Below are 55,282 nucleotides of genomic sequence, written 5' to 3'. Positions count from 1 at the left end.
CGTCACGTACGGCAGCCGGTCGGCGAGCACCCGCACCGCGCCACGCAGCACGTAGGCGAGCCGGTCGGCCGCCGGCCCCGTCGTCGCCTCGGGTGCCCGCAGCACGCCCTCCAGCCCGTCGAGGGCTTCGTCGAGCGCGAGGGCGAGTAGCTCGTCCTTGGATGAGACGTGATGGTAGATCGCCGACTTCGACAGTCCGAGGCGGTCGGCCAGCATCCCGATGGAGGTCGCGTCGTAGCCGTGCTCGTTGAACGCGGCGACCGCGACCTCGAGGATGCCCCGCTGGTCGTAGCCGGGCCGCCCTCGGCGCAGGGCGTCGGAGCGGAGCGTCTCGGTCACGCGCCCAGTCTGGCACGCGCGCCCGTCCCGTGGATATACTGAACGAACGATCAGTAAGTATTGATCTGCGAGGAGAGGGTCGACGATGACCACCACCACAGAGGCGCCAACCGACACCGACGGCCGGGCACGCTTCGACGAGCTGATCGCCTCCGACTCCCGCGTGGAGCCGCGCGACTGGATGCCCGACGACTACCGCCGCACGCTCATCCGGCAGATGTCGCAGCACGCCCACTCCGAGATCATCGGGATGCAGCCGGAGGCCAACTGGATCACGCGCGCTCCGAGCCTGAAGCGCAAGGCGATCCTCATGGCCAAGGTGCAGGACGAAGCCGGCCACGGGCTCTACCTCTACTCCGCGACCGAGACCCTCGGCATCACGCGCGACGAACTCACCGAGCAGCTGCTCTCCGGCCGCGCCAAGTACTCCTCGATCTTCAACTACCCGACGCTCAGCTGGGCCGACATCGGTGCGATCGGCTGGCTGGTCGACGGCGCCGCGATCTGCAACCAGGTGCCGCTCTGCCGCTGCTCCTACGCGCCGTACGGCCGAGCGATGGTCCGCATCTGCAAAGAGGAGTCCTTCCACCAGCGGCAGGGCTTCGAGATCCTGCTGACGCTCATGCGCGGCACCCCCGAGCAGCAGCGGATGGCTCAGGATGCGGTGAACCGGTGGTACTGGCCGTCGCTGATGATGTTCGGGCCACCCGACGGCGATTCCCCCAACTCGGCCCGCTCGATGGCGTGGAAGATCAAGCGCTTTTCGAATGACGACCTGCGTCAGCGCTTCGTCGCGATGCTCGTCCCGCAGGCGGAGGCGCTCGGCGTCACGCTGCCCGACCCGGAGCTCCGCTGGAACGAGGAGCGCCAGGCGTATGACCTCGGCCCCATCGACTGGAGCGAGCTCCAGGAGGTCATCGCCGGCCGCGGCGTCTGCAATGCGCAGCGTCTGCAGCGTCGGCGCGAGGCGCACGAGGACGGCCGCTGGGTGCGGGAGGCGGCGGCCGCGTACGCCGAGAAGCAGCGTTCGGCCCGCGAGACCGCGGAGGCCGTCGCATGACCGCCGAGGCGTGGCCGCTGTGGGAGGTCTTCGTCCGGGCCTCGCGCGGCCTCAGCCACGTGCATGTCGGCTCACTGCACGCCCCCGACGAGGAGCTCGCGGTGCGGAACGCCCGCGACCTGTACACCCGGCGGGGTGAGGGCGTCTCGATCTGGGTGGTGCGCTCCGACCTGATCACGGCGAGCGACCCGGATGCGAAGGACGCCTTCTTCACCGCGCCGGAGGGCAAGAACTTCCGCCACGCCACCTACTACACCGCCGCCGAGGGGGTGAAGCATCTGTGACCGACACCGACCACGGCCTCGCAGACGCCGACGCCGACACCGACCACGGGCACGTCGAACTCAGCGCCGTCGTCCTCTCCGAGGAGTTCGTCTCCACCGACGCCCCTGCCTCGCCCGAGGTCGCCGAGTACGCGATGTGGCTGGGCGACGACGCGCTCATCCTGGCGCAGCGCCTGGGCGGCTGGATCACCCGCGCGCCGGAACTGGAGGAGGATGTCGCCGTCGCGAACATCGCCCTCGACCTGCTCGGCCACGCCCGCTCGCTGCTGCGCTACGCCGGCTCGGCGACGGGACGAACCGAGGACGACCTGGCCTACTGGCGCGACGAGACCGGGTTCCGCTCTGCGCACCTGTTCGAGCAGCCGAACGGCGACTTCGCGCACACGATCGTCCGCCAGTTCGCCGCCGCGCACTATCTGCACCCGCTGTACGAGCGGCTGCGCGCATCCACCGATCCGGTGCTCGCCGGCGTCGCCGCCAAGGCGGTGAAGGAGGTCGACTACCACCGCGACCACGCGGACCAGTGGATGCTGCGCCTCGCGCTGGGGACGGACGAGTCGCGCCGCCGCACCCTGCGCGCGATGGAGGACGTCTGGCCGTACGTCGACGAGCTGTTCTCGGACGACGCGGCCGGAGACGACGACCTGTTCGCCGCGCTCGACGGCGTCGCCGTGCGGCCGTCGTCGCTGCGGGAGCCGTTCGAGGCGGAGGTCGCCCCCGTGCTCGCGGAGGCGCAGCTGGAGCCGCCGACCGCCTTCCACGCGGCCGGCGGTGGCCGCCTGGGCCGCCACTCCGAGTATCTCGCGCCGCTGCTCGCCGAACTGCAAGTGCTCGCCCGCCAGCATCCGGGGGGGTCGTGGTGACGCATCACGCGGACGCCGCGCGGGCGTGGTCGGCGGTCGCAGCCGTGGTGGACCCTGAGGTGCCGGTGCTCAGCATCGACGACCTGGGTGTGCTGCGCGAGGTGACCGTCTCGGACACCGGCGTGGAGGTCGTCATCACGCCGACGTACTCGGGATGTCCGGCGATGGATGCGATCCGCGAGGATGTCGTGCGCGCCCTGGCCGCGGAGGGGTTCGGCGACGTGCGGGTCCGGCTCGTGCTGTCGCCCGCGTGGACCACCGACTGGATCAGCGCGAAAGGCCGCAGCGCGCTGAAGGAGTACGGCATCGCTCCCCCGTCGGCGGCGGGCCCGGTCCGTTTGAGCATGTCGGTCAAGTGCCCGCACTGCGACTCGCTCGATACGCGCGAGGTGGCGCACTTCGGGTCGACGTCCTGCAAGGCGCTGTTCGTCTGCCGGTCGTGCGGCGAGCCGTTCGACCACTTCAAGGCGCTGTGAGGGCGGCCTGATGGCGCGGGCACGGTTCCACACGCTCGCGGTCGCCGAGGTGCGGCCGCTGACGGCGGCGAGCGTCGAGGTCACCTTCGCGGTGCCCGAGGAGCTCCGGGGCGAGTACGACTACCTGCCCGGGCAGCACGTCGCGCTCCGCGCGCACGTCGACGGCCGGGAGCTGCGGCGCAGCTACTCGCTCTGCCGGCCGCCGCTGCCGCCGACCGCCGAACACGCCGGCCGCATCAGCGTCGCGATCAAGCGCGACCTGGGCGGCGCGTTCTCGACCTGGGCCACGAGCGAACTGCGACCGGGCGACCGGATCGACGTGATGAGCCCGCAGGGCACGTTCACCGTCGACCCGTCCCGCGTCGACGGCCGGCATGTCGTCGGCATCGCGGCGGGATCCGGCATCACCCCGTTGATGGCGCTCGCGAGCAGCATCCTCGCGGGCTCCCCCACCGCGCAGTTCACGCTCGTGTACACGAACCGCACGGCCATCGACGTCATGTTCCTGGAGGAGCTCGCCGATCTGAAGGACCGCTACCCGTCGCGACTCGCGCTGCACCACGTCCTCTCCCGCGAGCAGCGGTCGGCTCCCCTTCTCTCGGGCCGCATCGACGAGGACCGGCTGCGCAGGATGCTCGACACGCTCATCCCGCCGGCGACCGTCGACGAGTGGTTCCTCTGCGGACCGTTCGAGCTCGTCCAGTTGTGCCGGGATGTGCTCGAGACGTACGGGGTGGAGCGGGAGCGCATCCACTTCGAGCTGTTCACGACCGGCGACCCGGTCGAGCCGCGCGGCGACGCCGGCCGTCCGGTGGTCGTGCACGACGGCGAGCGCACGGCCGAGATCGAGTTCACGCTCGACGGGCTCAGCTCGACGGTCACGACACCGGTGGATGCGAACGAGTCGGTGCTGAACGCCGCCCTGCGGGTGCGCCCCGACGTGCCCTTCGCGTGCACCGGCGGTGTCTGCGGGACCTGCCGTGCGCGCCTGGTCAGCGGCGACGTCCGGATGACGGAGAACTACGCGCTGGAGCCCGAAGAGCTCGAGCGCGGTTACGTGCTGACCTGCCAGTCCCATCCCCTCACCGACCGCGTCGTGGTCGACTACGACGTCTGAACAGCGGAGGCCCCGTGATCGACCTGGACATCACCGACGGGATCGCCCGCATCACGCTGGGCGCGCCCGAGCGGCTCAACGCGCTCGGCCCGGACGACCTCCGGGCGCTGGATGCGGCCTACGCAGACGCGGAGGCCGCCGGGGTGCGGGCGCTGGTGCTGCGCGGGGAGGGCCGCGCGTTCTGCGCCGGACGCGACATCGCGGGCGTCGACCCCGCGACCGACGACGTGAGCGGCTATCTGGACGGACTGGTGACGCCGCTGCTTCGGCGCATCGCGGCCTTCCCCGCGCCGACCTTCGCCGCCGCCCAGGGCGCCTGCCTGGGTGTCGGCCTCGGACTCCTGATCGCCACGGATGTCGTCTACGTCGCAGACGACGCGAAGGTCGGCTCCCCGTTCGCCGCCCTGGGGGCCGCCCTCGACTCCGGCGGCCACTGGCTGCTGGTCTCGCGACTCGGTCCGCACCGCGCGCTCGACCTCATCTACTCCGGACGGCTGATCTCGGGCGCGGAAGCCGTCGCGGGCGGCCTGTTCTCACGGGCGCTTCCCGCAGACGCCCTGCGCCACGAGGTGGATGCGGCGGCCGCGGCAGCCGCATCCGGCGCCACCCAGGCCTTCCTCGCGAGCAAGCGGATCGTCTCGGGTCTGCGCGACGGCTCCCTGGACTTCTGGGGTTCTGTCGCCGCCGAGAACGCCGCTCAGGCGGCCTTGCGCGACACCGACGACTACCGCGAGGGCTTCCGCGCCTTCCAGGAGAAGCGGAAGCCGGGCTTCACCGGCCACTGAGGCGCTCCCGTTTCCGCTGTCGCGGTCACTGTCGCAGGGCCGTCAGACGCGGTCGTGCAGCGTGATGTGGTAGCCGTCGGGGTCGGCGAACGTGAACGTGCGGCCGAACGGGCCGTCGATGGGCGCGGCGACGATCGTGCGGCCGTCGTCGACGAGCGCGTCGTGGATGTCCTGGACGTCGGTCGCGTGGAGCCAGATCGCTGCGCCGATCCCGGGCTGCGCTGCCGCGTCGAGGTCGGTGCCGGGCACCAGGTCGCGGAGCGCGAACGCGATCGGCGTCGTGTCGAACACCACGGCGTGCGGGGGCCCTGCATGCGAGCGGACGAGTCCGAGGTAGCGCTCGTAGAAGGCCTGGGATGCGTCGAGGTCACGCACCTGCAAGGAGAGGAAGTCGGGTCCGGTGGCGGGCATAGGGTGCTCCTTCGTTTCGTGTCAGTTATCTGACACGGCTCAATCTATGTCAGAATACTGACATGAGTCAAGACGGAGCCGGCGTGGACCTCGAGACGTCGCTGGGCTACCTGCTCAAAGAGGCGTCGAGCACGCTGCGCGCGGCCATGGAGGATGTCCTCCGCCCCCTCGGCATGACCATCACGCACTACTCGTGTCTGGAGCTGCTGTCGCAGCGGCCCGGCCTCTCGAACTCCGAACTCGCGCGCGGAACCTTCGTCACCCGCCAGTCGATGAACGTGCTCCTTCAGGCCCTGGAGCGGGAGGGGGACGTGACGCGCCCGTCGGAGGCACCCGTCGGGAAGGTCCTGCCCACCCGGCTCACCGCGCGCGGCCGTCGGCGCCTCGAGCAGGCGAGCGCGGCCGTGCGATCCGTGGAGGTCCGGATGCTCTCGGGACTCACGGAGACGGAGCAGGCGGCCGCCCGCCGCATCCTGCGGAGCATGATCGCGTCGCTCCGCGGCGAGCGCAGCGGCGACGACAGCGGCAAGCCCCGCAGCGTCAGCTGACGCGGGTCGCCAGCAGCCGCTGCACCGCCGACAGCGGGATCGGGATCCACGCCGGCCGGTGCCGCGCCTCGTACGCGATCTCGTACACCGCTTTGTCGAGCTCGAACGCGTCGAGGAGCAGGCGGAAGTCCTCGACCTCGGAGCCGGCGACCGACGCGTACCCGTCGAGGTACGACTGGCGCCCGTTGGCAGCCCAGGCCGTCGCATCCACCGGCGTCTCCCTCCGCGCGAGGGAGCCGGCGACGTAGTCGAACGACCGCAGCATCCCCGCGACATCGCGCATGGTCGCGTCGGGCAGGGCGCGCTCGGCGAGCGGGCGCAGCGGCTCCCCCTCGAAGTCGATGAACTGCCAGCCGCGGTCGGGCGCGTACAACACCTGGCCCAGGTGGAGGTCGCCGTGGATGCGCTGCAGCAGCGGGAGCGGCGCAGCGGCCGCGTCCTCGTAGACGGCGGCGATCCCGGCCCGGAGGTCCTCGACCTCCGGCACCTCGGTCGTCGTGACCGTGAGCCGTCGGAACATGCCGTCGAGGGCGAGCGCGACATCCTCCTTCGTCGCCGGCTTCGTCGGCAGCGACCGCGCCATGAGGCGGTGCAGCTCCGCGGTGCCCGCCCCCAGCTGATACGCGCGGTCGGTGAAGTCCTCGCCGCGCTCGGCAGCGCTGACCGCCAGCTCCCAGCCGTCCTCCGCGCCCGGCACGAAATCCTGCATGAGGGCGAGCTCGCCGGATGCGGTCCCGCCCGACGGCGTGGGCCAGCTGCCGGTGAGCCAGCCGAGCAGGGAGGGTGTCCGCCTGGATCCGCCGGCGGTGAGCGCGGCGAGCGTCGAGACGTCGGGGTTCTCGCCGTCCTGCACCACGCGGAACACCTTGATGAGGGCGAGACGGCCGTCCTCGAGCTCGCCGACGATGGACGTGTTCGACTGCTCCCCGGTCAGCCGCCGCGACGACCGCACCGCGATCCGCTCGCCGAGCGTGTGCCCCTGCGCGTGCGCATCCCGGCCCTCGGCGTGCTCCTGGCCGGTCATCAGCTGGACGAGGGACGCGACGTACGCCTCCTCCGTCGGACCGTCGTACAGGTACCGTCCTCCGGCCTCGCCGATCAGCGCGGCCTCATCGCCGTCGCGGCTCGCGCGCGCCACGACGGGCACCTGATAGACGCGCGGTGTACGGGGTGCCTCATCGCAGAAGAAGTAGGTGACGACGCGGACATCGGCGTCCACGGGTTCGGCGTCGAACGACGCGAGAAGCCGCAGGCGCGGCTCGACGTTCTTCGTCGAGTACCAGCGCTGACGTCGCATCCACGTCCCGACCAGCTCGGTGAGTTCGGTCATGCCTGAACCGTACGCCCGCTCCGCCGTTTGCGCGCCGCGTCCAGCGAATCCTGAGGATCAGTGCCGGCCGAGCACGACACCGCGGGCGGCCAGGAAGGGCTGCGGGTCGATCTGCAGGCCGTTGACGCGCACTTCGAAGTGCAGGTGGCAGCCGGTCGACAGCCCCGTCGACCCGACCTGGGCGATCGGCTGGCCCGCCGCGACCTGCTGTCCGGCGGTCACCCCGATTCCTCCGTCGCGGATGTGACCGTATGCGGTCTGCACGCCCCCGCCGTGGTCGATGAGGATGAAGTTGCCGTACCCGCTGTACGGCCCTGCGCGCACGACCGTACCGGCCGCCGCGGCGTAGATGGTGGTTCCGCAGGCGGCGCCGAGGTCGTCACCGGGATGGAACGGGTCGGTGCCGAGGGGACGCGACGGCCGCGGGCCGAACACGTCGGTGAGCGACCCCTGCACGGGGAGCGCCCACCCGCTCGCGACGAGTGTCGGGTCGGAGGTGAGCACCTGCCAGCCGGAGCCGGCCTCGATCACCGTCGGCGCGGCGGCGAGAGCGGCGGAGGCCGCATTGACCTGGGCCTGCGCGTCGGCCACGGCCTGCTGGCTGCTGTCCACATCCACCGCTGCGACCGCGTCCGCCGCGCTCTGCGCCTTCTCGGCCCAGCTCTTCGCGAGCTTCTTCTCGGCGGAGGCCTCGCGGATGGCGGCGTCGCGATCCTTCGAGAGCGCGGCGAGCCGGTCGGCGGCGCCCAGCTTGGTCAGCAGGTCGCCGGAGCCCTGCAGTGCGGCGCTGAGCGGATCCTGGGTCAGGAAGTGGGTGCCGGACGAACGGATCAGCGCGGTCGCGAACGCGGCGCTCTTGCGCGCCTGCTCGGCTGCGGCGTCGGCCTGCTTCTGCACGGCGTCCGCCGCGGCCTGAGCCTGGTCGTGCTCGCGCTGGGCGGCCTCCGACTCGTTCATGGCGTCGGCCAGCTGCGCCTGCGCCGAGGCGAGGTCGCTGGCCAGCTGCACGGCCCGCTCGAGGTCGGCCGGGTTGACCGTGGGGAACTGCGGGAGGTCGGGAACGCTGAGAGTGATCTCATCCGACGGCGCCGGATCCGGGGCTGCGGGCGGGTTCGAGGCCGGCGGAGCGGGGGACGTCGGAGGAGTCGACGGGCTGGGCGTGGGAGTGGGAGTGGGGGTCGGTGTCGGTGTCGGCGTGGGGTCCGGGGTCGGGGTCGGATCGGGCGTGGGTGTCGGATCCGGTGTCAGCGTCGGGTCGCCCGACGGCGTCGGATCCGGTGTCGCGGGCGTGTCGTCCGTCGAATCCGCCCCCGAGGCGCCCGATCCGTCCGTCGTCGCGGGGGCGCACTCGGTGGTGCACTCGTCGGCCACGGCGGGCGAGGAGACGCCCAGCAGGCTGCCCGCGACCAGAACCAGCGCCGCCCACGCGGGAGTCAGGCGCGGCCCCCCGGGTCGCGTCGCTCTCCTGTGTCGTCCGAGCGATGCGTGCATGATCAGAACGGGCCGGCGGCATACGCCGTTCGGCCTGTAGTGAGATGCTCTCACCGCTCGGGGTGGGGAACAAGACACCCGTTCGAGGTCGGATGCGGCTCACAGCATCCGCACGTTACGGTGAGAGATTGTGACCGACAGTACTGCCACCGCGCGCCCGCGACGATCCGCCCGGCGCACGTCCAGCTGGAAGACGTTGCTGCGCGATGTGGTGATCATCTTCGTGGTGGCGGTGCTGGTGTCGTTCCTGATCAAGACGTTCGTCGCCCGCTCCTTCTACATCCCGTCCGGGTCGATGGAGAACACCCTCCAGATCAACGACCGCATCATCGTCAACGAGCTGCAGCCGAAGGTCTTCGGTCTGCAGCGCGGCGATGTCGTCGTGTTCAAGGATCCGGGTGGATGGCTCCCGCCGGCCCCGCCGGAGACCGGCAACGCGTTCCAGCAGGGCGTCGGCGCGGTGCTCGACTTCGTGGGCCTGGGCGCTTCGGACTCCGACCAGCACCTGGTCAAGCGCCTCATCGGCCTTCCGGGCGACCACATCAGCTGCTGCAACGCGCTCGGTCAGATGAGCGTGAACGGCGTCCCGCTCAAGGAGCCCTACGTGCTGCTGCCCGCCGGAGTTCAGGCGGTGTCCGAGAAGTCGTTCGACGTGACGGTGCCGGAAGGCTCGGTCTGGGTGATGGGCGACAACCGCTACAACTCGGCCGACTCGCGCTACCACATGGACGACCCGGGCAAGGGCTTCGTGCCGCTCTCCGACGTTGTCGGCAAGGCGTTCGTGATCAGCTGGCCGGCCAGCCACTGGTCGTGGCTCGACGACTACCCCGACGTCTTCCGCGGCGTCGAGCGCGAGGACAAGTAGCCCTCGCCGCTTCCGCCCTCTCCGATTCCCCCCACCGTCGAGTCCGCAAACTTTGCACGCCGCGACCGCGCGTCGCGTGCAGTTTGTGCGGACTCGACGGTGGGCGGAAAGGGCGCGAGGGTCAGTTCTCGGAGCGGCCGAGGCGCCAGTAGCCCATGAAGGCGACGCGGGAGCGGTCGATGCCGTTGTCCCGGACGAGCAGGCGGCGCAGCGTCTTGACGGCCGCCGACTCCCCCGCGATCCAGGCGTAGAAGCCGGGATGCGTGTCCTCCGGGGTCTCCCAGAGGATGTCGCGGTCCACATCCACCTCGTCGAGGTTCTGCGAGGCGGTCGCCGACGCCGCCGCGACGACGTGCGGGTTCTCGGCGAGCCAGCCCTGGACGGCCGGCACGAGTTCGGTTCCCGTCACCGCGTCGCCGCGCGACAGCCAGGTGACGGAGGCGTGAGCCGGCAGCCGGAGCTCGAGAGCGTCGTCCGCCGACGGCACCTCGATGAACGCCCGCGCACGGCACCCGCCGGGCAGCGCTTCGAGGATGGATGCGATGGCCGGCGCCGCGGTCTCGTCGCCGACGAGCAGCAGCTCGCGCGCCTCGCCCGGGCGCCAGTCGATGCCGACGCCGCGGTGCTCGCTGCGCGCATCCGGTCCGATCACGACGATCTCGTCGCCGGGGGTCGCGCCGAGCAGCCAGCGGGAGGCGGGGCCGCCGTCCGCGTGGACGACGAAGTCGACGTCGAGCCGGCAGCCGTCGGTATCGATCGCCCGCACGGTGTAAGTGCGGAACGGGTTGCGGAGGTGGTCGGGGAGAGCACGCCAGCGCTCGTACCAGTCGCCCGCGAAGTGGGCCTCCTCGTCGTCGATGCCGAGGTCGGAGTACGAGCCGTCCGCGAGCGGGAAGAGGAGTTTGATCCGCTGGTCGAGGCACTCGGTCCCGAAGTGCGTGAAGTCGTCGCACCGGAAGGTGACGCGCGTGAAGTGCGGGCTCAGCCGCTCGATTCGCTCGACGGCCGCTCGGTAGGGCCGGTACGCGGGGCGGGGGCGCTCGGTGCGGGTGGGGGCGAGGATGGTCACGGCGGCCTTCCGAAGCAGGGGGCGGGACTAAGGTAAGGCTACACTAACTTCCTCTCGCGCCTCCTGGCGATCCGCTGAGACCGCCGTGCCCGATCCCCGCCCCGATTCCTTCGCGATCGGGAAGTCCCGGGCCAGAATGTCGAGCAGGGGCCGTCTCGTTCGACGTCCGGTATGAAAGCGTTCGCGATCGAGAGGAAGAACGATGAAGTACATGATGTTCGTGGTCACCGACTCCCAGCGGGACACCGTGTCGGACGAGTCCGATGTCGACATCTGGGTGAACGAACTGGATGCCAGCGGCAAGCGCGTCATCGGCGAGGTGCTGCAGGCTCCGACCGAATCGCGGGTCGTCCGCGTGCGCGACGGCAAGCGCTACGTCACCGACGGTCCCTTCGCCGAGACCAAGGAGTGGATCTGCGGATTCGACATCCTCGAGGTCGAGAACCTGGACGAGGCCATCGAGATCGCCTCGCGGCACCCGATGGCACGCAACGGCCAGCTCGAGCTGCGCCCGTTCATGCAGTGGGACGAGACCGCCCCGGCGTGAACGGTCGGCCGGTCGTCGTCACGTCCGCGGGCGCGGTCCGCGGACGCGACGACGGCCGCGTGTCCACGTGGCGCGGCATCCGGTACGGCGAGCCGCCGACCGGCCGGCTCCGCTGGCGCGCGCCTGTGCCCGCTGCCCCGTGGAGTGGCGTCGTGGATGCTGTCGCCTTCGGGCCGGCGGCGCCGCAGCGCCCCAACCCGGCGGTGCCCCTCGGGCCGCCCGGCGAAACGCGGATGGATGAGGACTGCCTGTTCCTCAACGTCATCCGGCCGTCCCACGAGCCCACGTCCGGCGGTCTCCGCCCGGTGATGGTCTGGCTGCAGGGCGGGGCGTACGCGCTGGGCGCATCCAGTCAGCGCGTCTACCGCGGCGACCGGTTCGTGCCGGACGGCGATGTCGTGCTCGTCACCCTGAACCACCGCCTGGGCGCGCTCGGCTTCCTCGACGTCCGCAGCGTCGGGGTGGACGACGCGGAGACGAATGTCGCGTTGCGGGATGTGCTGCTCGCGCTCCGCTGGGTGCGCGACAACATCCACGCGTTCGGCGGCGACCCGGACTCGGTGACCGTCTTCGGCCAGAGCGCGGGCGCCGGCCTCGTAACCGCCCTGCTCGCCTCCCCCGCGGCGGCCGGTCTGTTCCACCGTGCCATCGCGCAGAGCCCGCCCGCCGGGTCGATGTACGGGCCGGAGCGCGCTGCGACTGTGGCCCGGGCGTTCGTCGAACGGCTCGGCCCCGGCGCGCGGACGCCCGGCGCCCTCCGCGGCGTCCAGGTCGAGGCGATCGTGGATGCGGGCGCAGCGGTGTACACGGAGATCCCGCGCGAACATCCCGGGATGCTCGCCTTTGCCCCGGTCGTCGGCGACGACCTGCTGCCCGAGGCGCCGATCCGTGTGCTCAGCGATGGACGCGGGATGCCCGTCCCGCTCCTCATCGGAAGTACCCACGACGAGGCGACACTGTTCCGCCTGATGCGGTCCCCGCTGCTCCCGATCCGTCGGACCGCGCTGCGCCGGATGTTCGACGCCATGCGCTCCGAGCAGGAGCGCGGCGGCGCATCCCTCCCCGAGCGCGAGCGGGTGCTCTCGGTCTACGGCCGCCGGCGTCCCGCACGCGGCGTCCGCGTCGCCACCGACATCGCGTTCCGGATGCCCGCCCTCTGGGTCGCCGCAGGGCACAGCACCGTCGCCCCCACCCACCTGTACCGCTTCGACTTCGCGCCTCCCCTGCTCCGGATCACCGGCGTCGGGGCGTCCCATGCGACGGACCTGCCGTACGTCTGGGGCGAGTTCGACGCGCTTCCCCGCGACCCGTCGTTCCTGCTCGGTGGCCGACGGACTGCCGAAGCGGTCTCCGAGCGGATGCGACGGCGCTGGGCGGACTTCGCGCGCACGGGCGCGCCTGGCGCGGGCTGGCCGACGTACGAGCCGCACCGCCGTGCGACGCTCGTCATCGGCGCGACCGACCGGGTCGTGCCCGATCTCGACGCCCGCCTGCGTGCCGGCTGGGGCGAGCAGGTCCTGACTTTCGGCTGAGCGTTCCCTCTAGACTCGGCGGCATGCTCGTCATCCCGCTGCTCGTCATGACGCTGTTCGTGTTCGCCCTGGTGGATATCATCCTGCGACCGAGCGATCAGGTGCGGCACCTGCCGAAGCTGGCGTGGGTGTTCGTCGTGATCCTGCTGCCCCTGATCGGCAGCATCCTGTGGTTCGCGGTCGGCCGAGAGTACGCGCCGTCCTCCCGTCCCCGGCGGACGCTCCGGATGCCGGCGGTCCACGTCGAGGCGACCGAATCGGCCCCGGGGCGTGACCTCGCACCGAGCAGCACGGAAGCGCAGCTCGCGGCGCTCGAGCGGGAGATCGCGGAGGCCGAACGCGACCAGCGCATCCGGCGGCTCGAGGAGGAGCTGCGGCGGCGGACCGACGCGGGCGAGACGGCCTGACGCGACGGCGCGACAGCGCGACAGCGCGACGGCGCGACAGCCGGCTATAGCTCGGCCGACTGCTCGGCGACGAAGCGCAGGGCGTCGTCCGCCATCTCTGTGGAGATGTCGTGCCCGACGCCCGGGTACACCCGCTCCTCGAGCGTCGAATGGCCGGGGAGGAACTCGCGCATCCGCTCGATGTCGTTCGGCGTGATGACGTCATCGTCGGCGCCATGCCCCCAGAACACCGGTGGCCGACGCTCGGCGAGCACCGCATCCCCGCGCTCCGCATCGATCGTGGTGAAGCCGCCGAGCGTGACGACGAACCGGAGCCGGTCGGGCGCGCGCCGCAGAGTCTGCAGCGCGGTCGCGCCGCCCTGCGACCATCCCACCGCGGCGACCGGCACGTCGCCGCAGTTCTCGTCGATCCAGCCGAGAAGGCGGTCGGCCGCGGGCGCGGCATCGCTCGACAGCGCGCCCAGTGTCTCCCAGTCGGACACGGAGAACCACTCGAACCGGTCGCCCAGAGGGACCGGCCCCTGCAGCAGGACGGGACGCCACGGTGCAGGCGCGCGCTCGGCGATCCAGGCGAGGTCGTCGCGCACGCCGTAGCGCCCGTGGAGGAACAACAGGAGGGGCACGCTCGTCGGAGGCATGCCCCCATTCATGCCCCGACTCGGCGGCGCGTCCAAGTGTCCCACGGGGACCGGACCTGAACGGGTCCTGTGCGCCGCGTCATGCGGACGCGGCACACCTCGTCCCTTATGGGTAGGACGGCATCGTCGATACGCCCAAGGATCGGGGGAAACAGAATGGCCGACATCACAACGACGGAGCGCATCTCCGGCAGCGTCGAGCGGCGGAAGGCCGCGTGGATGCAGCTCCGCGGAGCCATCGCGCAGGAGTACGCGGCGAAGCTCCCCGACCTGCTCACGGTCGACGAGTTCGCCCGGTTCGCGGGCATGACCATCGCGCAGGTACGGCACGCGACGACCATCGGCGACCTCGTCATGTCGATCCGCGACGGCCAGCGCGGCATCGCGCCCGCCGACAACATCGCGTTCCTGCTCCGGGAGCGGCTGCTGCGCCTCCCGGTTCGTGAGCCGTCGTGGGAGCGCAGCGATCCGCGGTCGCTCGCCGTCAGCGAGGCCGCCTACGAGCGGGTGTGGGATGTGGCGATCCGCTACGCCACGACGCCGACCGATGCGCTCGATCGACTTCTGCTCGCTGCGACGGGCACCGCGCGCGCTGACTGAACCCGCCGGCCGAGGGCCCGGCGGCTCGTCTTGCGACCTAGCGAACGACTCACACGCCGTGGCCGCGCCGATCGGTGAACCAGGCCCAGACGCCGCCCGCGAGGAGGGTCGTCGCGACCGCGCCGGCCACCACCGACGACAGAACGACAGCGCCCGCCCCGAGCGGGGCGACGAACAGTGCGATCACACCGACGGCGGACGCCAGCACGCACACGACGCCGACCACGGCTGCCGCGATTGCGGCCACGGTGTCGGCCTCCAGGCGCTGCGCGCGCTCGGGCACGCCCAGAACGTAGTGCTCACGGGAGGAGAGGGCGGTCGGGAGCTCGGTGCGGATGTCATCGGTCACACCTGCAAGAGACGTCCGATGGCCCCGGAATATGACGCGACGGAGCCGGCTGCGGGACTCGAACCCGCGACCGCTCGCTTACAAGGCGAGTGCTCTACCAACTGAGCTAAGCCGGCGGTGGCGGTCTCCCGCCGACCCCATCCTAGGGCAGCGGGCAGACGCGCCGGATCAGGGAGACGGGGTCGGCGTCGGCGTCGCCGTCGACGAGTACTCGTCGCCCTGCGCCTGCAGCACGAAGGCCTTGAAGTCGTCCGCGCTCGTCAGCGACCCGGTGTACGGCTTGCCGTTCACCAGCACCAGCAGGGCGTTCGTCATCTTCTTGACGTCCGAGTTCGGGATGGGGCCGCTGAGCGCCCGGTCGCTCGCCGTGGTCACCCACGTCTTGAAGCGTCCTTCGTCGATGCAGGAGTCGATCTCGCTCGTGCGGGTCGCGCCCGCCGCATCCACGCGCTTCTTCAGGGTGTCGTCACTGAGGCCGGGGCCGCCCTCCGCCGGCTGCTTCTCGAACAGCGATGCGTTGAACTTCCAGAAGGCGTTGGGATCGTAGTTGGCCACGCAGGCGGCGGCGTTGGCCGCGCGCAGCGAGTACTTCGTGCCCGCGGAGTGGCTGGTGTAGATCGCGACCGGGTGCATCTCGACGGTCACCGCGCCGTTCTTCACCAGCGGCTCGAGCTGCTCGAGGTTCGTGCGCTGGAAGTCGCCGCACAGCTTGCAGAGGTAGTCGGCGTAGATGCGGATGTCGACCGTGCTGCCCGCCGGGTCCGGCGTGCTCGCGACCGGCTTCGCGTCGGCGGCGAGAGCGGTCGTCGTCTTGACCTTGAGTCCGGAGCCGACGACGACGCCGTCGCTGGCCATGTTCTTGGGACCGGGCACGGTCGGACGGATCGCGCTGACGATCACGACGGCGACGATGGCCACGACCGCGAGGACTCCGAGGACGATGCCGCCGGACAGCAGCAGCCGGTTCCGGCGGTCCCTGCGCTGCTGCGTGGTGCGGAGCTGTCGTGCTTTCTCCCGCGCAGCCGCGCGGACGTCGCTGTTGCGACTGTCGTCGGGATCGGTCATAGGGCTCATATCTTCCGAATACTGCTCTCGGGTCGAACGGGCCGCGCGGGGGACGCGGCGGGTGGCGCACCTCGGGCGCACACAACCGGGAAAGCGTAAACCGGCTGTCTGGGAATCGACCAGACGGTGGCTGGACGCGCGGGTACAGCGGAAACGCGCGGGTTATTGCGCTTGCGGCGAGCATCCGCACGTCCGGGTGGGGCTCCGGTCATGAGCATGTCCGCCGATGCCATATTATGGCCACGTGGCATCGGCGCCCATCGGACGTAGACGCCACGTTCATCCATTCACAACGGATCGTCCGGCACGTACCTGCCGGTGAAGGAGAAAAGAAGAAAATGGCGACAGTCACCTACGACAAGGCGACCCGGCTCTACCCGGGATCGACCCGCCCCGCCGTGGACGCACTGGACCTGGAGATCGCAGACGGGGAGTTCCTCGTGCTCGTCGGTCCCTCCGGTTGCGGCAAGTCCACGTCCCTCCGCATGCTCGCGGGCCTCGAAGAGGTCAACGACGGCAACATCTTCATCGGCGAGCGCAACGTCACCGACGTCCCGCCGAAGGACCGCGACATCGCGATGGTGTTCCAGAACTACGCGCTGTACCCGCACATGACCGTCGCCGAGAACATGGGCTTCGCGCTCAAGATCGCCGGTGTCGGCAAGGAGGAGCGCGCCCAGCGCGTCCTCGAGGCCGCCAAGCTGCTCGACCTGGAGCCGTACCTCGGCCGCAAGCCGAAGGCGCTCTCCGGTGGTCAGCGTCAGCGCGTCGCCATGGGCCGCGCGATCGTGCGTTCGCCCCAGGTGTTCCTCATGGACGAGCCGCTGTCGAACCTCGACGCCAAGCTCCGCGTCCAGACCCGTACGCAGATCGCGTCGCTGACCCGCCGTCTCGGCGTCACCACCGTCTACGTCACGCACGACCAGACCGAGGCTCTGACCATGGGCGACCGCATCGCGGTCCTCAAGGACGGCGTCCTGCAGCAGGTCGGCACCCCGCGCGACCTGTACGCGCAGCCGAACAACGTGTTCGTCGCCGGCTTCATCGGCAGCCCGGCCATGAACCTGTTCACGGCCGACGTCACCGACGGCGGCGTCAAGTTCGGCTCGGCCGTCGTGCCGGTCGAGCGCGACACCATCGCCAACGCCGGTTCGGCTGTCACCATCGGTGTCCGCCCGGAGGACGTCGTCGTGTCGAACACCGAGGGCACCGGCCTCAAGGTCACGGTCGACCTCGTCGAGGAGCTCGGCGCGGACGGCTACCTGTACGGTCACTCCGAGGTCGACGGCAAGCGCACCGACATCGTCGGTCGCGTCGACGGCCGTATCCACCCGAACGCGGGCGACACGGTCTACATCACCCCGAAGCCGGGCCACGTCCACGTGTTCCACGCGGAGTCGGGCGAGCGCCTCGGCGGAGCTGTCGTCGACTAAGGTCCAAGAAGCGATTCCTCACTCTGCCGCAGTCCGGATCGGGCTGCGGCAGAGTGCTTTGCGCCAGCCAGCACCGCCCCACCACCGACCGGAGGACCATCGTGGCCGGATCCGTCAACATCACCGCAGCGACCGTCGACCCGGCGCTTCTCGACCTCCCCTGGAACATTCCGCTGGAGGAGTGGTCGAACGAGCACATCGCCCTCCTGCCGAAGGGCATCAGCCGCCACCTGGTGCGGTTCGCCAACCTGTCCGGCTACGTCATCGCCATCAAGGAGACGACGGCGGAGATGGCGCAGCGCGAGTACGACATGCTGCGGACGCTGCAGCGACTCGATGTGCCGTGCGTCGATCCCGTCGCGGTGATCAAGAACCGGACCGACGACAACGGCACCCCGCTGAACGCGGCCCTCGTCACCCGGCACCTCAAGTTCTCACTCCCCTACCGCGCTCTGTTCTCGCAGACCCTCCGGCCGGACACCGCCACCCGCCTGGTCGACGCCCTCGCGGTGCTCCTGGTGCGCCTGCACATCGTCGGCTTCTTCTGGGGCGACGTGTCGCTCTCCAACACCCTGTTCCGTCGTGACGCTGGCGCGTTCGCCGCCTACCTGGTGGATGCGGAGACCGGCCAGCTGTACGAGGGCGGCCTCTCGAACGGGCAGCGCGAGAACGACCTCGAGATCGCGCGGGTCAACATCGCCGGCGAGCTGATGGACCTGGAGGCCGGCGGCCGGGTGGATGAGGAGCTCGACCCGATCAGCCTCTCCGACGGGATCGTGGCAGCGTACCGGAAGCTCTGGAAGGAGCTGACCGGCAGCGAGTCGTTCTCGTCGTCGGAGCGTTGGCGCATCAGCGAGCGCGTGGAGCGACTGAACGAGCTGGGCTTCGACATCGAGGAGCTGGCGATCAAGACGTCGGACGAGGGCACGAAGGTGCGCATCCAGCCGAAGGTCGTGGATGCCGGCCACCACCAGCGCCGCCTGCTTCGCCTGACGGGCCTCGACACGGGCGAGAACCAGGCCCGGCGCTTGCTCAACGACCTGGACTCGTACGCGGCCACCCTGGGCAAGGAGGGGCTCGACGAGGAGGCCATGGCGCACGAGTGGCTCATGCGCGTTTTCGAGCCGGTCGTGCGCTCGATCCCCGCGGACCTCAAGGGCAAGCTCGAGCCGGCGGAGGTCTTCCACCAGCTGCTGGAGCACCGCTGGTTCATGTCGCAGAAGGAGGGACGCGATGTCCCTCTGGCGGAGGCCCTGACCTCGTACATCAACGACATCCTGCGCCACCGGCGCGACGAGGCGACCGTCATCGCCCCGCCGACCGAGACCATCAGCCTCCCGGTGCTCAGCAGCGGGGCCGCGGCGGACGACGAGGACGAGGACGACGACGACTGGCGGTCGAAGGTCTGACGCCGTCGAAGGTCTGACGCCGCGCGTTACTTCGCGGCGCGGGCCTCGGCGCGAAGCTTCGCGATCTCGTAGAGCGTGACGCTCGCCGCGATGCCGGCGTTCAGCGACTCGGTCGCTGCGGAGATCGGGATCGACACGACGGCGTCGCACGTCTCGGTCACCAGGCGGGACAGGCCCTTGCCTTCGCTGCCGACGACGATCACCACGGGCCGGTCGGCGAACGAGAGCCCGGGGAGGCTGACGTCGCCGCCGCCATCGAGGCCGAGCACGAACACTCCGGCCTTCTTGAACTCCTTGAGCGTCTGCGTCAGGTTCGGAGCCATCGCCACGGGCGTACGCGCGGCCGCCCCGGCCGACGTCTTCCAGGCCGCGGCGGTCATGCCGACCGACCGGCGCTGCGGCACGATGACACCCTGGCCGCCGAAGGCCGCCGTCGAGCGGATGATCGCTCCGAGGTTGCGCGGGTCGGTGATGCCGTCGAGCGCGACGAACAGCGGGGTCTCCGACGAACGGAGGGTGCGGTCGAGCAGCTCACCGGGGTGCGCGTACTCGTACGGCGGCACCTTCAGGGCGACGCCCTGGTGCACCGCGTCGCGGCCCGCGAGGCGGTCGAGCTCGGGCCGCATGACCTCGAGGATGGGGATGGCCCGGCCCGTCGCGATGGAGAGGATCTCCTTCATGCGGTCGTCGAACTCCACGCGCGCGGCGACATAGAGGGTCGACGCCGGGATGTCGGCCCGCAGAGCCTCGAGCACTGAGTTGCGGCCGGTGACGATCTCGCTCTCGTCTCCGCTCTTCGCCCGACGCGAGGCTCCCGAGGCGCCACGGGGGGCGGTGTCGCGCCCGCTCCGTGCGGCCTTCGCCGCCGCGCGCTCGCGCAGCGCCTTGGCCTTGCCCGCGGGGTGGTAGTCGCGGTCCTCCGCCTTCGGCGTCGGGCCGCGGCCCTCCAGCGCCTTGCGGCCGTGGCCGCCGGTGCCGACCTGGGCGCCCTTCTTGCTCTTGCGCACCGCTCCGGCGCGGGGCTTTCCACCCGAGTTCTTCATGATCCGATGCTCCAATGCGACCCCGTCGGGGTGTCTTCGATGGTGATTCCTGCCGCCGCCAGCTCGTCGCGGATGCGATCGGCTGCGGCGAAGTCGCGTGCGGCCCTGGCCGCCTGCCGGTCGGCGAGAAGCCGACCGATGAGCTCGCCGAGCGCGGAGTCCGCGGCGGTCGAGCCCCCGCTCCGCCACTGGGGCGAGAGCGGGTTGATGCCGAGCACCTCCGTCATCGCGAGAACATGCCCGCGCGCGGTGGCCGCTGCCTCCAAGTCTTCCGCATCCAGCGCCGCGTTGCCTGAACGCACGGTGTCATGGAGCACGGCGAGCGCCTGCGGCACCGCGAGGTCGTCGTCCATCGCCTCGGCGAAGGCGTCGGGGACGACCTCGACGCCGTGCCCGGCGAACCTGGTTCCGGACAGCCGCCGCTCCACGCGCTCGAAGAACCCGGCGATGCGGTCGAGCGCGGCCTCGGCCTCGCTCAGCGAGCCGTCGTGGTAGTCGATGGTCGACCGGTAGTGCGCTGATCCGAGGTAGTAGCGCACGACCAGGGGACGCGCGGCACCCAGCAGATCGGCCGCGTAGACCGAGTTGCCGAGCGACTTGCTCATCTTCTGACCGTTCACGTTGACGAGGCCGTTGTGCACCCAGTAGTTCGCGAAGGCATCCCCCGCCGCCGTCGACTGCGCCAGCTCGTTCTCATGGTGCGGGAAGCGGAGATCGAGTCCGCCGCCGTGGATGTCGAACTGCGGGCCGAGGTAGCGGCGCGACATGGCCGAGCACTCGATGTGCCAGCCGGGGCGCCCGTCGCCCCAGGGCGAGGGGAACGCCGCCGAGGCGGGCTCGTCCTCCTTCCGGCCCTTCCACAGAGCGAAGTCGCGGGGGTCGCGCTTGTCGCGCGGATCTGCGTCGGCCGCGGCCTCCATGTTGTCGATGCTCTGCCGGGTGAGCTCGCCGTAGGACGGCCAGCTCTTCACATCGAAGTAGACGTCTCCTGAGCCGTCCGCTGCCGCATAGGCGTGACCGGCGTCGATGAGGCGTTGGATGATCTCCTGCATCTGCGGGATGCTGGCCGTCGCCCGGGGCTCGTAGGTGGGCGGCTGGACACCGATCGCGCGGTACGAGTCGCTGAACTCCAGCTCGAAGCGGTAGGCGAGCGCCCACCACTCCTCGCTGCCCCCTGCAGCCTGCGCGGCCGCCGCGTTGACCAGGATCTTGTCGTCGATGTCCGTGACGTTGCGCACCAGCGTGACGTCGAGGCCGCGGTAGCTGAGCCACCGCCGCAGCTGGTCGTAGACGAGGGCCGAGCGCAGGTGCCCGATGTGCGGCGACGACTGCACAGTGGGCCCGCACACGTACATTCCGACCTCGCCGTCGCGCAACGGGACGAAGTCGCGCAGAGCGCCCGCCTTGGTGTCGTAGAGCCGAAGAGTCACGGCATAAGCCTACGGGCCACGACCCGGCCGTCGCTCCGTCATGACCGAGTTGGGGAAAACCTCGTGCTGTCGTGGCTTGTGGACGGATTCAGCCCAGGAGTAGCGCGGTCGCCTGCGCGGTGATCCCCTCGCCGCGTCCGGTGAAGCCGAGCCCGTCCGTCGTGGTCGCCCCGACCGACACCGGAGCCCCGAGGATCGCCGAGAGGCGGTCCTGCGCCTCCTGCCTGCGTGGCGAGAACTTCGGCCGGTTGCCGACCACCTGGACGGCCACGTTCCCGATCCGGAATCCCGCCTCCTCCACGAGGCGCCGAGCCTCGGCCAGGAACACATCCCCGTGGGCGCCCGAGAACCGCGGATCGCCCGTCCCGAACACCCCGCCGATGTCGCCCAGCCCCGCGGCGGACAGCAGTGCGTCGACGATCGCGTGCGCCACGGCGTCGCCGTCGCTGTGCCCGGCGAGCCCCGGCTCCCCCGGCCAGTGCAGCCCGGCGAGCCACAGTTCCGCGCCTTCGTCGAAGGCGTGCGTGTCGCTCCCGCTGCCGATCCTCGGCGTCGTGGATCCCGCGAGCAGCTCCTCGGCCCGCCGGAGATCCCACGGCGTGGTCACCTTGAAGGCGTGCGCGTCGCCGGGCACCACATCCACCCGGAAGCCTGCGGCGGCCACGAGCCCAGCGTCGTCCGTCTCGTCGCTCTCGGCCAGCGCGTACGCCGTCAGCAGCTGCTCGCGCGGGAATCCCTGCGGCGTCTGCACGGCCGACAGCGCGGACCGGTCGACGGTCTCGTGCACCTGGCCGTCGTCACCGACGCGCTTCACCGTGTCGCTGACCGGCAGGCCGGGGATCACGCCGTATCCGCGCTCGACCACCGCATCCACCACCGCATCGAACAGCTCGGTCGGCGCGAGCGCCCGGGCCGCGTCGTGAACGAGGACGATGTCGGCTCGCGCATCCACCACGGCGAGCCCCTCCGCGACGGACGACTGCCGGGTCGCGCCGCCGGCCACGACCGTCACCGGGCCGCCGATCGCGCGCCGCGCCAAGGCTTCGGCCTCGTCGAGACGGTCGGACGGCGCGACGACGATCGGGTCGACAGCGTGCCGCATGCCGCGGACGGCATGGAGCGACCGCTCGAGCAGCGTCAGGCCGTGCAACGGCACGAAAGCCTTCGGGAGCTCGGCGCCCAGGCGCGTGCCCGATCCTGCTGCCACGACGACGACCGCGACGCGCGGTCCGGGGATGCTGTCCACGCGTCGAGCGTACCCGGCGGCCCGCTCCGCGCACGACGAAGGCCCCGCCGCACGGAGCGACGAGGCCTTCGAATTCGTCGGGAGCGCCTAGGAGGCCAGCACCTCGTCGAGCAGGCTGGAGGCCTTCTCGTCATCGGTCTTCTCTGCGAGCGCGAGCTCGGAGATCAGGATCTGGCGGGCCTTGGCGAGCATGCGCTTCTCACCGGCGGAGAGACCGCGGTCCTGGTCGCGACGCCACAGGTCGCGGACGACCTCGGAGACCTTGATGACATCGCCGGAAGCGAGCTTCTCCAGGTTGGCCTTGTAGCGGCGGGACCAGTTGGTCGGCTCCTCGGTGAACGGAGCGCGCAGCACCTCGAAGACGCGGTCGAGACCCTCGCGGCCGATGACGTCGCGCACACCGACCAGATCGACGTTCTCGGCGGGGACCTCGATGGTCAGGTCGCCCTGCGTCACGTTGAGCTTGAGGTACAGCTTCTCTTCACCCTTGATGATTCTCTTCTTGACTTCGGTGATCGTTGCGGCACCGTGGTGCGGATAGACGACGGTCTCGCCAACCTCGAAAAGCATAGATTTGTTGTCCCTTCAGCAATGAATAGGATACCACATGAGGCACGTGCTAAGGTTCGCCCTCACGCCTCCCGACGCCCCGGACGACCCCTCCGGATGGGATAGAGTTGCAGGGGAAAATCACCGGGAGGGTCATTCAGTGAAAGCTCGAGTCGCGGCGTCCGTCGCCCTCGCCCTGGCCGTCGCGTTCGGCACCGCGGGATGCGGTTTCATCGCCCCACAGGCCACCACGAAGCACTACGACGCGAGCGACGGCGTGAGCGGGAATGTCGGCTCGATCGACGTCCGCAACGCGATCATCGTCACCGACGCGAAAGACGGAACGGTCGGCAACCTCGTCGTGACCCTCGTGAACACCGACACCAAGAGCCACCGCGTCGCCATCAGCGCCGGCGACCAGAGCTCCAGCGCGGCGTACGTCACCGTCCAGCCCGGCCAGGTCAAGCAGCTCGGCCAGGACCCGGAGAACGGCGGCACCGGCAATGTCCTCATCCCGGAGTTCACCACCAAGCCCGGCGCCCTGTTCCCCGTCTACTTCCAGTACGGCGACGAGACCGGCGTGAACCTCAAGGTCCCCGTGCTCGACGGCCAGCTGCCCGAGTACGCGAGCCTCGTGCCGCCGACCATCCTGCCGGCCGCGGGCTGATCACCGGCCGGCACCCAGACAGCAGAAGCCGCCCCGCGCATCGCGTGGGGCGGCTTCTTCGTGTTCGGGACGAGCAGGCCGGGAGACGCCTCAGGCGTTGAAGCGGTAGCCCAGCCCGCGCACGGTCACCAGCATCCGCGGCTCCGAGGGGCTCTCCTCGATGCGCGAGCGGATGCGCTTGATGTGCACGTCGAGCGTCTTGGTGTCGCCGAAGTAGTCGCTCCCCCACACCCGGTCGATCAGCTGTCCCCGGGTCAGCACGCGTCCGGCGTTGCGCAGCAGCAGCTCGAGCAGCTCGAATTCCTTCAGCGGCATGGAGATCTCCGCGCCGTTCACGGCGACCGTGTGGCGGTCCACATCCATCCGCACCGTTCCGGCCTCGAGCACGCCGTCATCCTGCTGCTCCTCCTCGTCGACGCGGCGGCGGAGCACCGCACGGATGCGCGCCAGCAGCTCCCGCGACGAGTACGGCTTCGTGACGTAGTCGTCGGCGCCGAGCTCCAGCCCGACCACGATGTCCACCTCGGAGTCCTTGGCGGTCAGCATGATGATCGGAACGTTCGAGCGGGTGCGGATCTCGCGGCACACCTCGGTGCCGGGGATGCCCGGGAGCATGAGGTCGAGCAGGATGAGGTCGGCGCCGTCGCGGTCGAACGCGGCCAGCGCGGACGGGCCGTCCTCTGCGACCTCCACCTCGTAGCCCTCCCGCTTGAGCAGGTACGCGAGCGGCTCGCTGAGCGAGGCCTCGTCCTCGACGAGCAGGATGGATGTCACTGGTTGTCTCCTAACGGGGGTCGGACACTGGATGCCTCGGGCAACCGGATCGTGAACGTGGAACCGCGGCCGGGCTGTGACCAGACGCGCACCTCGCCGCCGTGGTTCTGCACGGCGTGCTTGACGATGGAGAGGCCGAGCCCGGTGCCGCCGGTGTTGCGCGAGCGGGCCTGGTCGACACGGAAGAAGCGCTCGAACACCCGGTCGAGGTCCTCCTCGGGGATCCCCTCGCCCTGGTCGGTCACCGCGATCTCGACCACGCCTCCGGTGTTGCGCACGCCGATCCCGATGCGGGAGTCGTCCGGCGAGTACTGGATGGCGTTCGAGATGAGGTTGTGGACGGCCGTGACCAGCAGGTTCTCGTTGCCGATGACCTGGGCGTCCTTGTCGCCGCGCATGGCGATCTCGATGTTGCGGGTCTCCGCCGCCACACGGTTCTGGTCGATGGCGGCCTTGACGACCTTGCTGGCGGACAGCTCGGTCGCGTTGCCCAGCGCATCCGTCGCCTGGAGCCGGCTCAACTCGATGATGTCCTGCGTGATGCGGGCGAGGCGCTGCGCCTCCTCCGACAGCCGCAGGGCGAAGCGGCGCACCTGCTCCGGGTCGTCGGAGGCGCCGTCGAGCGCCTCGGCGAGCAGGCTGACGGCTCCGATCGGCGTCTTGAGCTCGTGGCTGATGTTCGCGACGAAATCGCGGCGCACCGCATCCAGCCGGAACGACTCGGTGCGGTCCTCCGCGAGAAGCAGGATGTAGCGCGAGCCGAGCCGGGCGACGCGCACGCTCAGATGGATGCCGGCGTCGCCGAACGGCCCGCGCGACAGCTCGCACTCCTCGGTGAGCGACTCTCCGCTCCGTCGCACCCGGTTCACCAGGTCGACGAGGTGCGGGTGCACGAGGGCGCCGTTCCAGACCAAGCCGATGGCGTGGGCGCCCGGCGACGCCTTGATGACGTTGTTGGACGGGTCGAGCACGACGCCGGCGGACTCGAGCGCGTCCAGCACCTGGTCGACGCCGTCCGGCACCGCCGGGTTGACCACCTCGGCGGCGTGATGGCCGCGTCGCGCGGCGATGTGCAGGATCCACACGAAACCGGCGCCGACGGCGAGCCCCAGGCCCAGCGACAGCAGCACCAACCAGGTGGAGTCCATGGCCCCAAGCGTAGGTGATCACGATGCACGCGCATGGACGCATCCCGCCACCGGCCGCGTGTTTTCGCGGGTACGTTAGACAGTGTTCAGCCAGGGGGCACCGTTTGTTAACCTGCCACGGCGAACATGCAATACGGGGTCAGAAGGCCCCGACATCCCGCGTGCCCGCGCACGCCAGGAAGGACCACACCCCATGCGCGAAGTCTTCCAGCAGGAGCTGGCGGAAGTTCAGGACCGCCTCGTCGAGATCGCCGAGCTGGTCGTCCGCTCCATCCAGAACGCCACGCAGGCGTTCAACGACTCGGATGTGACGCTCGCCGAGGACGTCATCGCGAATGACCACCGCATCGACGAGCTGACGGTGCTGCTCGACGAGCTGTCCATCCAGATCCTCGCCCGGCAGCAGCCGGTCGCCCGCGACCTGCGCATCGTCGTGAGCGCGCTCCGCATCAGCGCGTCGCTCGAACGGATGGGCGACATGGCCGAGCACATCGCGCAGCTGGCCCGGTACCGGTTCCCGGACAAGGTCGTGCCGAAGAGCCTCCGGTCGACCTTCGCCGAGATGGGTCGCCTCGACGTGCAGATCGCGCAGAAACTGGCCGAGCTGCTCCGCTCGCAGGACATCCGTCTCGCGGACGAGATCCGCAACGACGACGACGACATCGACGAGCTGCACATCAGCGTCTTCGACAAGGTGCTCGGCGAGACGTGGAAGGGTCAGGCCGTCGACACGGTCGACGCGACCCTCGCCTCCCGTTACCACGAGCGCTTCGCCGACCACGCGGTCTCGATCGCGAAGAAGGTGCAGTACCTCGCCACCGGCGACTGGGCGCCCGAGCTCGCCTCCTAGTCCACTCTCCCGACTCAACCCAACAGCTCCTGAGTTTTCGCCTCGCGCTCCGGCGTTTCGCGCGAAAAACTCAGGAGCTGTTGGCTTGAGTCAGGGGCGTTAGGGGCGGAGGGGCGCGAGGGGGATGCGCGCGGCGACGGTTCGGGTGGAGTGCGGAGCGCGGGCGACGACGGAGAGCTCCGCGAGGAGGGCGTGCTCGCCGGGATGCAGACGGCCGGCTGACTGGTCCGTGACGTGCGGACGGTAGCCGTCTCGCAGGTGGCGCTGGTCGCGGATGACGGCGCCGGCGGCCTCCAGCGCATCCACCACCGCGAGGTGCAGCGCATGCAGCGGCTCGGAGGCGCGCAGCACCGTCACCGGAACCGTCCGGTGGGCTCCGAACCGCTCGCGGGCTGCAGCGACGACCGGGATGGGCGGAACACGCGGGATGAGCGCGGCGACCGCATCCGCATCGAGTTCGGTGTCGAACGGCGGCACGATGGTGACGTGCAGCGGCCAGTCGCCGGCCGGAAACGTGGCCGGAAACACGTCGTCGCCGCGTCCCCGGAGGAACGCGACGACGACGAAGGTGCTGGTCGTGGCTACTTCTTGCCCTGCGCGGCGACCGCGGCGGCACCGGCGGCCGCTGCCTCCGGGTCGAGGTAGTACGACGGCTCGAGCGGCGTGAAGTCCTCGCCGAGCTTGTAGACGAGCGGGATGCCGGTCGGGATGTTGAGGCCGGCGATGTCCTCGTCGGAGATGCCGTCGAGGTGCTTCACCAGGGCGCGCAGCGAGTTGCCGTGCGCGGTGACGAGCACCGTCTTGCCCTCGGCGAGGTCGCGCGTGATGTCCGACTCCCAGTAGGGCAGCATCCGGGCGATGACGTCCTTCAGGCACTCGGTGCGCGGCAGGTCGTCGCCCAGACCCGCGTAGCGCGGGTCGCCGACCTGCGAGAACTCGCTGTCGTCGGCGAGCGGCGGCGGCGGCACGTCGAACGAGCGACGCCACAGCTGGAACTGCTCCGGACCGTACTTCTCGAGCGTCTCGGCCTTGTCGAGGCCCTGCAGCGCGCCGTAGTGACGCTCGTTGAGCCGCCAGGAGCGCTCGACGGGGATCCACAGACGGTCGGCGACGTCGAGCGCGTAGTTCGCGGTCTGGATCGCGCGCGTCAGGACGGACGTGTGCAGCACATCGGGCTCGAGCCCGGAGTCGCGGAGCAGTTCGCCCGCCCGCTTCGCCTCGGCGACGCCGGTCTCGCTGAGTCGCACGTCGACCCAGCCGGTGAACAGGTTCTTCTCGTTCCACTCGCTGCTGCCGTGGCGCAGGAGGATCAGGGTGTAGGGAGCGGCCATGCCCCCAATCTATCGCGTCGCCGGTGCCGGCGAGCGCGGCGGAGACCCGCCCGCTGCCAGGATGGAGGCATGGCTTCCGGTGCGGTCGGCACGGTCACCCGTGGCACGACGAACACGAACCGGCTGCGCCGTGTCGACCGCTGGATCGCCGCGCAGCCGGTGCTCCGCCGCACCTCGGACCCGGTCGTCGTCGACCTCGGTTACGGTGCCAGCGGGGTCACCGCGCTGGAGCTGCACCAGCGGCTTGCCCGGGTGCGGCCTGATGTGGAGGTCGTCGGCCTCGAGATCGAGCCGGGCCGGGTGCGCACGGCGAACGAGCAGCTGGCCGCGGTGCGCGAGGGCCGGACGGGCTTCGCGGCGGACGCGCGCATCCGGTTCGCGCTGGGCGGCTTCGAGGTGCCGCTTCCCGACGGCCGGCGTGCCGCGGTGATCCGCGCGTTCAACGTGCTGCGGCAGTACCGGGAGGCGGATGTCGCCGAGGCCTGGGAGCGGATGCGCGCGCGCCTGCAGCCGGGCGGCATCCTGGTCGAGGGCACCTGCGACGAGATCGGGCGCATCTCCAGCTGGGTGGAGCTCGACACCGCGGGCCCGCGCACGCTGACCGTCTCGCTGCGGCTCCGCGGTCTGGACACCCCCTCGATCGTCGCCGAGCGGCTCCCGAAGGCACTCATCCACCGGAACGTTCCGGGCGAGCGCGTGCACGACTTCCTGGCCCAGCTCGACCGCCTGTGGCGCATCCACTCGCCCCTCGCCGCCTACGGCCCGAGCCAGCGGTGGATCGCCGTGGCACAGGGGATACGGGACGCGGGCTGGCCGGTCGTCGGCGGCCGCACGCGCTGGCGGCTGGGCGAGCTGACCGTGGCGTGGGATGCGGTGGCGCCGAACCCCTGAAACAAGCGGCTGTTCGGGCAGCGGCGCTCACGCCTCCGCCCGCGACCTCCACAGCAGCCACAGGAAGTACGGCGCCCCGATCACGGCGGTGACCAGACCGACCGGGATCTGCGCGGGCGCGATCAGCGTCCGGCCCACCGTGTCGGCGACGCTGACGAGGATCGCCCCGAGCAGCGCGGCCACCGGCAGCACGCGCGCGTGCCGCTGTCCGACCAGCGATCGGGCGGCGTGCGGAGCGACCAGCCCGACGAAGGCGATCACGCCGACCGCCGCCACGGCCGCGGCGGTGAGGGCGACCGCGATCGCCAGCAGCCCGAGCCGGGCGCGGCCGAGCCGGACGCCGAGCACCCGCGGGGTGTCCGGGTCGAGTCCGACGATGTCGAGCTCCCGCGTGGCCGCGGCCAGCAGCGGCACCGCGACCAGCAGCACCACCAGCACCGGCAGCACCTGCGGGAACGTGCGGCCGTACGTCGAGCCGGACAGCCACACCAGGGCTTTCGCGCCGTTGAACGGGTCGGTCAGCACGATCAACAGGCTGGTCAGGGCGGTCGCGCCGGAGGAGACGCCGATGCCGATCAGGATAAGACGGTTCTGCTCCAGCCCACGCCGCGCGGCGAGGCCGAACACCAGCAGGGCGGCGGCCGCCGCACCGGCGAGCGCCGCTCCGCCGACCAGCCAGAAGCTCGCCAGCGGGACGGCCGTGATGACGGCGATCGCTCCAACGCCCGCTCCCCCGACCACGCCGAGGATGGCGGGTTCGGCGAGCGGGTTGCGCGACACCGCCTGCACGATCGTGCCCGCCAGGGCGAGTGCCGCACCCGCGAGGAGTGCTGCGGCGACCCGCGGGAGGCGCGTGTCGAGTACGAAGGACACCACGCGTCCGGCGCGACCGGTGATGCCGTTCCAGACGTCGCCGAGAAGCAGGCGCGCATCCCCCAGGAGGACGGCAGCGACCAGCGCCGCGACGAGGGCGACGCAGCAGACCACCAGCGTGATCACGAAGGCGCGCCTGCTGCGCAGTTTCACCGCCGCGTTCGTCGCGGTGTTCGACGACGTGTCGCGCGACCGGTAGGCCAGGTACACGAGCACGCCGGCGCCGAAGACCGTTGTCACGATCCCGGTCGGCACCGCGACGCCCGCCTGCCCGCCGAACACCGCGCGGAGCAGCACGTCGGCGATCAGGACGACGAGCATCCCCGCCACCGCGGAGGCCGGCAGGAACGCCCGATGGCGGGCCAGCCCGGGCACCCGCGACGCCAGCAGCCGCACGATCGCGGGCGCGCACAGCCCGACGAACGCGATCGGCCCTGCGATGGTCACCGCCACCGCCGACAGCAGCACCGCGAGAACCACGACCACCGCGCGGGTGGTGCGCGGGTTCACCCCGACCGAGACGGCGCCGTCATCACCGAGGGCGAGGATGTCGAGCCGCCGGCAGAGCACCAGCAGACCCGCGAATGCGACGACGGCGAGCGGCAGGAGCTGCAGCACCCCGTCCATCCCGGTCTGCACGAGCGATCCGTTGCCCCACGCGAACAGACCGGTCGTCTCCTGCGAGTAGAAGAGCAGCAGCATCCCGCTGACCCCGCTCAGCGCGAGCGTCAGCGCGGAACCCGCCAGAACCAGCCGGACCGGGCCGGCTCCCCCACGCGACAGCCCCAGCACGACGACGGCCGCGATCAGGCCACCGCAGAAGGCGATCGCTCCGGCCGGGAGCACCGGAAGGGAGATGCCGAAGGCGGCGACGGCGACGACGGCCAGGTAGGCACCCGCGTTCACCGCGAGCGTGTCGGGAGCGGCGAGGGGATTCCGGGAGACGGACTGCAGGGCCGCCCCCGCCGCACCCAGGGTCGCGCCGACCACGAGCCCGGCCGCGAGCCGGGGCAGCCGGGAGGCGGCGAGCACGGCATCCGCCTGCGCTGCACCCGATCCCCCCGCCCTCGCTCCCCCGGTCAGAGCACGCCAGAGGGCGTCCGGCCCGAGCACGGCGGTCCCCTGCGAGAGGTGGATGAGGGAGAGCGCCACCACCGCGACCGCGGCCGCGCAGGCCAGAAGGGCGAGCCGTCCGCCGGCTCCCCGGCGGACGGCGACGGCCTGTGTCACTTCGTGAGGGCGTCGACCAGCGCCGCGACGTACTGCTTCATCGACGCGGGGCCTCCGAACATCCAGATGCCGTCGGGCAGGCGGTGCACGTCGCCGGCCGTGACGAACGGGAGGGAGGCCCACACGGCGTTGTCCTTCAGTGCCCCCTGGAACGGGTCGCTGCCGTCGACGTCGTTCGCGATGTAGGCGAACTGCACGTCTCCGAGGGAGGTCAGACCTTCCACATCGGTCGCGGCGAGGCCGTACGCCTCGTCGCCCTTCAGCTTCCACGGGTTGGCGAGCCCGAGCTTCTCGTTCACGTCCGAGATCAGCGACCCTGCTGCGTATGGACGCACGGAGACGCTGTTGCCCTGCACCCATCCGTCGGCGAACGCGACCTTCGCACCGGACAGGCCCGCATCGGCGAGCTTCTTCTTGCCGTCGGCGACCGCCGTGTCGAACGACGCCAGCTCGGTCTTCGCGCGGTCCTCCGTCCCGGTCGCCTTCGCGATCAGGTTCACGTTGTCGGTCAGCTGCTCCAGCTGCCGGGAGGCGTCGGCCGACCGGACCACCAGCACCGGCGCCACGCGCTCCAGCTGGTCGATGGCGGAGTCCGAGAGGTCGGTCGTCGCGACCACCAGGTCCGGCTTGAGCGCGGCGACGGTGTCGACGCTCGGCTCCCCGCGCGTCCCGATGTCCTTCACGCCCTTCGGCAGCTTCTCCGCGGTGTCCCAGGCGCTGTAGCCCTTCACATCCGCGGCGCCCACCGGTTCGACGCCGAGGGTCAGCAGCATCTCGACCACGTTCCACTCGGTGCCGACGACCTCCTTCGCCGGACCGTCGAGGCGGACCTTCTCGCCACGAGCGTCGGTGACCGTCAGGGCCGCCCCGCCGTTCGTCTCGCCGCTGGCGGGTTCGGTCGTGCCGCAGCCGCTCAGCGCGATCGCGGCGGCGACCGCCAGGGCTGCCACGGGCAGGTGTCGTCGGATGTTCATCGGGTCCTTTCGGTTCGGAGGTGGTGGGCGCCGACGGCCCGCGTGCGCGGGACACCGGAGATCGGATCGGTCTCGACGTCGATGCGGATGCCGTAGACGTCGGTCAGGAGCTCGGGGTCGTACACCTCGGCGGCGGAGCCGGCGGCGACGACGCGGCCGGAGCGCAGGAGCACGACGCGGTCGGAGACGGCGGCGGCCTGGTCGAGGTCGTGGAGCACGAGGCCGACGGTGACGCCGTGCAGGTCCGCCAGCTCGCGGACGAGGTCGAGGATCTCCACCTGGTAGCGCAGGTCGAGGTAGGTCGTCGGCTCGTCCAGCAGCAGCACATCCGTCTCCTGCGCGAGGCAACACGCGAGCCAGACGCGCTGCAACTGGCCGCCGGAGAGCGACTCGACACCGCGGTCGGCGAACGCCGCGACACCGGTCAGCTGGAGCGCCCGGTCGATGGCGGCGCGGCCCTCGGGGTCGGTCGAGCGGAAGCGACGGCGGTACGGGTGACGGCCGAAGCCGACGACCTCGCGGACGCTCAAGCCCGCGGGCGTCGGACGGCTCTGGGCGAGGAGGGTGACGCGGCGGGCGAACTCCGGGCGGGAGAGGGCGAGCGCATCGACCATCTCCGTCGCGTCGGCGTCTGCCGCGCCGGGGAGCAGCACCGAGCCGCCTCGCGCATCCTTCAGCCGTGCGATCGCGCGGAGGAGTGTCGACTTGCCGCTGCCGTTCGGGCCGATGAGGGCGGTCACGCGCCCGCGCGGGAGGAGGAGGTCGGCGCCGTGGACGACGTCGACGCCGTCGTAGGCGATGGTCACGTCGGAGGCGAGAAGGCCGGCGGTCGCAGTCACGAAAGTTAGGTTAGCTTAACCTAACTCGGTCGCCAAGCGGCAGCCGGATACAGCGGCCCAGCGGCGTCGCGTCAGCCGTTCAGGAACGCGGAGTGCGGGTGACGGCGCCCAGACGCGGGATCCGCGGAACCTGCGCGGCCGAGCCGGCCTCCGGCGGCACCACGATCTCCTGCCCGGCGGCGACCTGCACGCCGTCCGCCTCGACGGTCAGCGTGGCGTCGGGATCGGTCGACCGCTTCACAACGGCGAGCGCGATCGGACCCAGCTCGTAGTGCACCGCTGACGAGGTCACGGCACCCACCTCGCGGTCGGCGGCCGAGACGACGGCTCCGGATGCGGGGAGCACACCCTCCGACCCGTCCAGATGAAGCATGACCAGGCGCCGCGGCGGGTGGCCGAGGTTGTGCACCTTGGCGACGGTCTCCTGCCCGCGGTAGCAGCCCTTGCTCAGGTGCACCGCCGTGCGCAGCCAGTCGAGCTCGTGCGGGATGGTCCGCTCGTCGACCTCCGTCGAGAAGCGCGGCCGCCAGGCCGCGATGCGCAGGGCGTCGGCGGCCAGCGTTCCGGCGACCGACAGCTCGCCCGAGCGGACGCGGGCGACGATCGAGGGCAGCGCGTCGCGCGGGACGAGGCGCTCGCTCCACGACCATCCCGCTCCGGGATGCTCGCCGTGCGCGTACTGGTGACCGCCCGGCGTCACGGCGCGCCAGGGATCGTGCCAGACCAGGGGAACGGCGTTGGGCGCCGCCAGCGGCAGCGGCGGGTCGCCCAGCGTGCCGATCGTGGCGAGGTCGGCCGTGCGGTCGGCGAGCTCGACGCGCAGCATGAACCGCATGGAGTCGAGCCAGCCGAGCAGACCCTCCGCCTCCGGTCGGTCCACCAGCAGCCACAGGGTCTCGCCGTCGTCGACCAGCCGGACGGCGTGCTCGACGCGACCCGTCACATCCAGCAGCAGGGTCTCCGACGACTCCCCCGGCCGCAGCTCGGTGAGCGCCTGGCTCGTGAGCGAGTTCAGCCAGCTGAGACGATCCGGACCCTGGATGGTCAGAACGGCCCGGTCGGACAGGTCGACGATCGCGCCGCGCTCCGCGAGGGCGCGCTGCTCGGCGAGAGGGCTGCCGTAGTGCGTGGGAACGCCCGTGCCGTCGGTGTCGACGGCGCCCGGCAGATCGAGGAACGGTGAGCGCTGATCGGGCTCCAACTGGTCGGACATCGGCGGCGCCTCTCAGTCGACCTTGGCGAGCCGGGCGGAGGCGTGCGTGCGCAGCTCCTGGCCCAGGGCGGCGATGTCCCATGCCCACAGCAGGTGGCCGTCCACCAGACCGTAGAGGCGGGTCGCCGCGGTGTACTCCTTCGCCCCGGCCGTCCGCAGCACCGCGTCGGTCGCCAGGTCGATGCGCGGACCGGCCACCTGGCCGACGTAGATCTCGCTCACGCCGTCGGGATGGATGATCGAGACATCGATGTCGAAGGCGCCGTGCGAATTGCGCAGGGTCTCGACCGACTGCGCCGTGTTGAACGGGCGGGAGCCGACACCGGGGAGCATCGCGGGACCGGCGTCGCCCTCGACCAGCTTGCGGCGCAGCCGCCAGTAGCCGGTCTCAGCGGCGAGCGGCGTGTTCTGCTCATCGAGCACCCACGAGGTCGCCGAGTAGTTGAGGTAACCGAGCCCGTCGTGGCTGAAGCTGACACGCTGGCCGAACTCCAGCTGGGTGTGCTCCTCGTCGACCGTGTAGTCGAGCACACCTGTGCCCTCCCAGACGCCGATCAGCCAGGAGAGAGGGACGAGCTCGGCGGGGAGATCGGTGGGGATCTCGATCATGGCTTCGGCCTCAGGGCTCAGCGCTGACCGCGGAAGAGGTTGTACACGACCACGCCCGAGACGCCGAGGATGGCGAGAGTGGCCAGGCCCAGAAGGCCGATGAAGAAGAGTTCGAGAGCGACCAGCATGCTGCCAGTCTACCCAGCAGCCGCCGACACCAGGGCAAGAACGCCTCCGAACAGGCCCAGGATGATGAAGCTGCCGACGAAGGTCACCGCGAGCCGGTCGATGAAGCCGTCCTTCTGCTGCGTCGCCAGCTGCGCGACGAATCCCAGGAGCACCGAGACGCCCAGCGCGAGGGACAGCCAGGAGGCGTACTCGGCCGATCGCGCCACCGTGGCGATGAGGATGCCCAGCAGCAACGAGACGGCCCACACGGCGCCGATGCTGGTGAGCGTGGCCCATCGCGGCAGCGGCGGCTGCACAGGGCCGGCCGCGGCAGCCGGACCCATCACGTGCATCGGCGGGGTGTCCGGGGTGTCGTCGCTCACCCTCCCATTGTGCCCCGGCGCGAGCCCGCGGCGGCTGCCGGACAGGGCGGGCGGCTGTTTCCGGTAGCATTACGGCACGGTTTCCCGGCGGGTGAGGAGGAATGTGTGGCGCAGCTTCTGATCCTGACCTCTGCGCCGAACCCCACCGCGCCCCGCACTCCAGGGGCGACCTCCTCGGTCTCCGACGCCGCCGGTCCGGGCGCGGAGGTGCTGCCGTCCCTCGCGCTGCTGAGCCACCGGGTGCGTCAGATCCCGGCCGAACCGGCCTCCCTGGTGAACGCCCCGAGCTGCGACCTCATCTTCGTGGATGCGCGGCGCGACCTGGCGAGTGCGAAGTCGCTCTGCAAGATCCTCACGACGACCGGCGTCACGGTCCCGCTCGTCCTGGTGCTCACCGAGGGCGGCCTCACCGCGGTCAGCGCGGACTGGGGCGTCAGCGACGTCGTGCTCGACTCCGCGGGCCCCGCCGAGCTGGATGCGCGCATCCGTCTCGCGATCGGGCGCCAGACGCAGGAGCATTCTCAGTCGAAGATCCAGGCCTCCGGCATCACGATCGACGAGGCCAGCTACTCCGCCAAGGCCCACGGCCGCCAGCTCGACCTCACGTTCAAGGAGTTCGAGCTGCTCCGCTTCTTCGCGACGCATCCTTCGCGCGTCTTCACCCGCGAGCAGCTGCTCAGCGAGGTGTGGGGGTACGACTACTTCGGCGGCACCCGGACGGTCGACGTCCACGTGCGACGCCTGCGGGCCAAGCTCGGCGACCTGGAGTCGCTGATCGGCACCGTGCGCAACGTCGGATACCGGTTCAACGTGTACGAGGAGGAGAATGACCGCCTCCCTACGTCTCTCCGTCCCTGACCTCGGCGATCCCGCACAACGGCAGGCGTTCTTCGAGGTCGCCGCGGCCGCCGCGGAGGAGGACGGCGCCGACGCCTTCAACGAGCAGGCGCGCCTCGATCTCGACGCCGGCCGGCGCTCTCCCGTCGTCGCCACCGCGACCGGCGACGCGGCGGACGGACGGGTGGTCGCGGCCGGGGCGGTCGGACGCGGCGAACTCGACCTGGTCGTCGACCCGCTGTTCCGCGGCCTCGGCTTCGGAGAGGCCGTGCTCGAGGGGATGCTCGCGAGCGCGGCCGGGTCGCTGACCGCCTGGTCGCACGGGGCGCATCCCGCGGCCGCACGGCTGGCCGAGCGCTTCGGATTCGTGCCGGTGCGGCGGCTCCTCCACCTGACCGCCCCCGTGCCTCCGGCGTCGTCAGCGCCGGGTCCGTGGCCCATTTCCGCGCCGTATTTGATCGGGGCGTTCCGCCCGGGCGCCGACGACGAGGAGTGGGTGGCGCTCAACGCGCGCATCTTCTCGTCGCATCCCGAGCAGGGCTCGCTCACCGCCGACGATCTCCGCGACCGGATGGACGAGCCGTGGTTCGACGCGGACGACCTGCTCGTGCTGCGCGACGGCGACGGCCGGATGGTCGGCTACGACTGGCTGAAGGTGGAGGACGACGCCGGCGAGATCTACGTGCTGGGCGTCGACCCGGAACTCGCCGGGCAGGGGCTCGGCCGGAGCCTCCTGCGCGCTGGATTCGCGCGGCTGGCCGATCGCGGTGTCAGCACGGCCGACCTCTACGTGGAGGACGACAACGAGTCGGCGCTCGCGCTGTACCGCTCTGCGGGGTTCGTCGACCACACGGTCGACATCCAGTACCGCAGGGACCGCACGGCGTAGCTCATCAACGCGGATTCCCTCCACAGGCAGCGTTTATCCACCGTTTACGCAGCGCCGTCACCACGGCCCGCTCCCGGTGCCATGATGGGGGGATGGACGAGCGCACGACTCTGGAGAACGGCCTTCTCGACACGGGGCTGGGCGGCAGCCTGGGCAGCGACTTCGACGACGACTTCGCTCCCTTCATCTACGAGCCCGACCCGACCCTGCCGGACGACCGCTACCTCGACCGCGAGCTGAGCTGGCTCGCGTTCAACCAGCGTGTGCTGGAGCTGGCGGAGGACCCGCTGCTCCCCGTGCTCGAGCGCGCGAACTTCCTCGCCATCTTCGCAAGCAACCTGGACGAGTTCTTCATGGTCCGCGTCGCCGGCCTGAAGCGCCGCATCGCCACAGGACTCGCGGTGCCCACGAATGTCGGGCGCGCCCCGCAGGACGTGCTCGCCGACATCTCCGAGAAGGCGCACGAGCTGCAGCTGCGCCACGCACGGGCGTACCACGACCTGGTCCTCCCCGCCCTGCGCGATGCGGGCATCACGGTCGTGACGTACGACCAGCTCGACGACGCCGACAAGGTGCAGCTGCGCGAGATCTTCTCGCAGCAGATCTTCCCGGTGCTGATGCCGCTCGCCGTCGACCCGGCGCACCCCTTCCCCTACATCTCGGGGCTCTCGCTCAACCTCGCCGTGCGCGTCCGCAACTCGCGCACGGGCAAGGAGCAGTTCGCCCGCCTCAAGGTGCCGCAGATGCTGCCGCGGTTCGTCCGCATCGACCAGCGCGAGACCGTGGGCCAGGTGCGCTTCATCACCCTCGAGGAGCTCATCGCCAACCACCTCGGCGACCTCTTCCCCGGCATGGAGATCCTCGACCACCACGTCTTCCGCGTCACCCGCAACGAAGACGTCGAGATCGACGAGGACGAGACCGAGAACCTCATCCAGGCGCTCGAGCGCGAGCTGCTGCGGCGACGCTTCGGTCCGCCGATCCGCCTGGAGGTCACCGACGACGTCGACCCGGTCACCCTCGGGCTGCTCGTGCGCGAGCTCGATGTGACCGAGCAGGAGGTGTACCGCCTCCCGGCTCCGCTCGACCTCGGCGGCCTCTTCGACCTCGCCAAGATCGACCGCCCCGACCTCCACTACCCGAACCACGTGCCGACCACGCCGGCGCAGCTGATGCCGAGCGAGCCGAACGCCAAGCCCGACATCTTCGCGGCGATCGCCCGGCAGGATGTGCTCGTCCACCACCCGTACGAGTCGTTCGCGACCAGCGTCCAGGCCTTCCTGGAGCAGGCGGCGGCCGACCCGCACGTGCTCGCCATCAAGCAGACGCTGTACCGCACCTCGGGCGACAGCCCGATCGTCGAGGCGCTGATCGACGCGGCGGAGGCCGGCAAGCAGGTGCTCGCCCTGGTCGAGATCAAGGCCCGCTTCGACGAGCAGAACAACATCTCCTGGGCGCGGAAGCTCGAGAAGGCCGGCGTCCACGTCGTCTACGGCCTGGTGGGTCTCAAGACGCACTGCAAGCTCGCCCTCGTCATCCGCGAGGAGAAGGGCGTGCTCAAGAGCTACAGCCACATCGGCACGGGCAACTACAACCCCAAGACCTCCCGCATCTACGAAGACCTCGGGCTCTTCACCGACGACGACCAGGTCGGCAAAGACCTGACCCGCCTGTTCAACGAGCTCTCCGGCTACGCGATCGAGAAGAAGTTCAAGCGGCTGCTCGTCGCCCCGCTGCACCTGCGGAAGGGCCTCCTCAAGCGGATCGACACCGAGCGGGCCAACGCCGAGGCCGGCCGGCCGTCCGGCATCCGGATCAAGCTCAACTCGATCGTCGACGAGGCCATCATCGATGCGCTCTACCGGGCGAGCCAGGCCGGCGTTCCGGTCGACCTGTGGGTGCGCGGCATCTGCGGAGTCGTACCGGGCCGCGAAGGCCTGTCGGAGAACATCCGCGTCCGCTCCGTCCTCGGCCGGTACCTCGAGCACTCCCGCGTCTTCTCGTTCGTCAACGGCGGCGACCCCCAGGTGTACATCGGCAGCGCCGACATGATGCACCGCAACCTCGACCGCCGGGTCGAGGCGCTCGTCCGCCTCACCGAGCCAGAGCACCTGCGCGAGCTGAGCGACCTCTTCGACCTCGCGTTCGACGAGCGCACCGCCACGTGGAAGCTCGACCAGGACGGCGTGTGGACGCGGCACCACCTCGACGAGAACGGCAAGCCGCTGGTCGACCTGCAGAACAAGCTCATCCAGCAGTACAGTCACCGCCCACGCAGCACCCGTACGGGAACGAGGCGGTGAGCCCGGCCATCTACGCCGCGGGCGCCCTCTGCTGGCGCGTCGTGGACGATCGGATCGTCGTGCTCGTCGTGCACCGCACCAAGTACGGCGACGTGACGATCCCCAAGGGCAAAGTCGACCCCGGCGAGACGCTGCCGCAGACGGCCGTGCGCGAGATCGAGGAGGAGACCGGGCTGAAGATCGGCCTCGGAGTCCCGCTCGGCGTCTCGACCTATCCCCTCAGCAGCGGCCGCGAGAAGATCGTGCACTACTGGGCGGCGGAGGTCGGCGAGAAGGCCATCCTGCGCTCCACCTTCGTGCCGAACAGCGAGATCGCCGCGATCGAGTGGGTCACGATCAAGAAGGCGCGCGGCTACCTCACCTACGAGCGGGATGTCGAGATCCTGGACGCGTTCGACGCGCTCGTCCACCAGGGCATCACCTCAACCTTCGCGCTGATCGCGCTGCGCCACGGCAAGGCGGCGCCCCGCGACCGCTGGGACGGCTCCGACGCCTCCCGGCCCCTCACGGAGCGCGGCGTCAAGCAGGCCGCGGCCGACGTGGCGACCCTCGAGACGTGGCGTCCGAAGCGGATCGTCACGAGCGACGCGGTGCGCTGCGTCACCACGGTGGCTCCGCTCGCGGCGGCGACCGGCATCAAGCCCCACCGCGACCACGACATCAGCCAGGACGCCTACGAGGAGGGCCGCGGGGATGTGCGGGGCGTCGTCGGCAAGCGCGTCCGCTCCCGCAAGACAGCCGTGCTGTGCAGCCACGGTCCGGTGCTGCCCGAGATCATGCGCGAGATCGCCCTGGCGACCGGCACGATGCCGGGCGCCTACCTCGACGACGCGGCCGATCTCGACACCGGCGGCTTCTCGGTCGTGCATCTCTCGGCGACGAACCCGGCGTCCGGGATCGTCTCCATCGAGACCTACGCACCCGTGGAGGGTTAGCACACCGCACATCCATCTTCCATAGTTGCAGCTGAGATATCACCCTGTTAGTGTCGGGAGGTGCCATTCGGCACGTCTCCGTTCCACCAGAGGAAATGAATGACCAGCTCAACGCGCATCCGCTTCGGCGCGCTCACGGCAGCCGCTGCCGTGGTCGCCGGCGGATTCTTCGCCGCCGCTCCGGCCACTGCCGCGACCGGCACCCTGACGCTCGCCAACACCACGTTCACCGCGGGCGACTGGGGCGCCGGCCTCAACGTCGCGGGCTCCGGTTTCACCGCCGACGCGGTCGTGACCATCACCGTGGAGACCTCCGACCACACCGCCATCGACCTGCACGATGTGACGGCCGACGCCTCCGGCTCCTTCCAGGAGACCTACACCCCGTTCGTCACGCTGCCCCTCCCGGCCGCGGGCGACACCCTCTCGGTGACCGCGACGAGCAACCTCGGTGACACCTCCAACTCGGTGCCGCTCACGGTGAACCCCGCGACGCTGCCGAAGAGCATCGTCTCGAGCGTCTCCACCATCACGACGGCGCAGCTGACCGACAAGAACAGCGGCATCTCCATCCTCGCCTCGGGCTACACCCCCGGCGAGCAGGTGAAGGTGACGGTCGACTACGCGGGTGACGCCCTCGACCTCGGCCCGTACACGGTCGAGGCGGACGGCTCCGTCGTCTTCGGCTTCTACCTCGCCGGCGGCGTCGCGACCGCCGGCCCGCTCACCGTGACGGTGGCCGGTCAGCAGTCCGGCGTCAGCCAGAGCGTGACCATCCAGGTCACCGGTGAGGACGTCGCCGTCGGCGGCGGCACCGCGCCGTCGCTCGGTGGCGCTGCGACTGCGGCGGCCTCCGGCCCGTCGCGCCTCCCCGTCGTCAGCGGCTGATCGGCGCCTGACGATTCGTGGCGGCGCGGACCCGATCGGTCCGCGCCGCCACTCGCGGTTCACGGCGCCCTCCATCCACACACACACACACACACACACCCTCCGACCCCGCCCAGACCTGACCCGACGACAGAGACACCATGACGAACCGCCGCATCCTCCCCGCCCTGCTCTGCACCGCCGCCCTGCTCGCATCGCTCTCCGCCTGTGCCCCCGGCGACGCGAAGCCCACCCACAGCGCCTCACCGCGGCCCACGGCAACCGCCGAAGCCGGCGCCGCGCTGCCGCCCGGCCTCTCCCCGTCCGAGCTGAAGGCGCTCCCCACCGCCTCCTTCAACGCGGTCATCCCCGGCCTCATCGCGGCGCCCGAGAAGGCCGAGATCCGCACCGCGTTCCGTCTGGCCTTCGACACCGCCGCGTACGCCGGCGACTTCCGGACGCCGGTCGCGCTCATCCCCGCCAACAACTTCCTCGGCGAGCCGACCGTGGTGGTCCGTGTGAAGACGCGCGGCGACTGGTCACTCATCCTCACGCCGGCAAGGAAACAGCTCCCCTCGAAGGCGACCGCGGCCGACCCCGCACCCGCCCAGAGCGCAGCCTGGGTGCCGACGAGGCTGCTGCGCGTCTCGGCGACCCTCACCAAGCGGGTCGTGATCTCGACGGAGGAGCAGAAGCTCAGCATCCTGGATGGCGCGGGCCGCACCCTGCAGGAGTTCGCGGTCGGCGTCGGCACCGACTCGACGCCCACTCCGACCGGCACCGGCTACCTGCAGGCCCGCTACCTGGACCCCGCGCAGGGCCAGGAGGAGCACCGCATCCAACTCACTTCGCTGCATGCGACCGCGGCAGACGAGCCCTACGACGGTTCCGACGGCGGCCTCATCGGCATCCACTACCAGTCGACGGCGGCCGGCGCCGTCTCGCACGGCTGCGTGCGGCTGTCGGCCGAGGCGATCGCCGCCGTCGACGCCCTCCCCCTCGGGACACCGGTGCAGATCACCGGCTGACCCGCGGATTCACAGGAGCACGAGGACAAGAGGACGCCCGGCGTTAACCTCCCGTTTACCACCGCGGGGGACTCTGGACAGACACCGGGAATAGCGTCTCACGCGGGTCGCACCGACCCCGTCCTGTTGTTACTGATCCCCGAAGGGACAACTGTGAAACTCAAGCGCATCGGCGCTCCCGTGGCACTCCTCGCCGCAGCCGCCATCTCTCTCACCGCCTGCGCGGCGAACGAGGGCAGCACGCCGTCGACCACGACGGCCAAGGCCTCGAACCTGTCCGGCACGCTGAACGGCATCGGCTCGTCCGCCCAGGGCGCGGCGCAGACGGTGTGGGCCGCCGGCTTCCAGGAGGCCAACCCGAAGGCCACCATCAACTACGACCCGCAGGGCTCCGGCGCCGGCCGCAAGAGCTTCATCTCGGGTGCTGCCGACTTCGCCGGCTCCGACGCCGCGCTGAAGACCGAGGAGCTCGGCTCCACGTTCGCCGGCTGCGCCGCGGAAAGCAAGGGCATCGACCTCCCCGTCTACATCTCCCCGATCGCGATCGCGTACAACGTCGACGGCGTGAAGGACCTCAAGCTCGACGCCGCGACCATCGCCGGCATCTTCTCGGGCAAGATCACCACGTGGGACGACGCCAAGATCAAGGACCAGAACACGGGCGCCTCGCTCCCGTCGGCCCCGATCACGGTCGTTCACCGCTCCGACGACTCGGGCACCACCCAGAACTTCACCGAGTACCTCGCCGCGAACGCCCCCGATGTCTGGACGGCCCCGGCCTCCCAGACGTTCCCGTTCCAGGTCGGTGACGCAGCCAAGGGCACCTCGGGTGTCGCGGACGCCACCAAGAACGCGAAGAACTCCATCACGTACATCGACGAGTCGGGCTCGGCGGGCCTCAGCATCGCCCAGCTCAAGGTCGGCGACAACTACGAGAAGATCAGCGCCGACGGTGCTGCCGCCGTGGTCGCCGCCTCCCCCATCGCCGATGGTCGCGAGGCCAACGACCTGGCCATCCAGATCGACCGCAAGGACACCAAGAAGGGCGCCTGGCCGCTCGTCCTGGTCTCCTACATCATCGCGTGCCAGGAGTACAAGGACGCCGCCAAGGCGGACCTGGTGAAGGGCTACGTGGACTACATCATCTCGAGCGACGCCCAGAAGGCCGCTGCGGAGCAGGCCGGCTCGGCCCCGCTCGCGAGCGACCTGGCCGACAAGGTCTCCAAGGCCGTCGCCAGCATCAAGTAACACCACGCCGCTCGGCCTGGGCTGCCCCGCAGCCCGGGCCGAGCGGTGCTCCCGTCCTCAGCCGTCCCCCACGGCGCACCCGATGAGAGAAAGCAACGAATGACCGCCGGAACAGTAGGAGCCATCAGGCCGAAGGCGAAGGTCCGCCTCGGCGACCGGGTCTTCTCGACCAGCACCATCGTGGCCGGATCCCTGATCCTCGCCACCCTCGCCGCCGTTGCGATCTTCCTGGTCGTGCAGAGCATCCCGGCTCTGTTCGCCCACGCAGGCGAGCTTCCCAACAACGCGACGAACTTCTGGTCGTGGGTCTGGCCGCTCGTCTTCGGCACCATCTGGGCGGCGCTGATCGCGCTGCTGATCGCGACCCCGCTGTCCATCGGCATCGCGCTGTTCATTTCGCACTACGCACCGCGCCGCGTCGCCTCGGTGCTCGGCTACATCATCGACCTTCTCGCCGCCGTCCCCTCCGTCGTCTTCGGCCTCTGGGGCATCGCGACGCTCTCCTCGTTCGTCCAGCCCTTCTACGTCTGGCTAGGCGACAACCTCGGCTGGATCCCGTTCTTCGCGCCACCGGTCTCCGGCACCGGCCGCACCATCCTCACCGCCGGCCTGGTGCTCGCCGTCATGGTCATCCCGATCATGACCGCCATCTGCCGCGAGATCTTCCTGCAGACCCCGCGCCTCCACGAGGAGGCCGCCCTCGCCCTCGGCGCGACGCGCTGGGAGATGGTCAAGATGGCCGTCCTCCCCTTCGCCCGCAGCGGCATCATCTCCGCCATCATGCTCGGCCTCGGCCGCGCCCTCGGCGAGACCCTGGCCATCGCTATGGTGCTCTCACCCGCCCTGATCGTGAAGTTCGCGGTGCTGCAGGCGCAGAGCCCGAACACGATCGCGGCGAACATCGCCCTGCAGTTCCCGGAGGCGACCGGCCTCGGCGTGAACGCGCTCATCGCCTCCGGTCTCGTGCTGTTCGTGGTGACCCTGCTCATCAACATGCTCGCCCGCTACATCGTCAGCCGCCGCAAGGCCTTCTCTGGAGCGAACTGATGGCCACCACCACCGCTACCGCCCCGCGCCCCCTCGCCAACTCCTACACGGCAGGCAAGCTGCCCCGCTGGGCGCCGTGGACGATGCTCGTCGTCTCGTGGGTCGTCTTCGCCGCGATCTTCGCGATGCTCGCCGCGAGCGGCGCGACGAAGGACTTCAACATCGTCGGCGCGATCTTCTTCGGGACCGTGCTGTTCGACGTCGCGATCTACACCACATCCCTGCTGGTCGAGGGCTCCCGCAAGGCCGTGGACCGGCTGGTCACCTCGCTCGTCGCGACCGCGTTCATCATCGCCCTCCTCCCGCTGATCTCCCTCGGCTGGACGGTCGTCTCGCAGGGTCTCGCCCGCTTCGACATCGCCTTCTTCTCGGAGTCGATGCGCAACGTCATCGGCGACGGCGGCGGCGCGCTCCACGCGATCGTCGGAACCCTCGAGATCACCCTCATGGCGGCGGTCATCTCCGTGCCGATCGGCCTGCTGACCTCGATCTACCTGGTGGAGTACGGGCGCGGCATGCTCTCGCGCGGCATCACCTTCTTCGTCGACGTGATGACCGGCATCCCCTCGATCGTCGCCGGCCTGTTCGCGTACGCCCTGTTCGCGCTGTTCTTCGGTCCCGGCATCCGCAACGGCTTCATGGGAGCCGTCGCCCTCTCGGTGCTGATGATCCCGGTCGTCGTGCGGTCCAGTGAGGAGATCCTGCGGATCGTCCCGAACGAACTGCGTGAGGCGTCCCTCGCCCTCGGCGTCCCCAAGTGGCTGACCGTGCTCAAGGTGGTGCTGCCGACCTCGCTCGCCGGTCTCGTCACCGGCGTCATGCTCGCCATCGCCCGTGTCATCGGCGAGACGGCACCACTGCTCATCGTCGCCGGCTTTACGACGAGCATGAACTACGACCTCTTCAACGACCGGATGATGACCCTCCCGGTCTTCGTGTACACCCAGTACACGCAGGCCGCCGGGCTCCACGCGCAAGCCCAGATCGACCGCGCCTGGACGGGCGCCCTCGCGCTGATCATCATCGTGATGCTGCTCAACCTGGCCGGCCGCATCATCGCCAAGGCCTTCGCTCCCAAGTACGGCCGCTGAACCCGCACCCCTCCACCCGACAGCCAAGGAATCAATTGTCCAAGCGCATCGAAGTCAACGACCTCAACGTCTACTACGGCAAGTTCCGCGCCGTCGAGGGCGTCTCGCTCACCATCGAGCCCCGCTCCGTGACGGCCTTCATCGGCCCGTCGGGATGTGGCAAGTCGACGTTCCTCCGCACCCTCAACCGCATGCACGAGGTCATCCCCGGCGCGTATGTCGAGGGTGAGGTGCTCATCGACGGCAACAACCTGTACGGCCCGGGCGTCGACCCCGTCCTCGTGCGCCGCCAGGTGGGCATGGTGTTCCAGCGCCCGAACCCGTTCCCGACCATGAGCATCCGCGACAACGTGCTCGCCGGCGTGAAGCTCAACAACCGCCGGATGTCGAAAAGCGAGGCCGACGACCTGGTCGAGAGCTCGCTGCAGGGCGCCAACCTGTGGAACGAGGTCAAGGACCGACTCAACCTCCCCGGCTCCGGACTCTCCGGTGGTCAGCAGCAGCGTCTGTGCATCGCCCGCGCGATCGCCGTCTCCCCCGACGTCCTGCTGATGGACGAGCCGTGCTCGGCCCTCGACCCGATCTCGACGCTCGCGATCGAGGACCTCATCGAGGAGCTGAAGAACGACTACACGATCGTGATCGTGACCCACAACATGCAGCAGGCGTCGCGCGTCTCGGACCGCACCGCGTTCTTCAACATCGCGGGCACCGGCAAGCCGGGCAAGCTCATCGAGTACAACGACACCAACCAGATCTTCTCCAACCCGACCGTGCAGGCCACCGAGGACTACGTCTCGGGCCGCTTCGGTTGATCCGGACGCGACCCCGCGGTCGCAGCAGACGCGAGAACGCCGCCGATCAGTGCGATCGGCGGCGTTCTTTGCGTTCGCTCGTCGTCTCCTGCCGGGCGATCCCGATCAGGACGCGATGGCGACGATGGGCGGGCTCGTCGGCTTGTCGGACCCACCGCTCGGCTCCACCGTGACGCCGACCGTGTCCCCCGCCGCCATGTCGCCGGTGAGCACGCGCCAGGTCGATCCCGAGTTCGCCGGGTTCATCGTCCCGGCGGGGATCGCCTGCCCGTCGCGCAGGTACCAGAGCTCGTAGGTCTTGTCGCTGGGAAGCGCCGGGAGGTCGTTGGCGACGAGCGCGGAACGTCCCAGTTCGCCCGACCACACGAGGGTCGCCGTTCCGCCGCCCTCGACCTGCGCGGTCGCCCGCTGCACGTCCGGAGCCGCGTTGATCTCGGCCAGGGCGGACGCCTGCTGCGATTGGTACGAGTTGCCGCCGGAGAGTGTCGAGCCGACGAACGCTCCGCCGACGAACAGCACGATCGCGGCGGCCGCGGCGCCGAGGAGAAGTCCAGGGCGCTGGAACCAGCGGCGCTGTGCGGCGCGCTCGGCGCGGCCCGGGGTGGCTCCGGGAGCTGCTTCGGGGGCCGGAGAGGCGTCGGCTGCTTCGGCTGGGGCCGCGACGGGCTCCGCCGTCGGCTGGGCGACATCCTGAGCCGGCAGCTGCGGGGTGTTCTGCAGCCGCGCGAACAGCGCCGCCTTGAGTTCCGGGCGGGGCTGGACGGGCTCGGCGGAGAGCGCCAGTTCGGCGGCGACGTCCTCGAAGGCACGGGCCTCCTGCTCGTCGTCCGCGCCCAGGCGGTAGCCGAGGCGCCCGGCGTCTCGGTCGTCCTCGCGGGTCATGTCGTCACCCCCAGTTCCTCTCGCAGCCGTATCATCGCATCGCGCAGCCGAGTCTTCGCTGTGCCGAGCGGGATTCCGAGCTCGGCCGCGACCTCGGACTGGCTGAGTCCCCCGTAGTAGGCGAGGGTGACGGCCTGCCGTTGCGGCTCGCTCAATTTCGCCATGGCCACCTCCACCCTCTCGTGCTCGACCCGGACCTCCACCGTCTCAGCCACCTGGTCGTAGGCGGTCGGGAGGTCGCGGATGCCCACAACCGTGTCCCGGTCGCGCGACGCCTGCGATGCGCGGATCCGGTCGACAGCGCGCCGGTGGGCCATGGTCATGATCCACGTCTGCGCTCGACCTTTATTCGGATCGAACCGCGGAGCGGATTGCCACGCCTCGAGGAAGACCTCCTGGGCGACCTCCTCCGACTGCGCGCCGTCGATGAGGAGCCGGCGGATGAGTCCGAGGACGCGCGCCGCGGTCAAGTCGTAGAAGCGCGAGAACGCCTCCTGATCGCCCGCGGCGGTGCGGACGAGGAGGGCGTCGAGGTCGACCGCAGGGGCGTCGTCCACGTCGTCTCCGCTCTCATCCGGCCTGCCGGGAGTCATCCCGCCGATGCTCGAACGGGCTTCTCCTGAACAGAAGAGTGCCGGGCCGCAGAACGCCTCTCGGCGCGAGGCCGCTCGAAGCGGCTAGTTTTGGAGCCCGGGGTTACTGCGGCCCGGCGACATCCAGTGTACAGGAGCGGTTCGCGGCGCCTATCGGCGTGGCGTTCGCAGCGGGAGAACGCGGATGCCGCCGCGGGGGTTGACCTGCTCAGTCGAGCGATCCCGACCGCCACAGCCGTGCGCACGCCGTCAGTTCCTCTGCGGTGCGGGTGAAGCGCAGAGCCCGCGTGGTCAGCTCACTCGCCCGCTCCGGGTCGAGCACGTCGCGGTCGTCGGCGACGGAGGCGGCCCCGGCTGCTGCGACCCGGCAGAACGCAGCCGCCCGGTCGAGCGCGACGGCGAAGTCGCCCTCGAACAGGCCACGGAGGATGCGGTCGGCGAGTTCGGTGATCTCCGCCGGTCCCGCCGGATTCGGGGCGCCCGCCACGACCGCGTCGATGGACCCGAGCACCTCGGTGCCGCGCTGGAACAGGTACGCGGTGCCCTCCGCATCCTGGCGAATGAGAAGCCGGATGAGGTAGATGCGCCACAGCGCGCCGGGCAGGCTCTTGGCGTTGGACCGAGACCACAGTTCGGCGAGCGCATCGATGCCGTGCTGGTCGGTGAACGCGACCAGCCGGTCCACGACCTCCGCGTCCGGGTTCTCGCGCACCCGCGCGAGCAGGGCACGGGCGGTCTCATGCGCGACCCTGCTGATCTGCGCGGGATCCTCCCCGCCCATGAAGGCCTCGAACATCCCACTCGTGAACAGCGCGGGCTTGTGGAACCGGTCAGACATCCCCCTATTCTGCCCCCGCCGCGGGACGGGGTGAATCCACGCTAGATTGGAGGTGAGGGCCTGTAGCTCAGTTGGCAGAGCATCGGACTTTTAATCCGCGGGTCGTGGGTTCGAGCCCCACCGGGCCCACCCTCGTCATGACGCGACTGACTCGCGACCCGGAGCCCGAACGATCCGACATGACAGTATGAACGCATGGCGTCGCGCGCGAAGATCCGCTCAAACCTGAAGGTCGGCGTCAGTGGCGAAAAGATCATGAGGATCCGTCGGCGATCGCGTCCGGGCTACACCATCGATGGATTCGTCCTCGCTGTCGGACGACAGTGGGTGCTGCTCTCGCAGACGACCGCGGGTGGCTACCTGGACGGCTATGCGGCGATTCGAATCAGCGACGTCAAGAGCGTGCGGCCGGATCGGTCGTTTCAGTCGGAGTTCGCCAAGTCCGCGCCCGAATGGCCCCCAGCGCTGCCTCCCGTCAGCACGCAACCCGACCTCGACGGCACCAAACGGATGCTGCGATCGCTCCTCGTCACGGGTCACCTGGTTGGCATCGAGCGGGACCGTCGACTCGACGGAATGTGGATAGGCGTACCGGGCGGCCTGACGAAGAAGTTCCTTTATCTCTGGGAAGCCACTCCCCAAGCCACCTGGGACAAAGGGGCTCTGGGTTACAAACTCAAGACCATCACGACGGTGATCTTCGGCGATCACTATCAGACCGCCCTCGCGGCGATGGCGGGGGAACCACCGGCTGAAGCGGCGAGAGACTGGCTGCATGATGTCGAAAAGATCCGCTGAGGGCATCGGGTCGTAACGCCTGCTCACGGCTCAGGTACCGCTGAGTCCGTTCCTCGAACCGGTTCGACGCACGTGCCTAACGCCAGACTCGACGCGGAGATTTACGCGGCCATCCGGTCAAATGTTGCGCGAAACAACATCTATTGGCGGCGCAAAGCGCTTGCGCTAAGGTGACTATCGAACCGGTTCGACAATGCGGTGCCGAAGGCCGTCACCGTTTTGATGCGAAGGAGCATCCGACCATGTCACTCACCCACTCGACCCTCACGAGCAGGCGATCTCGCCGCCGGTCCCCCCTGTTGCGCATCTCTGTCGCGGGCGCTGCAGCCGCTTCTCTGGTCGCTGCCGGAGCAGCGCTTCCTGCCGTCGCGGCAATCGGAGGAAACACCCTCTCCATCGACGCGGCGTCGGTCGTGCGTCCCGTCACGCATGTCGCCGCCGGCGGCCTGTACGGTCTCGCGACCGCGAGCACGCCCGATCCCGCCTCGTTGCTGCCGCTGCACGTGAACCAGTTCACCCAGCCGGCACCGGGCGTCCAGCAGTTGGGGAACGGCGCGACCACTCCATCCGGCGACGCGCTCAAGGTCGCGCCGTCGCTGATCTCCGCGGGAGGCCAGGAGACCGTCCGCATGCCGGATATCTACCCGGACTGGCCGTACAAGTGGGTCAGCTGGAGCGACTACCTGTCGAAGGTCGACACGATGGTCCAGGCGCGCGTCTCGGCCTCCTCCACAACAAACATCAACGGGTGGGAGCTGTGGAACGAGCCGGACGGCACCTGGAACACCTCGGCGGCAGGTCCGTTCAACGACGGCTGGTCGCGCATCTATAACGAAGTCAAGAAGTACGACACCGTCACTCCGATCGTCGGCCCGAGCATCTCCAGCTACAACCACGACTGGATGACCAGCTTCCTCACCGCCGCGAAGAACGCCGGCACCGTGCCGGATGTCATCAGCTGGCACCTGTGGAGCTCCGACGCCCTGCCCGGCGAACTGGCCGACCTGCGCGGGATCGAGAGCTCACTCGGCATCTCGCCGCGCCCGGTGTCGATCAACGAGTGCGCCTGGCCCGACCAGGTGGATGTGCCCGCATCATCGCTGCGCTACCTCGCGACCTTCGAGCGCGCCACCGATGTCCGTGACGCCGAACGCGCCTACTGGTACGAGTCCGGCACGATGAACGGCCTGTTCGTCAACGGGCAGCCGACCGGCACCTACTGGCTCTACAAGTGGTACGGCGACATGACCGGCAACATGGTGTCCGTGGCCCAGAACGGCCTGCAGGACGGCATCGCCTCACTGGACACGACCCGCAAGATCCTCACGGCCGTCGTGGGCGGCGCAACCGGCGACAACACCGTGTCGGTGAAGAACCTCAGCGGCTTCGGCTCGTCGGTCGCGGTCACCGTGCTCTCCACGCCGGACTCCGGCCGCCTGCACGCCGTGTCCGCTCCGACGACCATCTGGTCGGGATCCCTCACGGTCGCCAACGGAGCCATCAGCGTCCCGCTCACCGGGCAGGACCCGGGCGCCGCGTACGAGATCGTCGTCACGCCGACCAGCGGACCGGTCACCTCGTACCAGCAGACGTACGAGGCAGAGAACGCCTCCGTGGTCAACGGCATCCGCTACTCCTCCTCCGCCGCATCCAACGGCGGATACGTCGGCGGCCTGGACAACAGCGGCGACATGCGGAACGACAGCTTCGTCGACTTCCTGGTCAACGTCCCGGTCGCGGCCGACTACAGTCTGTCGATCCGCTACGCCAACGGCACGGGTGCCACCTCCACCCAGGGCATCGCCTACGACGGCGGCGCCTGGAGCACGGTCAGCTATCCCGCGACCGGCGGATGGGGCGCCCAAGGGAAATTCGCGACGGTCTCCGGACCGACCCTCCACCTCACCGCCGGATACAACATGATCCGGCTCGCGAAGGGGTCGCCGTACTTCGCCGGCGGCACCGGTTACGCCGAGCTCGACTCCATCTCCCTGTCCACGACCGCGGCCGTCCCCGGCTGGTCGCAGCCGTCGAATCCGCCCGCGGCGACCTTCGTGCAGCGGCTGGAGGCGGAATCCGGTACCGTCTCCGGCGGCAACGTCATCGCCTCGTCGAACGCGTCCGGCGGAAGCTTCGTCGGCGGACTCGACTCCTCCACCAGCTCCGTGACCTTCCGCCCCAACGTCCCCACCGCCGGCACCTACCGGCTCCAGCTGGGCTACGCCAACGACGGGGGTTACACGCAGAACGGGACGCTGGATGCGGTGGTCGGGCTCTCCGTGAACGGTGGACCCGCGACGAACGTGACCCTCCCCGTCACGGGGCCGTGGGGTGCGAACGGCGGATCCTTCCCGGTGGCGACCACGACGGTGCAGCTCAACGCAGGCACGAACACGGTCACGATCGCCCACCAGGCGAACCAGAATTACGCGGAGCTCGACTACGCGCAGTTCTCCTCCCCGGCGGGTGCGGTCGTCCGGTAAGGGACACCGCTTCTCGAGCGGCGCCTGTCGCCCCCAGCACGACAGGCGCCGCCCGGAAGGGCCGGACCCGCGACATCGGGTCCGGCCCTTCGCTTGTTCGATGCTGGCGCGGGACAAGCTCTTGCCCGCCGCGGAACGTTCAGTCGACCGATCGTGTCGGGAAACGGCTCTCAAAAGTCTCGAGCGCCCGAAGAGCAGCAGGGCGGAGGCTCTCAATCTGCTGAAGCGCAAACGATCTGAACTCCTCGAGCGCCCGATCGATGTCGGGTTCGTAGCCGAGGAGGAAGGCTCGAGGGCCCGCAAGGATCGAATAGTCGTCGACGGTTGAGAGCAGCGCGATGGCATGGTCCGGCGCCAAGAGCATCATGTTGAGGCCGAAGAACTCGTCGCTGCAGGCGTGGAGCTCCGATTGCGTCACGTCAACCTCGAAGGCCATCGTCGTCGGGTCCACAAACGCATCGTCATTCGACACGGCGATGTAGCCCCCGATGCCGTGCACGGCGCTCGCTCTGATGATGCGCTCGATCTGGTCGGGGTCGATCCGCGATGCAGCCTCCTGTGCGAGAACGAAGGAACCCGTCGCGGACAGCCACTCGGCGCGGAGGTCGTAGGGGCCGTCGGCGGCAGCGTCCCTCAGGCCGACGACGGCCTGGAGGCGATCGGGGTCAGTGATGCGCTGCACGAGTGTCCAGCGTCTTCCGAAGGACGAGCACCATCGCCACGCCCACGCAGAAGCCCGCTCCCGCCGCGAACAGGCCCACACCGTTCGTCCACGCCCGGGAGAAGATCAGAGCGAAGCCTCCCGCTGCCAGCAAACCGTAGGCGATTGACAGCGCGATCCCGGAGCGCCACCATGCGGGCGCCCGCCGCTCAGACCAGTCGACCGCCCAGCGCAGCCCGAGCCCGAGTGCCAAGCCGAGCAGCATCGACGTCGGAATTGTCCAGATGAACAGGAATAACAGGTAGAAGCCCGCGACCAGGGGCGGAGTCCACCCCAACGGCGGCGCCATCGCCGTCCCGTGGATGAGCACGCCGAGGCCGGTGCACAAAGCGATCGAGTACCAGACGAAAGGTCCCCATCTCCTCCGGTGGCGGGTGGCAGGCCCCGACGGTGTCGTCGCCGCCTCCTCGGCCCGGCCGGAGGTTCGTGGGTCGCTCACACGCCAGAATCTACACCGGAGCCGCGATGACTCTTGGAGCAGTGGCCGTCGCTTGCTCGACGGCGTCTCGTGCGAGATAGGTTTCTCTCGTGGCTGTGTGGGAAGCGGACGATCAGGATCCCGGATTCCAACTGGCCAGGAACGGATTCGTGACGAAGTTCCACTCGGCGGCCGTCGTCGATGAGTCGCTCGCCTCCTTCCGGTCGGCCGGCTACCGCGTCGTCCGGCTGGATACCGCATCCTGGACCGACGAAGCCGACCTTCACGAGGCGCTGAGTACCGCCCTCGACTTCCCCGCCTACTACGGCCGCAACTTCTCCGCGCTGTCCGACTGCCTCCAGGACGTCGCCGAGCAGGCCTACGGATGGACGAAGGCCGACACGGGACTCATCATCGAACTCGACCACCTCGACCGGTTCCGCGCGACGATGCCGGCCGCCTGTCGGATCCTGCTCGACATCCTCGTCGACACGGCTCGTCTCGGAGCACTCCTCGGCAACCGGATCCTGTGCGTGATCCGGTCGGACGACCCGCTGCTGGATGTCGGACCGGTCGGTGGCGCGGAGCCCCCGTGGAGCCCATGCGAGTGGCTCCTCTCCGACCGCGTGGACGGGGCCGCGCCGTGAGCGCGACCCCCGCGCACAGCGCAGCGATCGACGAGCTGCGGGCTCTCCCCGAGCTGTCGTGGGGTCAGACCGCTCTGCTGAGCTGTCTCGAGCGTCTCCGTTCGGGCGGCCCGACTTCAGCGGAGGAGGTCACCGTCGTCGACGCGTGGGCGTTCGACGATGGCTTCTGTGTCGTCTACGGATCGCCCTGGGGTCCCACCGCGGGGCTACCTGTCACGGCAACCGGCGAGCAATACTCCGGTGCGTACACCGATCAACCGACGGCGGAGGAGTTCGGGACGGACATCGCTGACTTCAGCATCGCCGAGCCGCTAGGGCGCGTCGCCGATGGACTCGTGTTCGATGCCGGCGGTGTGGGCTGGTGGGGTGATCCCCCGTTTTCCAGACGGGTCAGTTGACCGCCATGCCACTCAGTACCAGGTGCCGCCCCCGTCTTCGGCGGGTTCAGCTCGGTAGTCGAAGAGTGTCCACATCTCGTCGTTGAACCTGCGCCCAGCGCGTAGCGGCAGGTGCGTGGTCCACCAGCCCTTGCCGGGCGCAACCGGTGTCGGAGTGAGCAGCCGCCGGAATTGCTCATCCAAGTCATCGACCTGGCGAGCGAACTCTTCGAACTCCGGGAACCGTTGAGCGGTCGGATCGCGGAGAACCTGTTCGATGAAGTCTCGGGGCGCGAGATCGTTGAAGTACTCGGCAACGTAGTCATTATAGACGTCTGCAACGTTGGTAATGATCGCGTAATAGTCGTGGAGCAGGCTAGCGGGGTCGCGCTTCTTGCCCGTCCCCGGGTACGGCCGCACGACGTTCTCCACGTAGGTCGCGAATTCAGACACGCGTGGAGGATACCCGCACAGGTGCCCTGCCGCCGCGATGACTCTCAGGCGGAATGGACGACCGCTCGCGAGGACGTCAAAAACAGCGCCATCGCCACGCCCGCGCCGAACGCAACGCCCAGGGCGACGAAGCCGACGCCATTAGTCCAGAGGTGGGAGAAGATCAAATAGAACCCTCCTGAAAGCAGAAGCCCGTAGGAGAGAGACACTAAGAGCCGCGTGCGCCACGACGAGAGTACTCGTCCACCATACCGTCGGACGGTCAGCCTCAGCGCAAACCCCACGGCCAGCCCTACTAGTAGAGAGGTAGGGAGCGTCCAGATAACAAGAAACAGCCCGTAAAATCCCACCACCAAGTTCGGCGTCACCCCGAGCGGCGGTGCCATGGCTATCCCATGTATGAAAACGCCGAGTCCGACACTAAGGACAATAGACCACCAGATGGGGGCCCGAAGGTCCGTCTCGTATCGGTTATCGTCCATTGATCAGGTCTCTCAAATTCGCGGCTTGCTGGTCCCAGGTCGGCTGATTCAGCTTAAGTAGCTGTATGCCAATTTGCACACCCCCATCACCGCCGCCGAGTGCTCGCGCAGTACGACGGAGATAGACATCGCTTCCGTACTGCACTGCGGAGAATTCGATGGTAGATCCCGGAGGATCAAAATAGCCCTCAGATGCGACAGTAAAGGTTACGCTCGTTGCGGTGGTCGAGACGACTACGTCGCCCTCAGATGTGAACCAATTGCCTAAAGCCTTCAGATGACATGTCGCCCCGTCAGTGAAGGATTCGCACCCGCTAACAGGGAATGGGAATATACGCTGAGGGTTTTTCTTGAAGATGTCCATGACATCTTGGGCACCGAGCGCGTCCGTGATGTAGCTGTCATAAACGTAGCCATACCCATCTGGCGAACAGTGCCTGAACTTCGCTGCACCTACGCACACATCGGGAATGTCTTGACCAGGAACGGGCGGCGCCTGTGGCAGAGTTCCAGCACATACGGAGCCATGTATCGCACAATCCAACACCGTTTTTGTGCTCGGAGCGCGCCAATTGTTTCCTCCATCGGCGGCCTTTCCTCGGCTGTTGTTTCCGGTACCTGTGTAAGTGCCCTTATCAGGTCCAGGTGCCGCAGGGTTGTTTCGAGACACGATGGGCTTTGCCCCACCGGACGAGCAGTTGGGTTTGTGATTGAGGGAATCAACCGACCCTACATAGCATTTTCCGTCCGGATC

Annotated in this window: 61 protein-coding genes and 2 tRNA genes (2 of these 63 cut by a window edge); 32 read left to right on the top strand and 31 right to left on the bottom strand. The window is 69.8% G+C overall.

The genetic code is table 11. The features are described 5' to 3' along the window. Positions 1 to 339, bottom strand: the 5' portion of a protein-coding gene (locus tag BLR91_RS04320) for a TetR/AcrR family transcriptional regulator (protein ID WP_089876850.1). Its footprint begins 255 nt before the window's first position; the window shows 339 of its 594 coding nt (coding positions 1-339); its start codon is at positions 337 to 339; its stop codon lies beyond the left edge, outside the window. An 85-nt stretch (positions 340 to 424) separates the two neighbouring features. On the opposite strand from BLR91_RS04320, the gene paaA reads away from it, so the two are divergent. The 6 genes from paaA to BLR91_RS04290 are packed head-to-tail and all read left to right on the top strand — an operon-like array spanning position 425 to position 4,924. Next, complete coding sequence (paaA, locus tag BLR91_RS04315) at positions 425 to 1,399, top strand: 1,2-phenylacetyl-CoA epoxidase subunit PaaA (RefSeq protein ID WP_020077065.1); 975 nt, start codon at positions 425 to 427, stop codon at positions 1,397 to 1,399. Continuing rightward, positions 1,396 to 1,683, top strand: a complete 288-nt coding sequence (paaB, locus tag BLR91_RS04310) for a 1,2-phenylacetyl-CoA epoxidase subunit PaaB (protein ID WP_018191776.1) — start codon at positions 1,396 to 1,398, stop codon at positions 1,681 to 1,683. The genes paaA and paaB overlap by 4 nt, the downstream gene beginning before the upstream one ends. Continuing rightward, on the top strand, positions 1,680 to 2,546 hold the full coding sequence (gene paaC, locus BLR91_RS04305; protein WP_089876852.1) for a 1,2-phenylacetyl-CoA epoxidase subunit PaaC: 867 nt from the start codon (positions 1,680 to 1,682) through the stop codon (positions 2,544 to 2,546). Before paaB ends, paaC begins: the two co-directional genes overlap by 4 nt. Continuing rightward, entirely contained in the window at positions 2,540 to 3,022 is a 483-nt protein-coding gene (paaD, locus tag BLR91_RS04300; protein WP_018191778.1) for a 1,2-phenylacetyl-CoA epoxidase subunit PaaD, read from the top strand. Before paaC ends, paaD begins: the two co-directional genes overlap by 7 nt. A 10-nt stretch (positions 3,023 to 3,032) precedes the next feature. Beyond that, positions 3,033 to 4,139 (top strand): 1,2-phenylacetyl-CoA epoxidase subunit PaaE, encoded by a 1,107-nt coding sequence (gene paaE / locus BLR91_RS04295; RefSeq protein ID WP_018191779.1) that lies wholly within the window; start codon positions 3,033 to 3,035, stop codon positions 4,137 to 4,139. Between the two features lie 14 nt (positions 4,140 to 4,153). Continuing rightward, a complete protein-coding gene (locus BLR91_RS04290; RefSeq protein WP_089876853.1) occupies positions 4,154 to 4,924 on the top strand; it encodes an enoyl-CoA hydratase/isomerase family protein in 771 nt (256 codons plus the stop codon). Positions 4,925 to 4,966: 42 nt separating this feature from the next. On the opposite strand, the gene BLR91_RS04285 is transcribed toward BLR91_RS04290, so the two are convergent. Beyond that, on the bottom strand, positions 4,967 to 5,335 hold the full coding sequence (locus BLR91_RS04285) for a VOC family protein (protein WP_089876855.1): 369 nt from the start codon (positions 5,333 to 5,335) through the stop codon (positions 4,967 to 4,969). A 62-nt stretch (positions 5,336 to 5,397) separates the two neighbouring features. On the opposite strand from BLR91_RS04285, the gene BLR91_RS04280 reads away from it, so the two are divergent. After that, the gene (locus tag BLR91_RS04280; RefSeq protein WP_089876856.1) at positions 5,398 to 5,883 is read left to right on the top strand and encodes a MarR family winged helix-turn-helix transcriptional regulator; all 486 of its coding nucleotides are present in this window, start codon (positions 5,398 to 5,400) and stop codon (positions 5,881 to 5,883) included. Here the strand turns inward: BLR91_RS04280 and BLR91_RS04275 are convergent. Beyond that, entirely contained in the window at positions 5,876 to 7,213 is a 1,338-nt protein-coding gene (locus BLR91_RS04275) for a maltokinase N-terminal cap-like domain-containing protein (protein WP_089876857.1), read from the bottom strand. The two genes, BLR91_RS04280 and BLR91_RS04275, sit on opposite strands and share 8 nt — an antisense overlap. Positions 7,214 to 7,270: 57 nt before the next feature. Further along, entirely contained in the window at positions 7,271 to 8,704 is a 1,434-nt protein-coding gene (locus tag BLR91_RS04270) for a M23 family metallopeptidase (protein ID WP_231918818.1), read from the bottom strand. A gap of 130 nt (positions 8,705 to 8,834) precedes the next feature. On the opposite strand from BLR91_RS04270, the gene lepB reads away from it, so the two are divergent. Beyond that, positions 8,835 to 9,569, top strand: a complete 735-nt coding sequence (lepB, locus tag BLR91_RS04260; RefSeq protein ID WP_026307261.1) for a signal peptidase I — start codon at positions 8,835 to 8,837, stop codon at positions 9,567 to 9,569. 121 nt (positions 9,570 to 9,690) lie between these two features. Here lepB and BLR91_RS04255 read toward each other — a convergent pair whose 3' ends face one another. Beyond that, positions 9,691 to 10,638 carry a siderophore-interacting protein gene (locus BLR91_RS04255; protein WP_089876860.1) on the bottom strand — a complete coding sequence of 316 codons (948 nt, stop codon included), beginning with the start codon at positions 10,636 to 10,638 and terminating at the stop codon, positions 9,691 to 9,693. A 202-nt stretch (positions 10,639 to 10,840) separates the two neighbouring features. Here BLR91_RS04255 and BLR91_RS04250 point away from each other — a divergent pair, with 202 nt between their 5' ends. Genes BLR91_RS04250 through BLR91_RS04240 form a run of 3 tightly spaced genes read left to right on the top strand, consistent with a single transcriptional unit; the run spans position 10,841 to position 13,124 of the window. Then, complete coding sequence (locus tag BLR91_RS04250; protein WP_089876862.1) at positions 10,841 to 11,185, top strand: YciI family protein; 345 nt, start codon at positions 10,841 to 10,843, stop codon at positions 11,183 to 11,185. Beyond that, positions 11,182 to 12,717, top strand: a complete 1,536-nt coding sequence (locus BLR91_RS04245; RefSeq protein WP_089876864.1) for a carboxylesterase/lipase family protein — start codon at positions 11,182 to 11,184, stop codon at positions 12,715 to 12,717. Before BLR91_RS04250 ends, BLR91_RS04245 begins: the two co-directional genes overlap by 4 nt. A 23-nt stretch (positions 12,718 to 12,740) precedes the next feature. Then, complete coding sequence (locus BLR91_RS04240; protein WP_089876866.1) at positions 12,741 to 13,124, top strand: PLD nuclease N-terminal domain-containing protein; 384 nt, start codon at positions 12,741 to 12,743, stop codon at positions 13,122 to 13,124. 44 nt (positions 13,125 to 13,168) lie between these two features. On the opposite strand, the gene BLR91_RS04235 is transcribed toward BLR91_RS04240, so the two are convergent. Next, positions 13,169 to 13,762: an alpha/beta hydrolase gene (locus BLR91_RS04235; protein ID WP_157694665.1), complete on the bottom strand. Its 594-nt coding sequence runs from the start codon at positions 13,760 to 13,762 to the stop codon at positions 13,169 to 13,171. Positions 13,763 to 13,918: 156 nt separating this feature from the next. Between BLR91_RS04235 and BLR91_RS04230 the strand changes: the two genes are divergently transcribed. After that, positions 13,919 to 14,362 carry a hypothetical protein gene (locus BLR91_RS04230; protein WP_089876871.1) on the top strand — a complete coding sequence of 148 codons (444 nt, stop codon included), beginning with the start codon at positions 13,919 to 13,921 and terminating at the stop codon, positions 14,360 to 14,362. Positions 14,363 to 14,411: 49 nt separating this feature from the next. Here the strand turns inward: BLR91_RS04230 and BLR91_RS04225 are convergent, their stop codons facing one another. From BLR91_RS04225 to BLR91_RS04215, 3 genes are all read right to left on the bottom strand, one after another. After that, complete coding sequence (locus tag BLR91_RS04225) at positions 14,412 to 14,711, bottom strand: hypothetical protein (RefSeq protein WP_089876874.1); 300 nt, start codon at positions 14,709 to 14,711, stop codon at positions 14,412 to 14,414. A 43-nt stretch (positions 14,712 to 14,754) separates the two neighbouring features. Then, positions 14,755 to 14,827: transfer RNA gene (locus tag BLR91_RS04220), tRNA-Thr, on the bottom strand. Positions 14,828 to 14,879: 52 nt separating this feature from the next. Further along, complete coding sequence (locus tag BLR91_RS04215; RefSeq protein ID WP_018191793.1) at positions 14,880 to 15,776, bottom strand: DsbA family protein; 897 nt, start codon at positions 15,774 to 15,776, stop codon at positions 14,880 to 14,882. Positions 15,777 to 16,114: 338 nt separating this feature from the next. Here BLR91_RS04215 and BLR91_RS04210 point away from each other — a divergent pair, with 338 nt between their 5' ends. Both BLR91_RS04210 and BLR91_RS04205 read left to right on the top strand, forming a co-directional pair. Beyond that, the gene (locus BLR91_RS04210; protein ID WP_018191794.1) at positions 16,115 to 17,209 is read left to right on the top strand and encodes an ABC transporter ATP-binding protein; all 1,095 of its coding nucleotides are present in this window, start codon (positions 16,115 to 16,117) and stop codon (positions 17,207 to 17,209) included. Positions 17,210 to 17,310: 101 nt separating this feature from the next. Then, the gene (locus BLR91_RS04205) at positions 17,311 to 18,618 is read left to right on the top strand and encodes a DUF4032 domain-containing protein (protein ID WP_018191795.1); all 1,308 of its coding nucleotides are present in this window, start codon (positions 17,311 to 17,313) and stop codon (positions 18,616 to 18,618) included. Between the two features lie 26 nt (positions 18,619 to 18,644). Here the strand turns inward: BLR91_RS04205 and rlmB are convergent, their stop codons facing one another. The 4 genes from rlmB to BLR91_RS04185 all read right to left on the bottom strand — a co-directional run bounded on the left by rlmB (position 18,645) and on the right by BLR91_RS04185 (position 22,907). Then, positions 18,645 to 19,661, bottom strand: coding sequence for a 23S rRNA (guanosine(2251)-2'-O)-methyltransferase RlmB (gene rlmB / locus BLR91_RS04200; RefSeq protein ID WP_018191796.1), 1,017 nt, complete (start codon positions 19,659 to 19,661; stop codon positions 18,645 to 18,647). After that, positions 19,658 to 21,091: a cysteine--tRNA ligase gene (gene cysS / locus BLR91_RS04195; protein ID WP_089876876.1), complete on the bottom strand. Its 1,434-nt coding sequence runs from the start codon at positions 21,089 to 21,091 to the stop codon at positions 19,658 to 19,660. The genes rlmB and cysS overlap by 4 nt, the downstream gene beginning before the upstream one ends. Before the next feature lie 88 nt (positions 21,092 to 21,179). After that, positions 21,180 to 22,337: a 2-C-methyl-D-erythritol 4-phosphate cytidylyltransferase gene (gene ispD / locus BLR91_RS04190; RefSeq protein ID WP_089876878.1), complete on the bottom strand. Its 1,158-nt coding sequence runs from the start codon at positions 22,335 to 22,337 to the stop codon at positions 21,180 to 21,182. Positions 22,338 to 22,424: 87 nt separating this feature from the next. Beyond that, a complete protein-coding gene (locus BLR91_RS04185; protein WP_018191799.1) occupies positions 22,425 to 22,907 on the bottom strand; it encodes a CarD family transcriptional regulator in 483 nt (160 codons plus the stop codon). A 139-nt stretch (positions 22,908 to 23,046) separates the two neighbouring features. Here BLR91_RS04185 and BLR91_RS04180 point away from each other — a divergent pair, with 139 nt between their 5' ends. After that, positions 23,047 to 23,553 (top strand): hypothetical protein, encoded by a 507-nt coding sequence (locus BLR91_RS04180; RefSeq protein ID WP_089876880.1) that lies wholly within the window; start codon positions 23,047 to 23,049, stop codon positions 23,551 to 23,553. 90 nt (positions 23,554 to 23,643) lie between these two features. Here the strand turns inward: BLR91_RS04180 and BLR91_RS04175 are convergent, their stop codons facing one another. Further along, positions 23,644 to 24,327: a response regulator transcription factor gene (locus BLR91_RS04175; protein ID WP_018191801.1), complete on the bottom strand. Its 684-nt coding sequence runs from the start codon at positions 24,325 to 24,327 to the stop codon at positions 23,644 to 23,646. After that, on the bottom strand, positions 24,324 to 25,475 hold the full coding sequence (locus BLR91_RS04170) for a sensor histidine kinase (protein ID WP_018191802.1): 1,152 nt from the start codon (positions 25,473 to 25,475) through the stop codon (positions 24,324 to 24,326). Before BLR91_RS04170 ends, BLR91_RS04175 begins: the two co-directional genes overlap by 4 nt. Positions 25,476 to 25,668: 193 nt before the next feature. Here BLR91_RS04170 and phoU point away from each other — a divergent pair, with 193 nt between their 5' ends. Next, a complete protein-coding gene (gene phoU / locus BLR91_RS04165; RefSeq protein ID WP_020077044.1) occupies positions 25,669 to 26,325 on the top strand; it encodes a phosphate signaling complex protein PhoU in 657 nt (218 codons plus the stop codon). A 99-nt stretch (positions 26,326 to 26,424) separates the two neighbouring features. Here the strand turns inward: phoU and BLR91_RS04160 are convergent, their stop codons facing one another. Then, on the bottom strand, positions 26,425 to 26,853 hold the full coding sequence (locus BLR91_RS04160; RefSeq protein ID WP_089876884.1) for a 2'-5' RNA ligase family protein: 429 nt from the start codon (positions 26,851 to 26,853) through the stop codon (positions 26,425 to 26,427). A gap of 53 nt (positions 26,854 to 26,906) precedes the next feature. Then, a complete protein-coding gene (locus BLR91_RS04155; RefSeq protein ID WP_018191805.1) occupies positions 26,907 to 27,656 on the bottom strand; it encodes a phosphoglyceromutase in 750 nt (249 codons plus the stop codon). Positions 27,657 to 27,725: 69 nt separating this feature from the next. Between BLR91_RS04155 and BLR91_RS04150 the strand changes: the two genes are divergently transcribed. Beyond that, positions 27,726 to 28,547, top strand: coding sequence for a class I SAM-dependent methyltransferase (locus BLR91_RS04150; RefSeq protein WP_089876886.1), 822 nt, complete (start codon positions 27,726 to 27,728; stop codon positions 28,545 to 28,547). A 27-nt stretch (positions 28,548 to 28,574) separates the two neighbouring features. Here the strand turns inward: BLR91_RS04150 and BLR91_RS04145 are convergent, their stop codons facing one another. From BLR91_RS04145 to BLR91_RS04120, 6 genes are all read right to left on the bottom strand, one after another. After that, positions 28,575 to 30,650 (bottom strand): iron ABC transporter permease, encoded by a 2,076-nt coding sequence (locus BLR91_RS04145; protein ID WP_089876888.1) that lies wholly within the window; start codon positions 30,648 to 30,650, stop codon positions 28,575 to 28,577. After that, on the bottom strand, positions 30,647 to 31,624 hold the full coding sequence (locus tag BLR91_RS04140; protein WP_089876890.1) for an ABC transporter substrate-binding protein: 978 nt from the start codon (positions 31,622 to 31,624) through the stop codon (positions 30,647 to 30,649). The genes BLR91_RS04145 and BLR91_RS04140 overlap by 4 nt, the downstream gene beginning before the upstream one ends. Beyond that, positions 31,621 to 32,463, bottom strand: a complete 843-nt coding sequence (locus tag BLR91_RS04135; protein WP_089876892.1) for an ABC transporter ATP-binding protein — start codon at positions 32,461 to 32,463, stop codon at positions 31,621 to 31,623. Before BLR91_RS04135 ends, BLR91_RS04140 begins: the two co-directional genes overlap by 4 nt. Before the next feature lie 79 nt (positions 32,464 to 32,542). Next, positions 32,543 to 33,676 carry a CAF17-like 4Fe-4S cluster assembly/insertion protein YgfZ gene (ygfZ, locus tag BLR91_RS04130; protein WP_089876895.1) on the bottom strand — a complete coding sequence of 378 codons (1,134 nt, stop codon included), beginning with the start codon at positions 33,674 to 33,676 and terminating at the stop codon, positions 32,543 to 32,545. Positions 33,677 to 33,688: 12 nt separating this feature from the next. Next, positions 33,689 to 34,285 carry an FABP family protein gene (locus tag BLR91_RS04125; RefSeq protein WP_018191811.1) on the bottom strand — a complete coding sequence of 199 codons (597 nt, stop codon included), beginning with the start codon at positions 34,283 to 34,285 and terminating at the stop codon, positions 33,689 to 33,691. A 137-nt stretch (positions 34,286 to 34,422) separates the two neighbouring features. Beyond that, on the bottom strand, positions 34,423 to 34,776 hold the full coding sequence (locus BLR91_RS04120; protein ID WP_020077037.1) for a hypothetical protein: 354 nt from the start codon (positions 34,774 to 34,776) through the stop codon (positions 34,423 to 34,425). Positions 34,777 to 34,881: 105 nt separating this feature from the next. Here BLR91_RS04120 and BLR91_RS04115 point away from each other — a divergent pair, with 105 nt between their 5' ends. The 10 genes from BLR91_RS04115 to pstB all read left to right on the top strand — a co-directional run bounded on the left by BLR91_RS04115 (position 34,882) and on the right by pstB (position 45,836). Beyond that, the gene (locus tag BLR91_RS04115; protein WP_018191814.1) at positions 34,882 to 35,634 is read left to right on the top strand and encodes a response regulator transcription factor; all 753 of its coding nucleotides are present in this window, start codon (positions 34,882 to 34,884) and stop codon (positions 35,632 to 35,634) included. Then, positions 35,603 to 36,502 carry a mycothiol synthase gene (gene mshD / locus BLR91_RS04110; RefSeq protein WP_089876897.1) on the top strand — a complete coding sequence of 300 codons (900 nt, stop codon included), beginning with the start codon at positions 35,603 to 35,605 and terminating at the stop codon, positions 36,500 to 36,502. Before BLR91_RS04115 ends, mshD begins: the two co-directional genes overlap by 32 nt. Positions 36,503 to 36,594: 92 nt before the next feature. Continuing rightward, on the top strand, positions 36,595 to 38,805 hold the full coding sequence (locus tag BLR91_RS04105) for an RNA degradosome polyphosphate kinase (RefSeq protein ID WP_089876900.1): 2,211 nt from the start codon (positions 36,595 to 36,597) through the stop codon (positions 38,803 to 38,805). After that, positions 38,802 to 39,740 (top strand): NUDIX hydrolase, encoded by a 939-nt coding sequence (locus tag BLR91_RS04100; RefSeq protein ID WP_020077035.1) that lies wholly within the window; start codon positions 38,802 to 38,804, stop codon positions 39,738 to 39,740. Before BLR91_RS04105 ends, BLR91_RS04100 begins: the two co-directional genes overlap by 4 nt. Positions 39,741 to 39,839: 99 nt before the next feature. Beyond that, positions 39,840 to 40,628, top strand: a complete 789-nt coding sequence (locus BLR91_RS04095) for a hypothetical protein (RefSeq protein WP_018191818.1) — start codon at positions 39,840 to 39,842, stop codon at positions 40,626 to 40,628. A gap of 140 nt (positions 40,629 to 40,768) precedes the next feature. Further along, on the top strand, positions 40,769 to 41,635 hold the full coding sequence (locus BLR91_RS04090; protein ID WP_089876901.1) for a L,D-transpeptidase: 867 nt from the start codon (positions 40,769 to 40,771) through the stop codon (positions 41,633 to 41,635). Positions 41,636 to 41,788: 153 nt separating this feature from the next. Continuing rightward, positions 41,789 to 42,883: a phosphate ABC transporter substrate-binding protein PstS gene (pstS, locus tag BLR91_RS04085; protein WP_089876904.1), complete on the top strand. Its 1,095-nt coding sequence runs from the start codon at positions 41,789 to 41,791 to the stop codon at positions 42,881 to 42,883. A gap of 99 nt (positions 42,884 to 42,982) precedes the next feature. After that, complete coding sequence (gene pstC, locus BLR91_RS04080; protein ID WP_018191821.1) at positions 42,983 to 43,930, top strand: phosphate ABC transporter permease subunit PstC; 948 nt, start codon at positions 42,983 to 42,985, stop codon at positions 43,928 to 43,930. After that, positions 43,930 to 45,021 carry a phosphate ABC transporter permease PstA gene (pstA, locus tag BLR91_RS04075; protein WP_018191822.1) on the top strand — a complete coding sequence of 364 codons (1,092 nt, stop codon included), beginning with the start codon at positions 43,930 to 43,932 and terminating at the stop codon, positions 45,019 to 45,021. The genes pstC and pstA overlap by 1 nt, the downstream gene beginning before the upstream one ends. Positions 45,022 to 45,056: 35 nt before the next feature. Then, entirely contained in the window at positions 45,057 to 45,836 is a 780-nt protein-coding gene (pstB, locus tag BLR91_RS04070; RefSeq protein ID WP_018191823.1) for a phosphate ABC transporter ATP-binding protein PstB, read from the top strand. A 105-nt stretch (positions 45,837 to 45,941) separates the two neighbouring features. Here the strand turns inward: pstB and BLR91_RS04065 are convergent, their stop codons facing one another. From BLR91_RS04065 to BLR91_RS04055, 3 genes are all read right to left on the bottom strand, one after another. Beyond that, on the bottom strand, positions 45,942 to 46,718 hold the full coding sequence (locus BLR91_RS04065; protein ID WP_089876906.1) for an anti-sigma factor: 777 nt from the start codon (positions 46,716 to 46,718) through the stop codon (positions 45,942 to 45,944). Continuing rightward, positions 46,715 to 47,311, bottom strand: a complete 597-nt coding sequence (gene sigK, locus BLR91_RS04060; protein ID WP_442911244.1) for an ECF RNA polymerase sigma factor SigK — start codon at positions 47,309 to 47,311, stop codon at positions 46,715 to 46,717. The genes BLR91_RS04065 and sigK overlap by 4 nt, the downstream gene beginning before the upstream one ends. 208 nt (positions 47,312 to 47,519) lie before the next feature. Then, entirely contained in the window at positions 47,520 to 48,149 is a 630-nt protein-coding gene (locus BLR91_RS04055) for a hypothetical protein (protein WP_018191826.1), read from the bottom strand. Between the two features lie 56 nt (positions 48,150 to 48,205). Here BLR91_RS04055 and BLR91_RS04050 point away from each other — a divergent pair. The 3 genes from BLR91_RS04050 to BLR91_RS04040 all read left to right on the top strand — a co-directional run bounded on the left by BLR91_RS04050 (position 48,206) and on the right by BLR91_RS04040 (position 51,430). After that, a tRNA-Lys gene (locus tag BLR91_RS04050) sits at positions 48,206 to 48,278 on the top strand. 66 nt (positions 48,279 to 48,344) lie between these two features. After that, positions 48,345 to 48,947, top strand: a complete 603-nt coding sequence (locus BLR91_RS04045) for a hypothetical protein (RefSeq protein ID WP_089876907.1) — start codon at positions 48,345 to 48,347, stop codon at positions 48,945 to 48,947. Between the two features lie 242 nt (positions 48,948 to 49,189). Continuing rightward, entirely contained in the window at positions 49,190 to 51,430 is a 2,241-nt protein-coding gene (locus BLR91_RS04040; RefSeq protein WP_231918817.1) for a CBM35 domain-containing protein, read from the top strand. Between the two features lie 139 nt (positions 51,431 to 51,569). On the opposite strand, the gene BLR91_RS04035 is transcribed toward BLR91_RS04040, so the two are convergent. Together BLR91_RS04035 and BLR91_RS04030 are read right to left on the bottom strand one after the other, a co-directional pair. After that, a complete protein-coding gene (locus BLR91_RS04035; protein ID WP_089876909.1) occupies positions 51,570 to 52,112 on the bottom strand; it encodes a hypothetical protein in 543 nt (180 codons plus the stop codon). Then, positions 52,096 to 52,590, bottom strand: a complete 495-nt coding sequence (locus BLR91_RS04030; protein ID WP_157694666.1) for a hypothetical protein — start codon at positions 52,588 to 52,590, stop codon at positions 52,096 to 52,098. The genes BLR91_RS04035 and BLR91_RS04030 overlap by 17 nt, the downstream gene beginning before the upstream one ends. 89 nt (positions 52,591 to 52,679) lie before the next feature. Here BLR91_RS04030 and BLR91_RS04025 point away from each other — a divergent pair, with 89 nt between their 5' ends. Together BLR91_RS04025 and BLR91_RS04020 are read left to right on the top strand one after the other, a co-directional pair. Beyond that, on the top strand, positions 52,680 to 53,216 hold the full coding sequence (locus BLR91_RS04025; RefSeq protein ID WP_231918816.1) for a barstar family protein: 537 nt from the start codon (positions 52,680 to 52,682) through the stop codon (positions 53,214 to 53,216). Then, positions 53,213 to 53,614, top strand: coding sequence for a hypothetical protein (locus tag BLR91_RS04020; protein ID WP_089876912.1), 402 nt, complete (start codon positions 53,213 to 53,215; stop codon positions 53,612 to 53,614). The genes BLR91_RS04025 and BLR91_RS04020 overlap by 4 nt, the downstream gene beginning before the upstream one ends. A gap of 12 nt (positions 53,615 to 53,626) precedes the next feature. Here the strand turns inward: BLR91_RS04020 and BLR91_RS04015 are convergent, their stop codons facing one another. The 3 genes from BLR91_RS04015 to BLR91_RS04010 form a co-directional block, all read right to left on the bottom strand. Next, entirely contained in the window at positions 53,627 to 54,046 is a 420-nt protein-coding gene (locus BLR91_RS04015; protein WP_231918815.1) for a hypothetical protein, read from the bottom strand. 44 nt (positions 54,047 to 54,090) lie between these two features. Further along, a complete protein-coding gene (locus BLR91_RS19945) occupies positions 54,091 to 54,432 on the bottom strand; it encodes a hypothetical protein (RefSeq protein ID WP_157694667.1) in 342 nt (113 codons plus the stop codon). A gap of 85 nt (positions 54,433 to 54,517) precedes the next feature. Then, on the bottom strand, positions 54,518 to 55,282 hold the end of the coding sequence (locus BLR91_RS04010) for an RHS repeat domain-containing protein (RefSeq protein WP_089876914.1). Its footprint extends 5,550 nt past the window's final position; only the last 765 of its 6,315 coding nucleotides appear in the window; its start codon lies off the right edge, out of view; the stop codon is at positions 54,518 to 54,520.

This window comes from Leifsonia sp. 466MF (assembly GCF_900100265.1).
GTDB lineage: Bacteria > Actinomycetota > Actinomycetes > Actinomycetales > Microbacteriaceae > Leifsonia.
The sequence above is the reverse complement of the archived record's forward strand: the minus strand, read 5'-3'. Positions and strand labels throughout refer to the sequence as shown.

Coding starts and splice junctions, on each gene's coding strand:
- BLR91_RS04150 (WP_089876886.1), top strand. CDS start 27,726: ATGGCTTCCGGTGCGGTCGGCACGGTCACCCGTGGCACGACGAACACG.
- mshD (WP_089876897.1), top strand. CDS start 35,603: ATGACCGCCTCCCTACGTCTCTCCGTCCCTGACCTCGGCGATCCCGCA.
- paaB (WP_018191776.1), top strand. CDS start 1,396: ATGACCGCCGAGGCGTGGCCGCTGTGGGAGGTCTTCGTCCGGGCCTCG.
- BLR91_RS04170 (WP_018191802.1), bottom strand. CDS start 25,475: ATGGACTCCACCTGGTTGGTGCTGCTGTCGCTGGGCCTGGGGCTCGCC.
- BLR91_RS04140 (WP_089876890.1), bottom strand. CDS start 31,624: ATGAACATCCGACGACACCTGCCCGTGGCAGCCCTGGCGGTCGCCGCC.
- phoU (WP_020077044.1), top strand. CDS start 25,669: ATGCGCGAAGTCTTCCAGCAGGAGCTGGCGGAAGTTCAGGACCGCCTC.
- BLR91_RS04125 (WP_018191811.1), bottom strand. CDS start 34,285: ATGATCGAGATCCCCACCGATCTCCCCGCCGAGCTCGTCCCTCTCTCC.
- pstA (WP_018191822.1), top strand. CDS start 43,930: ATGGCCACCACCACCGCTACCGCCCCGCGCCCCCTCGCCAACTCCTAC.
- BLR91_RS04280 (WP_089876856.1), top strand. CDS start 5,398: ATGAGTCAAGACGGAGCCGGCGTGGACCTCGAGACGTCGCTGGGCTAC.
- BLR91_RS04215 (WP_018191793.1), bottom strand. CDS start 15,776: ATGACCGATCCCGACGACAGTCGCAACAGCGACGTCCGCGCGGCTGCG.
- pstC (WP_018191821.1), top strand. CDS start 42,983: ATGACCGCCGGAACAGTAGGAGCCATCAGGCCGAAGGCGAAGGTCCGC.
- BLR91_RS04090 (WP_089876901.1), top strand. CDS start 40,769: ATGACGAACCGCCGCATCCTCCCCGCCCTGCTCTGCACCGCCGCCCTG.
- rlmB (WP_018191796.1), bottom strand. CDS start 19,661: ATGAAGAACTCGGGTGGAAAGCCCCGCGCCGGAGCGGTGCGCAAGAGC.
- BLR91_RS04105 (WP_089876900.1), top strand. CDS start 36,595: ATGGACGAGCGCACGACTCTGGAGAACGGCCTTCTCGACACGGGGCTG.
- BLR91_RS04055 (WP_018191826.1), bottom strand. CDS start 48,149: ATGTCTGACCGGTTCCACAAGCCCGCGCTGTTCACGAGTGGGATGTTC.
- sigK (WP_442911244.1), bottom strand. CDS start 47,311: ATGACTCCCGGCAGGCCGGATGAGAGCGGAGACGACGTGGACGACGCC.
- paaE (WP_018191779.1), top strand. CDS start 3,033: ATGGCGCGGGCACGGTTCCACACGCTCGCGGTCGCCGAGGTGCGGCCG.
- BLR91_RS04155 (WP_018191805.1), bottom strand. CDS start 27,656: ATGGCCGCTCCCTACACCCTGATCCTCCTGCGCCACGGCAGCAGCGAG.
- BLR91_RS19945 (WP_157694667.1), bottom strand. CDS start 54,432: ATGGCACCGCCGCTCGGGGTGACGCCGAACTTGGTGGTGGGATTTTAC.
- BLR91_RS04240 (WP_089876866.1), top strand. CDS start 12,741: ATGCTCGTCATCCCGCTGCTCGTCATGACGCTGTTCGTGTTCGCCCTG.
- BLR91_RS04285 (WP_089876855.1), bottom strand. CDS start 5,335: ATGCCCGCCACCGGACCCGACTTCCTCTCCTTGCAGGTGCGTGACCTC.
- BLR91_RS04270 (WP_231918818.1), bottom strand. CDS start 8,704: ATGCACGCATCGCTCGGACGACACAGGAGAGCGACGCGACCCGGGGGG.
- BLR91_RS04185 (WP_018191799.1), bottom strand. CDS start 22,907: ATGCTTTTCGAGGTTGGCGAGACCGTCGTCTATCCGCACCACGGTGCC.
- ygfZ (WP_089876895.1), bottom strand. CDS start 33,676: ATGTCCGACCAGTTGGAGCCCGATCAGCGCTCACCGTTCCTCGATCTG.
- BLR91_RS04040 (WP_231918817.1), top strand. CDS start 49,190: ATGTCACTCACCCACTCGACCCTCACGAGCAGGCGATCTCGCCGCCGG.
- BLR91_RS04210 (WP_018191794.1), top strand. CDS start 16,115: ATGGCGACAGTCACCTACGACAAGGCGACCCGGCTCTACCCGGGATCG.
- BLR91_RS04275 (WP_089876857.1), bottom strand. CDS start 7,213: ATGACCGAACTCACCGAGCTGGTCGGGACGTGGATGCGACGTCAGCGC.
- paaA (WP_020077065.1), top strand. CDS start 425: ATGACCACCACCACAGAGGCGCCAACCGACACCGACGGCCGGGCACGC.
- BLR91_RS04095 (WP_018191818.1), top strand. CDS start 39,840: ATGACCAGCTCAACGCGCATCCGCTTCGGCGCGCTCACGGCAGCCGCT.
- BLR91_RS04065 (WP_089876906.1), bottom strand. CDS start 46,718: ATGACCCGCGAGGACGACCGAGACGCCGGGCGCCTCGGCTACCGCCTG.
- BLR91_RS04235 (WP_157694665.1), bottom strand. CDS start 13,762: ATGCCTCCGACGAGCGTGCCCCTCCTGTTGTTCCTCCACGGGCGCTAC.
- BLR91_RS04230 (WP_089876871.1), top strand. CDS start 13,919: ATGGCCGACATCACAACGACGGAGCGCATCTCCGGCAGCGTCGAGCGG.
- BLR91_RS04250 (WP_089876862.1), top strand. CDS start 10,841: ATGAAGTACATGATGTTCGTGGTCACCGACTCCCAGCGGGACACCGTG.
- BLR91_RS04045 (WP_089876907.1), top strand. CDS start 48,345: ATGGCGTCGCGCGCGAAGATCCGCTCAAACCTGAAGGTCGGCGTCAGT.